This window comes from Paracoccus yeei ATCC BAA-599 (assembly GCF_000622145.1).
GTDB classification, from domain to species: domain Bacteria; phylum Pseudomonadota; class Alphaproteobacteria; order Rhodobacterales; family Rhodobacteraceae; genus Paracoccus; species Paracoccus yeei.
This window is the reverse complement of record NZ_JHWH01000018.1, coordinates 1-54,883: the sequence shown is the minus strand read 5'-3', so window position 1 is coordinate 54,883 and position 54,883 is coordinate 1. Positions and strand designations below refer to the sequence as shown.

Annotated in this window: 55 protein-coding genes; 33 read left to right on the top strand and 22 right to left on the bottom strand. The window is 68.9% G+C overall.

Annotation, left to right across the window (positions count from 1 at the left end; all coding sequences use genetic code 11):
- Positions 1-44 precede the first annotated feature (44 nt).
- The gene (locus tag BU28_RS0111325; protein WP_028719587.1) at positions 45-494 is read right to left on the bottom strand and encodes an RrF2 family transcriptional regulator; all 450 of its coding nucleotides are present in this window, start codon (positions 492-494) and stop codon (positions 45-47) included.
- Between the two features lie 150 nt (positions 495-644).
- On the opposite strand from BU28_RS0111325, the gene BU28_RS0111320 reads away from it, so the two are divergent.
- The 9 genes from BU28_RS0111320 to BU28_RS0111280 are packed head-to-tail and all read left to right on the top strand — an operon-like array spanning position 645 to position 7,096.
- A complete protein-coding gene (locus BU28_RS0111320; RefSeq protein WP_028719586.1) occupies positions 645-1,862 on the top strand; it encodes an NAD-dependent epimerase/dehydratase family protein in 1,218 nt (405 codons plus the stop codon).
- Positions 1,859-2,695, top strand: coding sequence for a glycosyltransferase (locus tag BU28_RS0111315; protein WP_028719585.1), 837 nt, complete (start codon positions 1,859-1,861; stop codon positions 2,693-2,695). Before BU28_RS0111320 ends, BU28_RS0111315 begins: the two co-directional genes overlap by 4 nt.
- Entirely contained in the window at positions 2,692-3,510 is an 819-nt protein-coding gene (locus tag BU28_RS0111310; protein ID WP_028719584.1) for an NAD-dependent epimerase/dehydratase family protein, read from the top strand. Before BU28_RS0111315 ends, BU28_RS0111310 begins: the two co-directional genes overlap by 4 nt.
- Positions 3,507-3,962: a GAF domain-containing protein gene (locus BU28_RS0111305; protein ID WP_028719583.1), complete on the top strand. Its 456-nt coding sequence runs from the start codon at positions 3,507-3,509 to the stop codon at positions 3,960-3,962. Before BU28_RS0111310 ends, BU28_RS0111305 begins: the two co-directional genes overlap by 4 nt.
- The gene (locus BU28_RS0111300) at positions 3,940-4,338 is read left to right on the top strand and encodes a GFA family protein (RefSeq protein ID WP_028719582.1); all 399 of its coding nucleotides are present in this window, start codon (positions 3,940-3,942) and stop codon (positions 4,336-4,338) included. Before BU28_RS0111305 ends, BU28_RS0111300 begins: the two co-directional genes overlap by 23 nt.
- Before the next feature lie 45 nt (positions 4,339-4,383).
- Positions 4,384-5,013, top strand: a complete 630-nt coding sequence (locus BU28_RS0111295) for a LysE family translocator (protein WP_036762707.1) — start codon at positions 4,384-4,386, stop codon at positions 5,011-5,013.
- Positions 5,010-5,657, top strand: coding sequence for a pseudouridine synthase (locus BU28_RS0111290; RefSeq protein ID WP_028719580.1), 648 nt, complete (start codon positions 5,010-5,012; stop codon positions 5,655-5,657). Before BU28_RS0111295 ends, BU28_RS0111290 begins: the two co-directional genes overlap by 4 nt.
- 60 nt (positions 5,658-5,717) lie before the next feature.
- Complete coding sequence (locus tag BU28_RS0111285) at positions 5,718-6,668, top strand: MBL fold metallo-hydrolase (protein ID WP_028719579.1); 951 nt, start codon at positions 5,718-5,720, stop codon at positions 6,666-6,668.
- Complete coding sequence (locus BU28_RS0111280; protein WP_028719578.1) at positions 6,665-7,096, top strand: GFA family protein; 432 nt, start codon at positions 6,665-6,667, stop codon at positions 7,094-7,096. Before BU28_RS0111285 ends, BU28_RS0111280 begins: the two co-directional genes overlap by 4 nt.
- Here the strand turns inward: BU28_RS0111280 and truB are convergent.
- The 3 genes from truB to rbfA are packed head-to-tail and all read right to left on the bottom strand — an operon-like array spanning position 7,083 to position 9,144.
- The gene (gene truB / locus BU28_RS0111275; protein WP_028719577.1) at positions 7,083-7,979 is read right to left on the bottom strand and encodes a tRNA pseudouridine(55) synthase TruB; all 897 of its coding nucleotides are present in this window, start codon (positions 7,977-7,979) and stop codon (positions 7,083-7,085) included. The two genes, BU28_RS0111280 and truB, sit on opposite strands and share 14 nt — an antisense overlap.
- Positions 7,980-8,735, bottom strand: coding sequence for a phosphodiester glycosidase family protein (locus tag BU28_RS0111270; RefSeq protein ID WP_028719576.1), 756 nt, complete (start codon positions 8,733-8,735; stop codon positions 7,980-7,982).
- Entirely contained in the window at positions 8,725-9,144 is a 420-nt protein-coding gene (gene rbfA / locus BU28_RS0111265) for a 30S ribosome-binding factor RbfA (protein ID WP_028719575.1), read from the bottom strand. The genes BU28_RS0111270 and rbfA overlap by 11 nt, the downstream gene beginning before the upstream one ends.
- A gap of 69 nt (positions 9,145-9,213) precedes the next feature.
- On the opposite strand from rbfA, the gene dapB reads away from it, so the two are divergent.
- From dapB to trxA, 6 genes are read left to right on the top strand one after another with little or no spacing between them, the layout of a single operon-like run.
- The gene (gene dapB, locus BU28_RS0111260; protein ID WP_028719574.1) at positions 9,214-10,020 is read left to right on the top strand and encodes a 4-hydroxy-tetrahydrodipicolinate reductase; all 807 of its coding nucleotides are present in this window, start codon (positions 9,214-9,216) and stop codon (positions 10,018-10,020) included.
- 24 nt (positions 10,021-10,044) lie between these two features.
- Positions 10,045-11,460: a tRNA (adenosine(37)-N6)-threonylcarbamoyltransferase complex ATPase subunit type 1 TsaE gene (gene tsaE, locus BU28_RS0111255; RefSeq protein ID WP_028719573.1), complete on the top strand. Its 1,416-nt coding sequence runs from the start codon at positions 10,045-10,047 to the stop codon at positions 11,458-11,460.
- Positions 11,457-12,125, top strand: a complete 669-nt coding sequence (locus tag BU28_RS0111250) for a nucleotidyltransferase family protein (protein WP_028719572.1) — start codon at positions 11,457-11,459, stop codon at positions 12,123-12,125. Before tsaE ends, BU28_RS0111250 begins: the two co-directional genes overlap by 4 nt.
- A complete protein-coding gene (addB, locus tag BU28_RS0111245) occupies positions 12,118-15,060 on the top strand; it encodes a double-strand break repair protein AddB (RefSeq protein WP_028719571.1) in 2,943 nt (980 codons plus the stop codon). Before BU28_RS0111250 ends, addB begins: the two co-directional genes overlap by 8 nt.
- Positions 15,050-18,430: a double-strand break repair helicase AddA gene (addA, locus tag BU28_RS0111240; RefSeq protein WP_028719570.1), complete on the top strand. Its 3,381-nt coding sequence runs from the start codon at positions 15,050-15,052 to the stop codon at positions 18,428-18,430. The genes addB and addA overlap by 11 nt, the downstream gene beginning before the upstream one ends.
- Before the next feature lie 50 nt (positions 18,431-18,480).
- Complete coding sequence (gene trxA, locus BU28_RS0111235; RefSeq protein ID WP_028719569.1) at positions 18,481-18,804, top strand: thioredoxin; 324 nt, start codon at positions 18,481-18,483, stop codon at positions 18,802-18,804.
- Positions 18,805-18,839: 35 nt separating this feature from the next.
- Here the strand turns inward: trxA and BU28_RS0111230 are convergent, their stop codons facing one another.
- Positions 18,840-19,730, bottom strand: a complete 891-nt coding sequence (locus tag BU28_RS0111230; RefSeq protein ID WP_028719568.1) for a hypothetical protein — start codon at positions 19,728-19,730, stop codon at positions 18,840-18,842.
- An 82-nt stretch (positions 19,731-19,812) separates the two neighbouring features.
- On the opposite strand from BU28_RS0111230, the gene hslV reads away from it, so the two are divergent.
- From hslV to BU28_RS0111215, 3 genes are all read left to right on the top strand, one after another.
- Positions 19,813-20,367, top strand: coding sequence for an ATP-dependent protease subunit HslV (gene hslV / locus BU28_RS0111225; protein WP_028719567.1), 555 nt, complete (start codon positions 19,813-19,815; stop codon positions 20,365-20,367).
- A gap of 87 nt (positions 20,368-20,454) precedes the next feature.
- Positions 20,455-21,759 carry an ATP-dependent protease ATPase subunit HslU gene (hslU, locus tag BU28_RS0111220; protein WP_028719566.1) on the top strand — a complete coding sequence of 435 codons (1,305 nt, stop codon included), beginning with the start codon at positions 20,455-20,457 and terminating at the stop codon, positions 21,757-21,759.
- 53 nt (positions 21,760-21,812) lie between these two features.
- Positions 21,813-21,998, top strand: a complete 186-nt coding sequence (locus BU28_RS0111215; RefSeq protein ID WP_028719565.1) for a PLDc N-terminal domain-containing protein — start codon at positions 21,813-21,815, stop codon at positions 21,996-21,998.
- 27 nt (positions 21,999-22,025) lie between these two features.
- On the opposite strand, the gene BU28_RS0111210 is transcribed toward BU28_RS0111215, so the two are convergent.
- Both BU28_RS0111210 and BU28_RS0111205 read right to left on the bottom strand, forming a co-directional pair.
- A complete protein-coding gene (locus tag BU28_RS0111210; RefSeq protein ID WP_028719564.1) occupies positions 22,026-22,619 on the bottom strand; it encodes a Smr/MutS family protein in 594 nt (197 codons plus the stop codon).
- 3 nt (positions 22,620-22,622) lie between these two features.
- Complete coding sequence (locus BU28_RS0111205) at positions 22,623-23,279, bottom strand: Tim44/TimA family putative adaptor protein (protein ID WP_028719563.1); 657 nt, start codon at positions 23,277-23,279, stop codon at positions 22,623-22,625.
- 107 nt (positions 23,280-23,386) lie between these two features.
- On the opposite strand from BU28_RS0111205, the gene BU28_RS0111200 reads away from it, so the two are divergent.
- The 3 genes from BU28_RS0111200 to BU28_RS0111190 all read left to right on the top strand — a co-directional run bounded on the left by BU28_RS0111200 (position 23,387) and on the right by BU28_RS0111190 (position 25,174).
- Complete coding sequence (locus BU28_RS0111200) at positions 23,387-23,944, top strand: FxsA family protein (protein ID WP_028719562.1); 558 nt, start codon at positions 23,387-23,389, stop codon at positions 23,942-23,944.
- 49 nt (positions 23,945-23,993) lie between these two features.
- Complete coding sequence (secB, locus tag BU28_RS0111195) at positions 23,994-24,506, top strand: protein-export chaperone SecB (RefSeq protein ID WP_051578134.1); 513 nt, start codon at positions 23,994-23,996, stop codon at positions 24,504-24,506.
- A 68-nt stretch (positions 24,507-24,574) separates the two neighbouring features.
- The gene (locus BU28_RS0111190; protein WP_081791353.1) at positions 24,575-25,174 is read left to right on the top strand and encodes a YfbR-like 5'-deoxynucleotidase; all 600 of its coding nucleotides are present in this window, start codon (positions 24,575-24,577) and stop codon (positions 25,172-25,174) included.
- Positions 25,175-25,201: 27 nt separating this feature from the next.
- Here BU28_RS0111190 and BU28_RS0111185 read toward each other — a convergent pair whose 3' ends face one another.
- Positions 25,202-25,513, bottom strand: coding sequence for an H-NS histone family protein (locus BU28_RS0111185; protein ID WP_028719559.1), 312 nt, complete (start codon positions 25,511-25,513; stop codon positions 25,202-25,204).
- 95 nt (positions 25,514-25,608) lie between these two features.
- Positions 25,609-26,157, bottom strand: a complete 549-nt coding sequence (locus BU28_RS0111180; RefSeq protein WP_028719558.1) for an ActR/PrrA/RegA family redox response regulator transcription factor — start codon at positions 26,155-26,157, stop codon at positions 25,609-25,611.
- 140 nt (positions 26,158-26,297) lie between these two features.
- On the opposite strand from BU28_RS0111180, the gene BU28_RS0111175 reads away from it, so the two are divergent.
- The 3 genes from BU28_RS0111175 to BU28_RS0111165 all read left to right on the top strand — a co-directional run bounded on the left by BU28_RS0111175 (position 26,298) and on the right by BU28_RS0111165 (position 30,061).
- A complete protein-coding gene (locus tag BU28_RS0111175; protein WP_051578133.1) occupies positions 26,298-27,638 on the top strand; it encodes an ActS/PrrB/RegB family redox-sensitive histidine kinase in 1,341 nt (446 codons plus the stop codon).
- A 79-nt stretch (positions 27,639-27,717) separates the two neighbouring features.
- Positions 27,718-29,316 (top strand): PAS-domain containing protein, encoded by a 1,599-nt coding sequence (locus tag BU28_RS0111170; RefSeq protein ID WP_028719556.1) that lies wholly within the window; start codon positions 27,718-27,720, stop codon positions 29,314-29,316.
- Positions 29,317-29,419: 103 nt separating this feature from the next.
- A complete protein-coding gene (locus tag BU28_RS0111165) occupies positions 29,420-30,061 on the top strand; it encodes a 5'-methylthioadenosine/S-adenosylhomocysteine nucleosidase (RefSeq protein WP_028719555.1) in 642 nt (213 codons plus the stop codon).
- A 464-nt stretch (positions 30,062-30,525) separates the two neighbouring features.
- Here the strand turns inward: BU28_RS0111165 and BU28_RS0111160 are convergent, their stop codons facing one another.
- From BU28_RS0111160 to BU28_RS0111135, 6 genes are all read right to left on the bottom strand, one after another.
- A complete protein-coding gene (locus tag BU28_RS0111160; protein ID WP_028719554.1) occupies positions 30,526-31,548 on the bottom strand; it encodes an aspartate-semialdehyde dehydrogenase in 1,023 nt (340 codons plus the stop codon).
- 102 nt (positions 31,549-31,650) lie between these two features.
- Positions 31,651-32,265, bottom strand: coding sequence for a glycosyltransferase family 29 protein (locus tag BU28_RS22740; protein ID WP_036762702.1), 615 nt, complete (start codon positions 32,263-32,265; stop codon positions 31,651-31,653).
- Complete coding sequence (locus BU28_RS0111150) at positions 32,262-33,293, bottom strand: glycosyltransferase (protein WP_028719553.1); 1,032 nt, start codon at positions 33,291-33,293, stop codon at positions 32,262-32,264. Before BU28_RS0111150 ends, BU28_RS22740 begins: the two co-directional genes overlap by 4 nt.
- Entirely contained in the window at positions 33,286-34,479 is a 1,194-nt protein-coding gene (locus BU28_RS0111145; RefSeq protein ID WP_051578132.1) for an MFS transporter, read from the bottom strand. Before BU28_RS0111145 ends, BU28_RS0111150 begins: the two co-directional genes overlap by 8 nt.
- Before the next feature lie 73 nt (positions 34,480-34,552).
- The gene (locus BU28_RS0111140; protein WP_028719551.1) at positions 34,553-35,371 is read right to left on the bottom strand and encodes a 5'-nucleotidase, lipoprotein e(P4) family; all 819 of its coding nucleotides are present in this window, start codon (positions 35,369-35,371) and stop codon (positions 34,553-34,555) included.
- Between the two features lie 85 nt (positions 35,372-35,456).
- A complete protein-coding gene (locus BU28_RS0111135) occupies positions 35,457-36,698 on the bottom strand; it encodes an MFS transporter (protein WP_028719550.1) in 1,242 nt (413 codons plus the stop codon).
- A 109-nt stretch (positions 36,699-36,807) separates the two neighbouring features.
- Between BU28_RS0111135 and BU28_RS0111130 the strand changes: the two genes are divergently transcribed.
- Entirely contained in the window at positions 36,808-37,395 is a 588-nt protein-coding gene (locus tag BU28_RS0111130) for a glutathione S-transferase family protein (protein WP_028719549.1), read from the top strand.
- Here BU28_RS0111130 and BU28_RS0111125 read toward each other — a convergent pair.
- From BU28_RS0111125 to BU28_RS0111105, 5 genes are all read right to left on the bottom strand, one after another.
- Positions 37,374-38,594 (bottom strand): BaiN/RdsA family NAD(P)/FAD-dependent oxidoreductase, encoded by a 1,221-nt coding sequence (locus BU28_RS0111125; RefSeq protein WP_269845839.1) that lies wholly within the window; start codon positions 38,592-38,594, stop codon positions 37,374-37,376. The two genes, BU28_RS0111130 and BU28_RS0111125, sit on opposite strands and share 22 nt — an antisense overlap.
- The gene (gene holA / locus BU28_RS0111120; protein ID WP_028719547.1) at positions 38,567-39,595 is read right to left on the bottom strand and encodes a DNA polymerase III subunit delta; all 1,029 of its coding nucleotides are present in this window, start codon (positions 39,593-39,595) and stop codon (positions 38,567-38,569) included. Before holA ends, BU28_RS0111125 begins: the two co-directional genes overlap by 28 nt.
- Complete coding sequence (gene lptE, locus BU28_RS0111115; protein WP_028719546.1) at positions 39,592-40,074, bottom strand: LPS assembly lipoprotein LptE; 483 nt, start codon at positions 40,072-40,074, stop codon at positions 39,592-39,594. Before lptE ends, holA begins: the two co-directional genes overlap by 4 nt.
- Positions 40,061-42,592, bottom strand: coding sequence for a leucine--tRNA ligase (gene leuS / locus BU28_RS0111110; protein WP_028719545.1), 2,532 nt, complete (start codon positions 42,590-42,592; stop codon positions 40,061-40,063). Before leuS ends, lptE begins: the two co-directional genes overlap by 14 nt.
- A gap of 66 nt (positions 42,593-42,658) precedes the next feature.
- Complete coding sequence (locus BU28_RS0111105; protein ID WP_028719544.1) at positions 42,659-43,108, bottom strand: DUF3576 domain-containing protein; 450 nt, start codon at positions 43,106-43,108, stop codon at positions 42,659-42,661.
- 408 nt (positions 43,109-43,516) lie between these two features.
- Between BU28_RS0111105 and BU28_RS0111100 the strand changes: the two genes are divergently transcribed.
- From BU28_RS0111100 to rpsO, 4 genes are all read left to right on the top strand, one after another.
- The gene (locus tag BU28_RS0111100) at positions 43,517-44,566 is read left to right on the top strand and encodes a porin (protein ID WP_028719543.1); all 1,050 of its coding nucleotides are present in this window, start codon (positions 43,517-43,519) and stop codon (positions 44,564-44,566) included.
- Between the two features lie 67 nt (positions 44,567-44,633).
- On the top strand, positions 44,634-45,296 hold the full coding sequence (locus BU28_RS0111095; RefSeq protein WP_028719542.1) for a YggS family pyridoxal phosphate-dependent enzyme: 663 nt from the start codon (positions 44,634-44,636) through the stop codon (positions 45,294-45,296).
- A 145-nt stretch (positions 45,297-45,441) separates the two neighbouring features.
- A complete protein-coding gene (locus tag BU28_RS0111090; RefSeq protein WP_233145029.1) occupies positions 45,442-46,341 on the top strand; it encodes a calcium-binding protein in 900 nt (299 codons plus the stop codon).
- A 142-nt stretch (positions 46,342-46,483) separates the two neighbouring features.
- Entirely contained in the window at positions 46,484-46,753 is a 270-nt protein-coding gene (gene rpsO, locus BU28_RS0111085; protein ID WP_028719540.1) for a 30S ribosomal protein S15, read from the top strand.
- A gap of 220 nt (positions 46,754-46,973) precedes the next feature.
- Here the strand turns inward: rpsO and BU28_RS0111080 are convergent, their stop codons facing one another.
- Both BU28_RS0111080 and pyrF read right to left on the bottom strand, forming a co-directional pair.
- A complete protein-coding gene (locus BU28_RS0111080) occupies positions 46,974-47,603 on the bottom strand; it encodes an FMN-binding negative transcriptional regulator (protein ID WP_028719539.1) in 630 nt (209 codons plus the stop codon).
- Positions 47,604-47,631: 28 nt separating this feature from the next.
- A complete protein-coding gene (gene pyrF / locus BU28_RS0111075) occupies positions 47,632-48,318 on the bottom strand; it encodes an orotidine-5'-phosphate decarboxylase (RefSeq protein WP_028719538.1) in 687 nt (228 codons plus the stop codon).
- A gap of 152 nt (positions 48,319-48,470) precedes the next feature.
- Between pyrF and clpB the strand changes: the two genes are divergently transcribed.
- The 4 genes from clpB to BU28_RS22735 all read left to right on the top strand — a co-directional run bounded on the left by clpB (position 48,471) and on the right by BU28_RS22735 (position 54,494).
- On the top strand, positions 48,471-51,098 hold the full coding sequence (clpB, locus tag BU28_RS0111070) for an ATP-dependent chaperone ClpB (RefSeq protein ID WP_028719537.1): 2,628 nt from the start codon (positions 48,471-48,473) through the stop codon (positions 51,096-51,098).
- A 130-nt stretch (positions 51,099-51,228) separates the two neighbouring features.
- Entirely contained in the window at positions 51,229-52,863 is a 1,635-nt protein-coding gene (locus tag BU28_RS0111065; protein WP_028719536.1) for an alpha-D-glucose phosphate-specific phosphoglucomutase, read from the top strand.
- A gap of 78 nt (positions 52,864-52,941) precedes the next feature.
- The gene (gene msrP / locus BU28_RS0111060; RefSeq protein ID WP_028719535.1) at positions 52,942-53,838 is read left to right on the top strand and encodes a protein-methionine-sulfoxide reductase catalytic subunit MsrP; all 897 of its coding nucleotides are present in this window, start codon (positions 52,942-52,944) and stop codon (positions 53,836-53,838) included.
- Positions 53,838-54,494, top strand: coding sequence for a protein-methionine-sulfoxide reductase heme-binding subunit MsrQ (locus BU28_RS22735; protein WP_051578131.1), 657 nt, complete (start codon positions 53,838-53,840; stop codon positions 54,492-54,494). Before msrP ends, BU28_RS22735 begins: the two co-directional genes overlap by 1 nt.
- Positions 54,495-54,883: the final 389 nt, after the last annotated feature.

The following is a 54,883-nucleotide window of genomic DNA, read 5'->3' as shown; positions in this document are numbered from 1 at the left end:
GCCCCGCCGTTCGGGTCAAGTCCGGCAGGACCAACCTCGGCCGCTCAGGCCAGCACGTCCATTTCCGACAGCCCGCCTTCGTTCACCAGGTCGGCCAGCGTCAGGCTTTCGATCAGCAGCAGATAGGACCAGAACACCTGTCCGAACATCTTGCGCAGCCGGCAGGATGCCTCGTCGGTGCAATCCTCGCAGCGCTGATAGGACCGGCGCGACAGGCAGGGCAGGGGGGCGATGGGCCCGTCCACCTGGCGCAGCAGTTCGCCGATGGAAATCTCCTTCGGCTCCTTGATCAGGATATAGCCGCCGGCCCTGCCGCGGCGCGAGCCGACGTAGCCCGCGTTGCGCAGTTCCAGCATGATATGTTCCAGGAACCGCTTGGGCGCGCCCGAACGTGTCGCGATCTCTTCGATCGTCAGCGCGCTTCCGCCTGCGGCGACTTCGTCGGCCAGTGCCATCAGCGCCTTGATGGCGTATTTGGTTTTCTGCGAGATCATGGAAAATCAATAATGATCGTGCGGTCCGGTTGCAATGATTTCGCCCCAAAACAAAGCGTCATGGCACAGGGAACACAGCACTATCGTCAAAGCGTTATGTTTCTGACACATTGCCGGCGCATTCCTGCCCCGCAGCAAAGGGAGATCACCATGCGAATTGCAGTCCTGGGCGGCGACGGCTTCGTCGGCTGGCCGACCGCCCTGCACCTGTCCGATCTGGGCCATGACGTTCATATCGTGGACAACCTGTCGCGGCGCTGGATCGACACGGAACTTGGCGTGCAATCGCTGACGCCGATGGATTCGATCCAGGAGCGCTGCCGGATCTGGCATCAGCAGACCGGGCGGCGCATCCATTTCCACCTGCTGAACCTCGCCACCGAATACGAACGACTGAAATCCTGGCTGGCCGAGACGCGGCCCGACGCCGTGATCCATTTCGCCGAACAGCGCGCCGCGCCCTATTCGATGAAGACCGACCGCCACAAGGTCTATACCGTCACGAACAACACCAACGCGACGCACAACCTGCTGGCGGCGCTGGTCGAAACCGGCATCGACGCACATCTGGTGCACCTGGGCACGATGGGGGTCTATGGCTATTCCTCGGTCGGCGCGCCGATCCCGGAAGGCTATCTCGACGTGCAGATCGACACGCCGACCGGCCCGCGCGAACAGCAGATCCTTTATCCGACGCGGCCCGGCTCGGTCTATCACATGACCAAAAGCCTCGATCAGATCCTGTTCCAGTTCTACGCCCAGAACGACGGGCTGCGCATCACCGACCTGCATCAGGGCATCGTCTGGGGCACGCACACCGACCAGACCCGGCGGCACGAACAGCTCATCAACCGCTTTGACTATGACGGCGATTACGGCACGGTGCTGAACCGCTTCCTGATCCAGGCCGCCATCGGCTATCCGCTGACCGTGCACGGCACCGGCGGCCAGACCCGCGCCTTCATCCACATCCAGGATTCGGTGCGCTGCATCGAACTGGCGCTGCAGGACGCGCCGGCGGCGGGCGAGCGCGTCCGCATCTTCAACCAGATGACCGAGACGCACCGCGTCCGCGACCTGGCCGAGATGGTCGCCCGCCTCGCCGAGGCCGAGGTCGCCTATCTGCCGAACCCCCGCAAGGAGGCCGAGGAGAACGACCTGATCGTCAAGAACGACCAGTTCCTGGCGCTGGGCCTGCAACCGATCACCCTGGCCGAGGGCCTGCTCTCCGAGGTGGTCGAGGTGGCCAGGAAATACGCCCACCGCATCGACCGCTCGCGCGTGCCCGCCGTCTCGGCCTGGACCAAGGACATCGCCAAGCGCGTCGAGCACGACCCCGAAGGCAAAAGGCTGCGTTCGGTATCGTGACTTCGGGTCTGCATCCCCAGGGCAAGGCGCGGTCCGACCGCGCCTTCGTCACGCTGGCGACCAATGCCGATTATGCGACCGGGGCGGCGGCGCTGTTCCGCTCGCTCAGGCGCACCGGCACCACGGCCGATCTGGTGCTGCTGTATACCGACCTGCCGCAGGATCTGATCGACGGGCTGTGTACGCTCGGTGTACGCCCGGTGCACGCTGATCTGCTGCCCACATCCAGCGATTTCAATGCGCTCCACGCCCGGGACCGGGTGCACGGCATCGCCCCCTTCACCAAGGGCGAGAAACCGCCGTTCCACACCCCCCTCGACAACTTCGTCAAGCTGCGGCTCTGGCAGCTGGACTATGCCCGCGTCGTCTTCATCGACGCCGACGCCATCGTGCTGCAAAACATCGACCGGCTGTTCGACTATCCGGAATTCTCAGCCGCGCCAAATGTTTACGAGAGTCTTTCGGATTTTCACCGGCTGAACTCCGGCGTATTCACGGCGCGCCCGAACCCGGACACCTTCGCGCGGATGCTGTCCGAACTCGACCAGCCCGGCCGTTTCTGGCGCCGCACCGACCAGACGTTCCTGGAGCATTTCTTCCCGGACTGGCACGGCCTGCCCGTGTTCGACAACATGCTGCAATATGTCTGGCTGAACTTGCCCGACCTCTGGCGCTGGCAGGACATCCGCGTCCTGCACTATCAGTATGAAAAACCTTGGCAAAATCACGCCAAGGCCGAGGCGCTGCGCCCCCTGATCGACCTCTGGCAGGCGCATGCCGGCGACGGTCCGGTGCCCGATCCGCGCGACCTGCCGGGGCCGAAAACCCCATGAAGCTCGCCCTGACCGGAGCGTCTGGCCTCGTCGGCCGCTGGATCGCCCGCGCGGCCGTCGAGGCGGGCCACGACCTTGACCCGCTGCCCGGCTGGCGGCTAGGCCAACCCGTTGACCTTTCAGGAAAAGACGCCCTGATCCATGCTGCGTTCCGGCACGTCCCCGGCCGCTACCGCGGCGGCGAAGGGGACGACCCCGACGGCTTCATCGCCGCCAACCTCTCGGGAACGCTGGATCTTTTCCAGGCCGCCCGCGAACAGGGCGTCTCTCGGGTGATCTTCCTGTCCTCGCGCGCCGTCCACGACGGCCACCCCGCCGGAACCGAACTGCCCGACGACCTGCCCCCCGCGCCGCTGGACCTTTACGGCCAGGTCAAGGCCCGGGCCGAGGCCGCGCTGGCCTCCATGGCCGGCGCCCATTTCCGCACCGCCAGCCTGCGCCCGACCGGCGTTTTCGGTCCCGGTCGGCCGCAGAAATGGGCCAGCCTTATCAGCGACTTCCTGAACGGAAACCCGGCCCCGCCCCGCGTCGCGACCGAGGTGCACGGCGCCGATCTGGGCGATGCCGTCCTGCGGGTGCTGGCCGATCCGGCCATGTCCGGGGCCTACAACGTCAGCGACATCATCCTGGATCACCACGACCTGCTGGCCGGTGTCGCGGCCCTGACCGGGGCGCCCGCGCAGCCGCCCGCCCGCTCGGACGCGAGCCTTCTGCGGGTGCCGCGCTGCGACCGGCTGGCGGCGCTCGGCTGGACCCCCAGGGGATGGGAGCGCCTGCACGCCGACCTGCCCGCCATCATCGAGGAATGCCCATGACCGTCGATTACGACCGGCTTGCCGCCACCATCCGCAGCCTGACCCATGGCGAAACCGACGAGGTGGCGCTGATGGCGACGCTCGCCTGCGAGATTCATCATGCCGACGAACGCTTTGACTGGACAGGATTTTATCGGGTGACCGCGCCCGAGACGCTGAAGATCGGGCCCTATCAGGGCGGCCACGGCTGCCTGGTGATCCCGTTTTCGCGCGGCGTCTGCGGGGCCGCGGCGCGCACGCGCCAGACCCAGCTGGTGCCCGATGTTGACGCCTTTCCCGGCCATATCGCCTGCGCCAGCAGCACGCGGTCGGAACTGGTGATCCCGGTCATCGGCCCGCAGGACCGGCTGATCGGCGTCCTTGACATCGACAGCAACCAGCCCGACGCTTTCACGGCCAAGGATGCCAAGCGGCTGGAGGAGATCCTGGATGAGTGTTTCGGACGAGGTTGAATTCACCGGCCATTGCCTGTGCGGCAAGATCGGCTTTCGCGGCACATACGACGACAGCAACGACCTGAAGGCCTGCCATTGCAGCCAGTGCCGGCGCTGGTCAGGGCATTACTGGGCGGCGATCCTGCCGAAATGGCTGGAAATCCGGGGCGAGCCGAAATGGTATCGCGCCTCGGACTTCGCCAGCCGCGGGTTCTGCCCTGACTGCGGCTCGTCCCTGTTCTGGCAGCGCGACGGGTCCAGCATCATCGACGTGGCGGCGGGGGCCATCGACAACCCGACCGGGTTGCGCCTGCAGGGCCATATCTTCACCGCCGACAAGGGCGATTATTACGACATCGCCGACGGCCTGCCGCAGGACCCGGGCGAGAGTTGACCGCGTCGCCGTTCTGACCGATACGCGCCGCAAACGGAGCATGCGATGGTCTTGGACATTGTGGCGCAATTTCCGGCCCAGCAATTGCTGGCCTTCATGGCGGGGGCGCTGGTCCTGAACCTGACGCCCGGCCAGGACGTGTTCTTTGCCAGCGCCTGCGGCATCCAGAACGGGCCGCGCGCGGGCGCGCTGGCGGGCCTGGGCGTGGGCTTCGGCAGCATGGTCCATGTGGTGCTGGCGGCGGTGGGCCTGGGGGCCCTGGTCGCGGCCCATCCGGGCGCGCTGGTGGCGATCAAGTACATGGGCGCGGCCTATCTGCTGGTGCTCGCCTGGAAAAGCTGGCACGCCGCCGCCGCCCCCGAGGACCGTGCCCAGGCCGCCCGCAACCCCTGGGCCATCATCCGGCGCGGGGCGCTTTCGAACCTTCTGAACCCCAAGCCGGTGCTGTTCCTGCTGGCCTTCCTGCCGCAGTTCACCCGGCCCGAATACGGGCCAGTCGGCCAGCAGATCCTGGCGCTGGGGCTGATGTTCGCCTGCTCGGGCACGCTGGTCACGATGGGCTATGGCATGGTCGCGGGCCTGGCGGGCAAGGCGATGGCGGCGCGGATGCGGGTCGTGAACCGCATCGCCTCGGTGATGTTTGCGGGGCTGGCGCTGCGGCTGGTCTGGAAATGAGCTTTGCCTATCGCCCCACCGACGAACAGCCCCGGGTGATCCACGCCGACCACGAGGTGCTGGTGGTCGACAAGCCCGCCGGGCTGCTGTCGGTGCCGGGCCGGGGCGAAGACCGGGCCGATTGCCTGATCGAGCGGCTGCGCGGCGCGTTCCCGACCGTGCTGCTGGTGCACCGGCTGGACCTCGACACCTCGGGCGTGATGGTCTTTGGCCTGACGCCCCATGCGCAGCGCCACCTGTCGAAGCAGTTCGAGGAGCGGCGCACGAAAAAGACCTATGTGGCGCGGCTGTGGGGGCGCCTGCAGCCGGCGACGGGCCGGGTGGACCTGCCGCTGATCGTCGACTGGCCGAACCGGCCGCGGCAAAAGGTCGATCACGCCGAGGGGCGGCCGGCGCAGACCGACTGGCGCGTGGTCAAGGCCTCGGACACGGAAACGCGGGTGCGGCTGATGCCGCTGACCGGGCGCAGCCACCAGTTGCGGGTGCACATGGCGGAACTGGGCCATCCGATCCTGGGCGATCCGCTGTATGCCAGCGGCGCGGCGGCCGCGTTTCCGCGCCTGATGCTGCACGCCGAAAGCCTGCGCTTCAAGCATCCCGAAACCGGGGTGATGCAGGGCTTTACCGCGCCGGCGCCGTTCTAGACACCGGAACCGGGGGCCGCCTTGGCGGTTGATCGGCCATTGATGCAAGGGGGAAAGTCCATGACCACCATCACCCGCCGCGGCGCCCTGCTGATCGGAGGAGCCCTGCCCATGTCAATGTCCATGTCCCTGGCCCTGCCCGCCACCGCCCAGACCGCGCCCCAGAGCGCGCCCGCGGCCCCGGAAAAACCCGCCTTCGCCGGCCGTGCGCACACCATCCGGCTGGGGGATGTCCAGGTCAGCACCCTTCTGGGCGGCACGGGCAGCAGTCCCGACCCGATCAAGACCTTCGGCCTGAACGCCGACCCTGCCGAGTTCGAGGCGCTGAGCGCGCAGAACTTCATCCCCGCCGACCGCACCGGCGGGTCGTATACGCCGACCCTGCTGCGCGCGGGCGATGCGGTGGTCTTGTTCGACGCCGGGATGCAGGCCGCGAACACGCTCGCCTCGCTGGCCGAGGCCGGGGTCCAGCCCGGCGACGTGACCCATGTCGTCCTGACCCACATGCACGGCGACCATGTCGGCGGGCTGATCGAGGGCGATGCGCCGGTGTTTCCCAATGCCGAACTGGTCGTCCCGCGCGAGGAGAACGACTATTGGGCCGCCAACCCAAGCGACGCCTATACCGCCAAGGTCAAGCCGCTGATCGGCAAGGCCCGCCAGATCGACGATGGCGACGAGGTGCTGCCGGGCGTCCGGGCCGAATCCGCGCATGGCCATACTCCGGGCCACACCACCTATCTGCTGGAAAGCGGCGGCCAGCGTCTGCTGCTGACCGGCGACAGCTTCAACCATTACGTCTATTCGGTGCAGCGCCCCTACTGGCATGTGCGTTTCGACGTGGACAAGGAGATGGGCGCCGCCACCCGCAGACAGGTGCTGGCGCGGCTGGCCGAGGAAAGGATCCCCTTCATCGGCTATCACATGCCGTTCCCCGCCCTGGGCTTCATCGCGCCGAACGGCGAGGGATCGTATCGCTTCGTCCCCGCCAGCTATCAGTTCGCCGAATGACCAACCCGGACAACGCATGGCGCGAGGGCGCCTGCCATTGCGGCGCGGTCCGCTTTCGCGTGCGGCTGGCCGAGGGGCTGAACGCGGCCCGGCGCTGCAACTGCTCGTTCTGCCGGATGCGGGGCGCGGTGGCGCTGACCGCGCTGCTCGATGATCTCGAGATCACGCAGGGCGCGGAGAACCTGACGCTTTACCAGTTCAACACCGGCACCGCGCAGCACCACTTCTGCAAGACCTGCGGCATCTATACCCACCACCGCCGCCGCTCGAACCCGCGGGAATACGGGGTGAACGCCGCCTGCCTGGCCGGCGTCAGCCCGTTCGACTTCGCCGAGGTGCCGGTGACGGACGGCATCCACCATAGCGCCGACGGCGGCAGCGACGGCGTGGTGGGCATCCTGCGCTACGAGCCGGTCAGCCCAGGTTGAAGACGCGGACGGGCTGCACCTCGCCGCCCAGATAGCGGCCGATGCACAGAGGCCGGCCCTGGCGGCTGACCCAGACCTCGGTGCCGTAATCGGCATGGCCCAGCACCTGGCCCGGGTTGCCGTTCAGGATGCGGGTCGCGCCCTGCTCGGTGGCCTGCATCTGCGGCAGGTCGGCCAGCGCCGCTTCCAGCGGCAGCAGCGCGGCCTCGATCTCGGCCTGGTTGGCGCGGTCGATCTGGTCAAGGGCGATGCCCTGGTCGGCCTCGAACGGGCCCGACCAGATGCGGCGCAACTGCGCGACATGGCCCAGGCAGCCAAGTGCGCGGCCAAGGTCGCGGGCGATGCTGCGGACATAGCCGCCCTTGCCGCAGACCATGCGCAGATCGGCCGTGTGGGGCGTCGTGCCAAGCAAGTCCAGCGATTCCACCCACAGCGGACGGGCAGCCAGTTCCACCACCTCGCCCTCGCGCGCCAGGTCATAGGCGCGGGCGCCGTCGACCTTGACGGCGGACACGGCGGGGGGGACCTGCATGATCTCGCCGGTAAAGCGGGGCAGGGCGGCGCGGATCGCGTCGGCGTCGGGGCGGGCGTCCGTGCTGCGCAGCACCGCACCCGAGGCGTCGTCGGTCGTCGTCTCGGCCCCCCAGGTCACCGTGAAGTCATAGGCCTTCAGCGCCTCGGTCAGCAGCGGCACGGTCTTGGTGGCCTCGCCCAAGGCCACGGCCAGCACCCCGGTCGCGTCGGGGTCGAGCGTGCCGGCGTGGCCGGCCTTCCTGGCGTCCAGCGCCCAGCGGACCTTGCCCACCACATCGGTCGAGCCGACGCCGGCAGGCTTGTCCACGATCAGCCAGCCGTGGATCTCGCGTCCTTTTTTGCGTGCCATCTAGTTCCGTTCCACATAGCCGATGATCGGCCCCAGCCGGCGCCCGAAATCGGCGCGGTTCAGCGCGGGCGCATACAGCCGGGAAATCGAGCCGTCGAAATACAGCGCATCTCGCGCGCCCAGCCCGTCCCGGAACAGCCGGCCGAATTCGTGGAACGTCACCGCCCGGTCGGATATCGCGAACCAGGCGGTCTGCCCGTCGGGCGAGACGCCGACCCCGTTGCGGACATAGCGGCTGTCCGAATCCACCAGGAAGCACGGGTGCAGCGCGCCGTCGATGACCAGCATCGGCCCGGACTGGGTGGCGATGCGGCATTGCGGCCGGGCCTTGGCAAAGGCGCGGCTTTCGATCACCTGAAAGGCGCGCGCGCCGCCGGCGCAAAAGACGCCGTTCGGCAGCATCCCGAAATTGCCAGCCCCGCCCGCGGTGACAAGGTCATGGCTCTGCTCGCCCTCGCTGACGTAAAGTCCCACCGGGGAATAATCCGCGTGATACATGCCCGCGTTCATCGCGAAGGCCAGCGTCTCGTCCGGGGCAAGCGTGCGGCGCACGGCGGTGAAATCGCCCAGCACCTGCCCGTCCGGCCCGTTCAGCCACAGCGCCAGACCCGGCTCCTGCGCGGCCTCCAGCGTGCAGACGACATAGCCCTGCCCGTCGAACTGGCGCTTTTCGCAGATCCCGGCCACGGCGGGCAGGGTCATCGCGATCAGCGCGCCGATGGCCAGACCCAGCCGGCGCTTCAGATCAATCCTCATCGGTGCCGTCGTCCGGGGCGTCCAGGTCGCGGCGCACGCGTTCGTCGGCGAACAGCCGGCGGGTGTCGTCCATGCGGTCGAAGGTCTCGTCCAGCACGAAGCGCAGCTGCGGCGCGTATTTCAGCGTCATCGCCTTGGCGACCAGGTGGCGCAATTCGGGCGCGTTGCGGCGCAGCGCGGCCAGCGCATCCTCGGCCCCCTGACCGCCCAGCGGCAGCACATAGGCCGTCGCGACCTTGAGATCGGGCGAGGTCTTCACCTCGCCCACCGTGATCGAGTGGCGGTTCAGGTCGGGGTCGTGCACGTCGCCGCGCAGCAGGACGTCCGAAAGCGTGCGGCGGATCAGTTCCCCCACGCGCAACTGGCGCTGCGAGGGTCCATTGCCGGAATGAAAGCGGTTCTGTGCCATGGCCGCAGATGTAGGGGGTCGCGGCCCGCGCCGCAACGGGATAGAACGGGGCCAAACGGGGGAATGAGCATGGACAAACCGGGAATCGTCATCACGGGGGCCTCGGGGCGCATGGGCCAGATGCTGGTGCGCACGGTGCTGGGCTCGGACCAGGCCCGCCTGGTCGGCGCCATCGAGCGGCCCGGCAACCCCTGGGTCGGCCGCGACCTCGGGCAGGCGATGGGCGGGCCTGCGCTGGGGATCACCGTGACCGACGACGCGGTCGAGGCGATTGCCCGGGCGCAGGCGGTGATCGACTTCACCTCTCCGGCGGCTTCGGTGGCTTTCGCGGAACTGACCGCGCAGGCCCGCGCCGTGCATGTCATCGGCACCACGGGGTTCGAGCCCGCCGACCTGGGCAAGCTCAAGGCCGCCGCCCGCCACGCCCCGATCATCCGCGCCGGCAACATGAGCCTGGGGGTCAACCTGCTGGTCGGTCTGACGCGCCGCGTCGCCGCCGCCCTGGGCGAGGATTGGGACATCGAGGTGGTCGAGGCGCATCACAACCGCAAGGTGGACGCCCCCTCGGGCACCGCGCTGATGCTGGGGGAGGCCGCCGCCGAAGGCCGTGGCCACAGCCTGGACGACCTGCGCACCCCGGCCCGCGAAGGCATCACCGGCGCGCGCCAGCCGGGCAGCATCGGGTTCTCGGCGATCCGGGGCGGCGATATCGTGGGCGAACACGACGTGATCTTTGCGACCGCGGGCGAACGCGTGGTGCTGCGCCACCTGGCGACCGACCGCGCGATCTTTGCCCGCGGCGCGCTCAGGGCCGCGCTTTGGGGGCAGGACAAGGGGCCGGGCGAATATGACATGGCGGATGTGCTTGGACTGTAGGGCCCGCGCGCTTAGATTGACGCCATGAGCCTGCTTGCGACGCTTGATCCTGCCGATGCCGACCTGACCGCCTGCCTGGCCCGCGTCATGTCGGCGGTCCTGAAACCCGGCGACGTGCTGGCGCTGGAAGGGCCGGTCGGCGCCGGCAAGACGCATTTCGCCCGCGCCTTCATCCAGGCACGTCAGGGCGAGATGGCCGAGGATGTGCCAAGCCCGACATTCACCCTGGTCCAGACCTATGCCGACCCGATGGGGACCGAGATCTGGCACGCCGATCTTTACCGCCTGACCCATCCCGACGAACTGGCCGAACTTGGCCTGGACGAGGCCATGCGCGAGGCGATCGTGCTGGTCGAATGGCCCGATCACGGCCGCGCCCTGCCCGAGCCGCTGACCATCGGACTGGAACCCCATGCCGAGTTCCCCGACCTGCGGTGCATCACGCTGGCCGGCTCGGAATCGCGCTGGGGGTTCGTCGCGCGCCTGCCGTGCATCGCCCGGCTGGTCCACCGCGCCGGCTGGGCCCATGCGCGGCTGCTGCCGCTGGCCGGCGACGCCTCGTCCCGGCGCTATTTCCGGCTGCTGGACGCAGACCGCAGCGCCGTGCTGATGGATGCGGCGCCGGGGACGACCGACGCCTATGTCGCGATGACGCAATGGCTGCGCAACCGCGGCTTTCACGCGCCCGAGATCCTGGCCGCCGACCAGCACGAAGGGCTGCTGCTGCTTGAGGATCTGGGCGACGACCTGGTGGCTCGCGTGCTGGCGGCGCAGCCCGAACTGGCGCCCGAGGTCTATGACCGGATGACCGACTTGCTGGTCGCGCTGCACGGCCATGCCCCGCCCGACCACGTTCCGCGCCTGGACGGGCCGGAACTGGCCCGGCAGGTGGGGCTGTTTGCCGAATACTACCCCGCCGCCGCCGGCGCGCCCGGCCTTGGCCAGGACATCGCGCCGCTGGTCGAGGCGCTGCACGCCGACCTGTGCCAGGATGTGCCCCCCGTTCTGGGCCTGCGCGATTTCCATGCCGAGAACCTGGTCTGGCTGGGCGCGGCGCCCCTGGGCGTGCTGGATTTCCAGGACGCTGTGGCGGTGCATCCGGCCTATGACCTGGTCTCGGCGCTTCAGGACGCGCGGCGCGACGTGGACCCGGCGCTGGAACAGGCGCAGATCGCCCGCTATATCGCCGCGTCCGGGCAGGACGAGGGCCGGTTCCGCGCCGCCTATGCGCTGCTCGGGGCGCAGCGCAACCTGCGCATCCTGGGCATCTTTACCCGTCTGGCGCAGCGCGACGGCAAGACCCGCTACCTGGCCTTCATGCCGCGCGTCTGGGACGCGCTGCAGCGCGACCTGGCCCATCCGGCGCTGGCGCCCCTGGCCCGGGCGATGCAGGGCATCCCGGCGCCCTCGGCCCGGGTGCTGGAAAGGATCGCGGGATGAGCCTGCCGCTGATGATCTTTGCCGCCGGCAAGGGCACGCGCATGGCGCCGCTGACCGACGTGACGCCGAAGCCGCTGATCCCCGTCGCCGGCCGCACCCTGCTGGACCGCGCGCTGGACCTTGGCGAGCAGGCGGGCACCGGCCGCGCCGTCGTCAACATCCACCATCTTGGCGGCCAGATCCGCGATCACATCGGTGCGCGGGCGATGATTTCCGACGAAACCGAGCGGCTGCTGGAAACCGGCGGCGGGCTGCGCAAGGCGCTGCCGCTGCTGGGACCGGGTCCTGTGATCACGATGAACCCGGACGTCGTCTGGACCGGGCCGAACCCCGTCGCGGCGCTGCTGGACGCCTGGCGCGACGACATGGACGCGCTGCTGATGCTGGTGCCCATCGCCCGCACCCATGGCCGTCAGGGCGGCGGCGACTTTGGCCTTGGCCCCGGCGACCGGCTGATCCGCGGCGGCGATCTGGTCTATGGCGGCGCGCAGATCGTCCGCCCCGACCGGCTGGCCGAGATCCCCGATGAGGTGTTCTCGCTGAACCGGCTGTGGGATCTGCTGATCGCGGAGGGCCGCGCGCACGGGCTGGTGCACCAGGGCGCCTGGTGCGACGTGGGCCGGCCCGACTGCATCCCGCTGGCCGAGGGGCTCTTGCGTGGCTGACTGGCAGAACGGCGTCTTTGCCCTGCCCTGCGGGGCCGATTTTCCCGGCGCCTTCGCAGACGGGCTGATCGCGCGGATGCGGGGGCGCCCGGCCCAGGACATGGCGCGGGTGACGGTCTATGCGAACTCGGGCCAGTCGCTGATGGCGCTGCGCGACGCGCTGATCTGGCGCGGCCCGATCATCCTGCCCCGGCTGCGGCTGATCGCCGACCTGGGCGGGGGCTCGGCGACTGCGCCGCTGGCCCGGCGGCTGGAACTGGGCCGGCTGATCGACGCCGCGCTGCGTGCCCAGCCGGACCTCGCGCAGGGCCAGTCGGTGCCGGAACTGGCGGCGTCCCTGGCCGGGCTGATGGCCGAGATGCAGCTGGAAGGGCTGGGGGCCGAGGCGCTGGACCGCATCGACGCCAGCGATCACGCCCAGCATTGGGGCCGGGCGCTGGCCTTTCTGCGCATCGCTGCGGGCTATTACCTGTCGGACCCGCCGCAGGACCGCGAAAGCCGCCAGCGCGTGGCGGCCGAGCACCTGGCCGCCGCCTGGGCGCGGGGCGAGGACCTGCCCGACGGTCCGGTGGTGGTCGCGGGCTCGACCGGCTCGCACGGGGCGACGCGGGATTTCATGCGCGCGGTGGCCCGCCTGCCCCTGGGCGCCGTGGTGCTGCCGGGCTTCGACCCGGACCTGCCGGCGTCGGTCTGGGAGGGGCTCGACGCCCGGTCCGAGGATCACCCGCAGGCCCGCTATGCCCCCTTCGTGGCCGAGTTCGGCCCGCCGCCGGACTGGGTGGCCGGGGCCGCGCCCGATCCGGCGCGCAACCGCCTGATCTCGCTGGCGCTGCGGCCCGCGCCCGTGACCGACCAGTGGATCGAGGAAGGCCCGCGCCTGGGCCTCCTGCCGCCCGCCACCCGACACCTGACCCTGATCGAGGCCGAGCAGCCGGGCCTTGAGGCCGCCGCCGTCGCCCTGGTCATCCGCCAGGCGGTCGAGGCCGGGCAGCCCGTCACCCTGATCGCCGCCGACCGGATGCTGACGCGGCGCGTGCAATCGGCGCTGGACCGCTGGGGCATCATCCCCGACGATTCCGCGGGCCAGCCCCTGCCGCTGACCGCGCCGGGCCTGTTCCTGCGCCATGTCGCGGATCTTTACGGGGCCGAGCTGATGGTCGACGCGCTTCTGGTGCTGCTGAAGCATCCGGTGACGGCGACCGGGCTGGGCCCGGACTTCCGGCGCGAACACAACCGCCACACCCGCGACCTGGAACTGCATCTGCGCAAGCATGGTCCCGCCTTTCCGGACGGCGCCGCGCTGCGCGCCTGGGCCGACAAGGGCGACGACAAAAGCAAGCCCTGGGCGTTGTGGCTGGCCGGGCTGCTGGACCGGATCGTGCCGCTGGCCGGCGACCGCGCGCCGCGTCCGCTGGCCAACCGCCTGCGCGACCTGCGCGCCCTGGCCGAGGATCTGGCGGCCGGGCCGGGCGGCAGCGCCGAGGCCTCGGAACTCTGGGCCAAGGCCTCGGGCGGGCTGGCGCGCGCGGTGCTGGACCAACTGATGGCCCACGCCCATCTGGGCCACGACCTGCGCCCCTCGGAATTTCGCGACCTGCTGCACGAACAGTTGCAGGGCCAGGCGGTGCGTCAGGATGTGGCCGCCCATCCCCTGGTCCGCTTTCGCGGCCCGCGCGAGGCCCGGACCGAGGCGGTGGGCGAGGTCGCGGGCCTGGTCATCCTGTCGGGCCTGAACGAAGGCGGCTGGCCGCAGGCCCTGCCGCCCGATCCCTGGCTGTCGCGCCCGATGCGGCTGGCCGCCGGCCTGACCCTGCCCGAACGCCGGGTGGGCCTGGCCGCGCATGACTTCCAGCAGGCCGTGGGGGCGGCGCAGGTCATCCTGACCCGCGCCCGCCGCGATGCCGAGGCCGAGACGATCCCCTCGCGCTGGCTGAACCGGCTGGTGAACCTGCTGGGCGGCTTGCCCGGGCAGGACGGGCCGCGGGCGCTGGCCGACATGCGGTCGCGCGGGCAGGCCTGGCTGGACCTGGCCGAGGCGCAGGCCCGGCCCCGTGACCGCGTGGCCCCGGCCGCGCGGCCCGCGCCCATCCCGCCCGCGCCCGCGCTGTCCGAGATGTCCGTGACCGAGGTCCGCACCCTGATCCGCGATCCCTATGCGGTCTATGCGCGCCGCGTCCTGGGCCTCAGGGCGCTGGACCCGCTGCGCCCCGAACCCAGCGCGGCCGAGCGCGGCAATGTGCTTCACGACATCATGGACCGGTTCCTGCGCGGCCTGCCCGACCTGCCCGAGACGCCCGAGGTGATGACGGCGCGGCTGCTGTCGATCACCGATGCGGTGCTGGAGCGCGATGTGCCCTGGCCCTCGGCCCGGCTGTTCTGGCGCGCCCGCATTGCCGGCGTCGCCGACCGGCTGATGGCGGACGAGGCGCTGCGCCTGACCCAGGGCCGCCCCGTGGTGATCGAGGACCCCGGCGCGCTGGCGGTGCCCGGCGCCGCATTCCGCCTGACCGCGCGTCCCGACCGGCTGGACCTGCTGACGGACGGGCGGGTGCATGTCTATGACTACAAGTCCGGCAAGCCGCCCAGCGACAAGCAGATCGCGCATTTCGACAAGCAGCTGCCGCTTGAGGCCGCGATGGTCGAGATGGGCGGTTTTGGCAAGCTTGGCCCCGTCCCGGTCGCGGGGATCAGCTATATCCAGCTGGGGGGCGAGGGCAAAACCGAACCGCGCGAATTCGGGCCCGGGTTCGCGCTGGAAACCTGGCAGGGCTTCGTCGCGCTGATCGGGCTTTACCTGCGCGGCGAGCGCGGCTTTGTCGCCCGCCTGGCGATGGAGCGCACCGACCACGCCAGCGATTACGACCACCTGTCGCGCCACGGCGAATGGGACGCGACCCAGGCGGCGGTCTCTGAAAGGTTCGGCCATGATGGATGAGGCGACGCTGGCCCAGGTGCGGGCGGCCGATCCGCTGCGCTCGACCTGGCTGACGGCCAATGCGGGCTCGGGCAAGACGCGGGTGCTGACCGACCGGGTGGCGCGTCTGCTGCTGGCCGGGACCGCGCCCGAACGCATCCTGTGCCTGACCTATACCAAGGCGGCGGCGACCGAGATGCAGAACCGCCTGCTGGCGCGGCTGGGGCAATGGGCCATGCTGCCCGAACCCGGCCTGCGCGCCGAACTCGCCCGGCTGGGCGAGGGGACCGCGCCCGACCTGCGGGCCGCGCGCCGCCTGTTCGCCCGCGCCATCGAGACGCCGGGCGGGCTGAAGGTCCAGACCATCCACAGCTTCTGCGCGGGCGTCCTGCGCCGCTTTCCGATCGAGGCGGGCGTGCCGCACGGCTTTACCGAGCTTGACGACCGCAGCGCCGCCCTGCTGCGCGCCGAGATCATCGAGGAAATGGCCCGCGACGGCCATCCCGCGCTTCAGGACCTGCTGGCGCTGCATTCGGGCGAAAACCTCGACGCCTTCCTGGCCGGGCTGCGGGGGTTCGATGCCCCCGCCGACCGGGACGCGCTGTGGCGGTCCTGCGGGTTGCAGCCCGGCGCCGACATGGCGGGCCTGCTGGCGGAATGCTTCGGGGATGGCGCGCTGGTCGTCGCCGCGCTGATCCCGCATCTGCAGAAAAGCGGCGCCAACGACCAGAAGGCGGCGGCCCGGCTGGCGCAGGGCGGCTGGACCCGCCCTGGCGCCGCGGAACTTTCGATCCTGGAATCGGTCCTGCTTTACGGCGCCACCGCCAAGGAGCCCTTCGCCCCGAAATACGATGGCTTTCCGACCAAGGGGCTGCGCACCGGCCCCTGCGCGCATCTGATGGACGACCTTGCCATCCTGATGGAGCGCGTGGCCCTGGCCCGGCCGCGCCGCATTGCCCTGGCCCATGCCCAGAAATGCCTGGCGCTGCACGGCTTCGGCCATGCCTTCATGGCGCAATACCGGGCGCAAAAGGCGGTGCAGGGCTGGCTGGATTTCGACGACCTGATCGAACGGACGGCGCGGCTTTTGTCGGACGACAGCATGGCGCAATGGGTGCTGTTCCGCCTGGACGGCGGCATCGACCACATCCTGGTCGACGAGGCGCAGGACACCAGCCCCGCGCAATGGCAGGTGATCGAGCGGCTGACGGACGAATTCACCTCGGGGCAGGGCGCGCGGGATGTGGCGCGCAGCCTGTTCGTGGTGGGCGATCCCAAGCAGTCGATCTATTCCTTCCAGGGGGCCGACATCGCCGTGTTCGAGGCCCGCCGCGCCGGTTTCGCCGCCGCCTTTGACGCGGTGCAGAACCCGATGCAGGTGCTGGAACTGCGCCATTCGTTCCGGTCCTCGACCGCGATCCTGTCGCTGGTGGACCAGGTCTTTGCCGGCGATGCCGCGCAGGGCCTGGGCGATCCGCCGCGCCACCTGGCCTTTCGCGGCGACATGCCGGGCCGGGTCGACCTGTGGCCGGCGGTCCCCCGGCCTGACCGGCCCGAGCCCGGCGACTGGACCAGCCCCGTGGACCAGCCGGCCGAGAATTCGGAAACCACGCAGCTGGCCCGCGCCGTCGCCGAGGCGATCCGCGCCATGCTGGGCCAGCCGATCTTTGACGCCAAGTCGGGCGCGGTGCGCCGGGTCCGGGCCGGCGACGTGCTGATCCTGGTGCAGCGCCGCTCGGACCTGTTTGCCGAAATCATCGCGGCGCTGAAGTCGGCGAACCTGCCCGTGGCCGGCGCCGACCGGCTGAAGCTGGCCGGAGAGATGGCCGTCAAGGACATCAGCGCCGTGCTGTCGGTCCTGGCCACGCCCGAGGACGACCTGTCGCTGGCCGCCGCCCTGCGCTCGCCCCTGTTCGGGCTGACCGAGGAGGCGCTGTACCGCTTGGCGGCGGGGCGCAAACGCGGCGAATACCTGTGGCGGCGGCTGCGGGAATCCGCGCATCGCCACGCGGTCGAGGTGCTGTCGGACCTGATGGGCCAGACCGGCTTCATGCGGCCCTATGACCTGATCCAGCGCCTGCTGATCCGCCACGGCGGGCGCGAGGCGCTGCTGGCGCGCCTGGGTCCCGAGGCGCAGGACGGCATCGACGAGCTGCTGTCCCAGGCGCTGCGCTACGAATCCAGCGAGACGCCCTCGCTGACCGGCTTCCTGGTCTGGCTTTCGGGCGACGATGTCGAGGTGCGCCGCCAGCCCGGCAGCGCCGGCGAGGGCGAGGGGCTGATCCGGGTGATGACGGTGCATGGCTCGAAGGGCCTGGAAAGCCCCATCGTCATCATGCCCGACACCGCCAGCCGCCGCCCCCCGCGCGAGGCGCCTGTGCTGTCCGCGCCGGACGGGCTGGCGCTGTGGCGCGGCCGCAAGGGCGAACGGCCCGAAGCGGTCGAGGCCTGGGCGGCCGAGCAGACCCGCCGCCAACTCGAGGAACGCAAGCGCCTGCTGTATGTCGGGCTGACCCGCGCGGAAAGCTGGCTGATCGTCGCCGCGGCAGGCGAGGCGGACGCGGAAAGCTGGCACGGCATGGTCGCCGCGGGCTTCGGCCGCTGCGGGCTCGAGGAGACGCGGATGCCGGCCCCCTGGGGCGGCGAGATCCGTCGCCTGAGCTTTGGCGACTGGCCGGCCGAGGCGCCCGATACCTGGCGGGCCGAAAGGCCGCCGGTGGCGATGCCCCTGTGGCTGGCCGCGCCGCCGCCGCCCATGCCGGCCAAGCGCCGCCCCATCGCGGCAACCGCGCTTGGCGGCGCCAAGGTGCTGGCCGGGGGCCCCGGCGATGCCGAGGCCGCGATGCTGCAGGGCACGCGGCTGCACCTGCTGCTGGAGCACCTGCCGGGCCGCGACCCCGCCGACTGGGCCGCCATCGCCCGCGACGTGCTGGCCGACGCCGAGGGGGGCTTGCCGGGCCCCCCCGAACTGGCCGCCCTGCTGGACGAGGCCCGCGCCGTGATCGCGGCGCCCGACCTGGCCCAGGTCTTTGCCCTGCCCGAGGGGGCCGAGGTGTTTCAGGAACTGGCGCTGGCCGCCCCGCTGCCCGGCATCGGGATGCTGCACGGCAAGATCGACCGGCTTGTGATCACAGAGAACCGGGTCCTGGCGGTGGATTACAAGTCGAACCGCGACGTGCCCGCCACGCCCGAGGCGGTGCCTTTGGGCATCCTGCGGCAGATGGCGGCCTATCGCGCGGCGCTGGCGCAGCTCTGGCCCGGGCTGCGGGTCGAGACCGCCGTGCTGTGGACGGCGACACGCAGCCTGATGGCGCTGCCCGATGCCGTGCTGGACCGTGCGATGGCGGGGGCGGTGGCGGCGGGCCTTGACCCGGTCCCCTTGGGTGCCTAGCTCTTCCTGACAGTCCTGCCGGCATCGCCGGCGCATCGCAGGAGATCCCGATGGCCAATACCCAAGCCGTTTCCGACGCCGATTTCGACACCGAAGTGCGTCAGTCCGCGACCCCGGTCGTGGTCGATTTCTGGGCCGAGTGGTGTGGCCCCTGCCGCCAGATCGGCCCGGCGCTTGAGGAACTGGCCGCCGAATACGAAGGCAAGGTCAAGATCGTCAAGGTGAACGTGGACGAGAACCCCGAAAGCCCGGCGGCGCTTGGCGTGCGCGGCATTCCTGCGCTGTTCCTGTTCAAGGACGGCGAGGTGGTCTCGAACAAGATCGGCGCCGCGCCCAAGGCCGCGCTGAAGGCCTGGATCGACAATTCCATCTGAACGGATGGCGTCTGAAGGGACGGCGCGGGCGGCGGTCAGATCGGCCAGCCGCCCCGGCGCATCGCGGCCAGGATCCGGGCGCCCGCATCGGGCAGGGTCGCATTGATCGCCCCCTGCTGCAGGAACCAGAACAGGTAGCGGTCGAAATCAGGGCGATGGGTTTCGGCCGCGTTCAGTGCCTCGCGCGCGCCCAGCTCGGCCACGTTCAGGCCGATGTGGTGAAAGTCGATCTGCGCGAACAGCACCGCAGGCTTGCCCAGCAGATAGCCGTCGAATGCCACCGCGCTGTTTTCCGTCGCGACAAAGGCGCAGTCGCGCAGGATCGCCGCCGTGGGCCCGCCGATCCGCAGGTTCGAGTGGCGGTCCGCGAGCCCGGCCAGGGCCGCGTGATCGGCCGGATCATAGGCTTCGTTCGGGTGCAGGGTGGCGACGCAGGGATGGCCGGTGGCGGCGACGGTTTCCACCATGTCGACGGGGCTTATGGTCTGAAAGCTGCGATGGCGCCGGATCCGGCCCTGAAGCGGGATCAGCACCGGACCATCCCGCCGCGGGGGCGGTCCGGGCAGGACGCGGTTGCGCAGCCGGTCCGCGAAGGCGCGGGCGGGATCGGGGGCGATGTCCTTGGGGTCGAAATCCGCGCACGCCACGGCGAAACGCCAGCGCTGCTGGACCGGCTCGATCTGCCAGAAGGGGTAGTGATAAGCCCGGCGGAAGGTCAGGGCGCGGTCATGGGTCGGTGCCTCGGCGTGAAACAGCGCGTAGCCGTCGCGGTCCGGGGCGCGCCGCCGGGCCTCGGGTCCGGTTTCGTGCCATTCGAGGGTCCAGCCCGCATCCTCGACCGCCGTTTTCAGCACGTTCAGAAAGTTGAACGTGCCGGCGCGGGCGGTCCGCAGCATCGGGGGTTCCAGATAGACGCGCAGGATCATGCGCACAGGCTAGCCCGGCAGGGCGGGTTGCGAAAGATCCCCCCCGGTCCTATCTGAGCCCGAGACGAAAGCGGAGAATCCCATGTCCGATGAAAGATTTCCCGGCTGGCACGGCACCACCATCCTGGCGGTGCGGCGGGCCGGCCGCGTCGTCGTCGCCGGCGACGGTCAGGTCAGCGTCGGCCAGACGGTGATGAAGGGCACCGCGCGCAAGGTGCGGCGGCTGAAGCCCGGCGGGCACGATGTGGTGGTGGGCTTTGCCGGCTCGACCGCCGACGCCTTCACCCTGCTGGAGCGGCTGGAGAAGAAGCTGGAATCGGCCCCCGGACAGCTGGCGCGGGCCTGCGTGGACCTGGCCAAGGACTGGCGCATGGACAAGTACCTGCGCAACCTGGAGGCCATGCTGATCGTCACCGACGGCAAGGACATCTTCGTCGTCACCGGCGCCGGCGACGTGCTGGAGCCCGAGCATGACGTCGCCGCCATCGGCTCGGGCGGGAACTATGCGCTTGCCGCGGCCCGCGGGCTGATGGAAAGCGATCTGGACGCCGAGGGCGTGGCCCGCAAGGCCATGGCGATCGCGGCCGACATCTGCGTCTATACCAACGGCAACCTGACGGTCGAGGTCCTGGGCTGAGGGGGCTTCGCCCCCGTCCTGCGGACTCCCCCAGGGTATTTGGGAAACAGTGAAAGACGGCGTTTCCCGGCATGAGAGAGGTTTGAGATGAGTGACCTGACCCCGCGCGAGATCGTGTCCGAACTGGACCGGTTCATCATCGGCCAGAAGGACGCCAAGCGCGCCGTGGCCGTGGCCCTGCGCAACCGCTGGCGGCGCCGCCAGCTGGGCGACGACCTGAGGGACGAGGTCTATCCCAAGAACATCCTGATGATCGGCCCGACCGGCGTGGGCAAGACCGAGATCAGCCGCCGCCTGGCCAAGCTGGCCCGCGCGCCCTTCCTGAAGGTCGAGGCGACGAAGTTCACCGAGGTGGGCTATGTCGGCCGCGATGTCGAACAGATCATCCGCGACCTGGCCGACGCTGCCATCATCGAGACCCGCGAGCGGATGCGCGAGGAGGTCAAGGCGCGCGCCCACAAGCAGGCCGAGGAGCGCGTCGTCGCTGCCCTGGCCGGCGAGGGCGCGCGCGAGCAGACCCGGCAGATGTTCCGCGACAAGCTGAAGCGCGGCGAGTTGGACGACACCGTGATCGAGCTTGAGTTGCAGGACAACTCGAACCCGCTGGGCATGATGGAGGTGCCGGGTCAGCCGGGCGCCATCGGCGGCATGATGGACCTGTCCGGGCTGATGAAGGCCTTTGGCGGCCGCCGGGTGCGGCGCAAGGTCACGGTGGCCGAGAGCTACGACCTGCTGATCGCCGAGGAGGCCGACAAGCTTCTGGACGACGAGGCGGTCAAGGCCGCCGCGCTGGAGAGCGTGCAGGAAAACGGCATCGTCTTCATCGACGAGATCGACAAGGTCGCGGCGCGGACCGATGCGCGCGGCGGCGACGTGTCGCGCGAGGGGGTGCAGCGCGACCTGCTGCCGCTGATCGAGGGCACGACGGTCAGCACCAAATACGGCCCGGTCAAGACCGACCACATCCTGTTCATCGCCAGCGGCGCCTTTCATATCGCCAAGCCCAGCGACCTGCTGCCGGAGCTGCAGGGCCGGCTGCCCATCCGGGTCGAGCTGCGCGCGCTGACCGAGGAGGATTTCATCCGCATCCTGACCGAGACGGACAATGCCCTGACGCGGCAATACACCGCGCTGATGGCGACCGAGGGCGTTACCGTCAGCTTTACCGAGACCGGCATCCGGGCGCTGGCGCGGATCGCGGCCGAAGTGAACGGCTCGGTCGAGAACATCGGCGCGCGGCGGCTTTACACCGTGATCGAGCGGGTCTTCGAGGAGCTTTCGTTCAGCGCGCCCGACCGCTCGGGCGAGGTGGTGACGGTGGACGATGCCTTCGTCGAACGCCATCTGGGCGATCTGTCGCGGTCGACCGACCTGTCGCGCTATGTGCTTTGACGGAACCTGGCTGCTTGGGCATCGTTGAGGCCCGGTAGCCGGAAAGGACCGTCATGGGATATATCTTCGGGATCATCATCTTTGCGCTGGATGTTTGGGCCATCGCCTCGATCATCAACACCAATGCAGCGACATCGACCAAGATCATCTGGATCCTGCTGGTCGCGATCCTGCCGGTGGTGGGGCTGATCATCTGGTGGCTGGCGGGACCCAAGGCGAACTACGGCTCGGGCGTCTGAGCGGGCGGCCCTGCGGGCTGCCGTTCCCTATCGCCGCAGATAGACGTAATAGGCGCCCTCGCCGCCGTGGCGGCGATGGGCCGGCTTGACCTGCAGCACAAGCTGGTCCAGGGGGGGCATATGCAGCCAATGGGGGACATTGTGGCGCAAGGCCCCCGGGCGGACGGGCAGAGGCGCGTCGGCCCCCCCTTGGCGCCCCTTGCCGGTGATGACCAGGACCAGGCGCAGCCCGCTGGTCCGGGCGTTCAGGATGAAGCGGGTCAGCGCGGGCTGCGCCACGTTCAGCGTCATGCCATGCAGGTCGATCCGCGCCTCCGGCGCAAGCTTGCCCTGGGCCATGCGGCGATGGGTCTTGTGATCCATCCGCAGGGGCTGGTCATGCAGGGCGCGGCCGGGATGGGGGGAAAGGTCGATGCGGGTCGCGGCGCCCTTCAGCGGCTTGGCCCCGATGCGGAAATCCGGCAGGGGGGCCGGTCGGGCGGGCTCGGGCGTGACGGGCAGGGAGGGCTTTGGCAAAGCGACCGGTTCGGGCGGCTTGGACGGATGCATGGGCACCGCCGTCGCGGCGATGCGGGACCAGAGGGCCCTTTCGTCGGCCGTCAGGCCCCGCCGCCGTGCCATGGCTCAGGCGGTGGCGACCAGTTGCCAGTTCGGGTCGCTTGACCCCATCTGGCGGGCAAAGGTCCAGACGTCGCGCTGCTTGCGGGCCGAGCGCGGGTCTCCATCCACGACATTGCCCTGCTCGTCGCGGGTGGCCACGATCATTTCGCCCACGAAGCGGACGGACAGTTCGGCCAGGCGCGTCTGCGGGTTGAATTCGGCCGCGGCCAGCGCCGTTTCGCGGGTGCCCAGGAACTGCGCCTCGGTCGTCAGGCCGCGTGCCTTGCGGTCGGCGATGACCCCGTCGAAGGCCTCGGCCACGGCCGGGGCCAGAAAGCCGCGCACCTCGGACAGATCGCCCCGTTCGAACGCCAGCAGGATCATCTCGTAGGCGGATTTCGCGCCGCTCAGGAAGGGGCCGACGGCAAAGCCCGGTTCGACCTCTTTCATCGCGGCCAGGGCGCGGGCCGTGGCGCTGCCCGGCTCGGCATGATCGGCGATGTCGGTGTCGGGCGTCTCGGCCATTCCCTCGATCACGTCGAAGCGGCGCGGCGCCACCGTCTCCTCGGGGGTCTGGGTCGGCTCGAACCCGTCGCGGGTCCCCAGCACACCGCGCAGCCGCAGGATCAGGAAGATGGCGATCGCGGCAAGGACAAGGATCTGGAGCATGGGGTTCGACATCGGACCGTGTTGAGCTTTCTTATGGGGTGTCGCATCCCTATGTAGGGTGCAGGGCGAGCCAAGTCCAGTTTTGCACCCGACCTGGAAAAGAAGTGAAGGAAAAGCCCATGTGGCCGTTGCTGCCGTTCGTCATCCTGCCGATTGTCGAGATCGCGCTGTTCATCCAGGTCGGGGGCGCCATCGGGCTGCTGCCCACGCTGGGGCTGGTGATCCTGTCGTCGGTCCTGGGCGTGGCCGTGCTGCGCCGGCGCGGCGCCACCGCCGCCCGCGACGTGCAGCGCGCGATGCAGGAGTTCCGCGACCCCACCGCGCCCATGGCGCATGGCGCGCTGGTCATGCTGGCGGGGCTTTTGATGATCGTGCCGGGCCTGTTCACCAGCGGGGTGGGCCTGCTGCTGCTGATCCCGGGGGTGCGGTCCCTGGTGCTGCGCCGGATGGGTCGGCGCGTCGGCGTCAGCGGCGTCGTCTATCGCCAGCGCACCGCCGAGACGGATTTCATGGGCGAGGTGCCTCCCGGCCATCCCGCGCGCGGCTGGCGCGACGACGGCGTGATCGACGCGGAATATTCGGTGCAGGACGACCCGCCCGCCCCGGTGCGCGAGGGGCTGACGGACGGCTCGAACCCGCCGTCGCGGTCCGGCGGCTCGGGCTGGACCCGGCATTGAGCGCGGCCCGGCGGGGTGCTAGTAATCGCGAAATCCCTGGGAGATCCTGATGAGCGAGCAAACCACCACCCCCGACCTGGCCCAGAACGGCAGCCAGCCCGGCGTCCGGCTGCAGATCCTGACGCAATATATCCGCGACCTGTCCTTTGAAAACGCGGTGGCGCAGCGCGGCATGCCCGCGGGCGAGGTTCAGCCCGAAATCAGCGTGCAGGTCAGCCTGGATGCCCGCAAGCGCCAGGTCGAGCACCAGTACGAAGTCATCAGCAAGTTCCGGGTCCAGTCCACCAATGCGCGGGACAAGGCGCCGATCTTTCTGTGCGAACTGGATTATGGCGGGATCTTTCACGTCGAGGGCGTACCCGAGGACCAGCTGCATCCCTTTCTGATGATCGAATGCCCGCGCATGATGTTTCCCTATGTGCGGCGCATCATTTCGGACATGACCCGCGATGGCGGTTTCCCGCCCTTCAACATGGACCCGGTGGATTTCGTGGCCCTGTATCGCCAGGAAATCGCGCGCCGCATGTCGGCCGAACGGCCTGCCGACCAGCCGCTGTCGTAAACGGGCATATTGCGTGAATGCCCGCAGCTGGTCCGGCCGCGGGCATTTTTCATTGCGGGGCTTTTTCGATGGCGAAACGGGCATGGCAGCGCATGCTTTCGGGCCGGCGGCTGGATCTTCTGGATCCGACGCCGGTCGATATCGAGATCACGGATATTGCCCACGGGCTGTCTTTTGTCGCGCGCTGGAATGGGCAAACCCGTGGGGAATGGGCCTATAGCGTGGCCGAGCATTCCCTGTTGGTCGAGGAAATCCACGCCCGCGCCAATCCCGATTGCGATCCGCGCTGGCGGCTGGCGGCATTGCTGCACGATGCTCCTGAATATGTGATCGGGGACATGATCTCTCCGGTCAAATCGGCGCTGGGGCGGGAATATGGACAAATGGACGCAAGACTTGCGGCCGCCATCCATTTGCGTTTCGGCTTGCCTGCCCAGTTGCCAAAGCCGGTCAAGGCGGCGATCAAGCGCGCGGATCGCATTTCTGCCCGGCTTGAGGCGCTGCAGATCGCGGGCTTCACCCAGGCCGAGGCCGACCGGCTGTTTCCGGTCACCGCGCCCGACTGGATGCAGGAACTGGAAATCCGGCTGCGGCCGCCGGTCGAAACGCGGCTGGCCTATATTTCCAGGTTCGACGCCCTGATCGCGCTGATCGACGGCACCCAGTGAAAAGCCCCGCCGGTGGCGGGGCCGTTTTCAGATTTGCAGGTCTTCCAGGGACTTGCCGGCATCCAGTGCCTCTTGTACCCAACGGGGCTTGCGGCCACGCCCGGTCCAGGTCGCGTTCGGATCCTCGGGGTTGGCGTATTTCGCCGCGACCCGGCCGCGTCCGGCGCCTTTCGCGCTGGCCAGTTCCGCCAGGCTGAAGCCGAATTCGCGGGCGGCATTTTCCACCGCGCTCAGGGCTTCGCGTTTGCGGCGGTCCTCGAAAGTGGCAATGGCCTTGTCCACCTTGCTGCGCAGATCGCGCAGATCGCGCAACGACATCTTGTCCAGGTCGAGTTCCATTTTATGCAGTTCCTGTCAGCTTTATTATGGTTCTTCGTGCCCTTTAATATTTCGCGGCAAAGCGCGATTGCAATAGAAACCTTGGTCCATTTCAATCAGCGCGGTCCGCGCTTGGCCAAAATCCGCTGCAAGGTGCGGCGATGCATATGCAGGCGGCGAGCGGTTTCGCTGACATTGCGGTCGCATTGTTCATAAACACGCTGAATATGCTCCCAGCGGACGCGATCGGCCGACATGGGCATTTCGGGCGGCGGGGGCAGGGTTTCGCCTTGCGACAGCAGGGCGCGCGTCACCTCGTCCGCATCGGCGGGTTTCGACAGGTAATCCGTGGCCCCCATTTTCACCGCGGCGACGGCGGTGGCGATCGCACCATATCCGGTCAGCACGACGACGCGCACATCGGGCCGCGCCTCGCGCAGCGCATCGACGACATCCAGCCCGTTGCCGTCCTCAAGCCGCAGGTCGACCACGGCATAGGCCGGCGGGCGCTCGGCGACCATGCGCCGGGCCTCGGCCACCGAAGGCGCCTGCTGGACGGAAAAACCCCGCTTTTCCATCGCGCGCGCCAAGCGGGTCAGAAAGATTTCGTCGTCATCCACCAGCAACAAGGTGGGATCGGCCCCGATATTCAGCGCTTGCGTCATCGTTTTATCCCCCGCGATAATGGCCCCTTCTGTATGCGGGCCGGGGCGCAGGGTCAAATCCCGCCCCCCGACGATCCGTCGCATTGATTGCCGGACGCGCCCTGCATAACAATCGCCCAAACCCCATTCCAGGAGAAGCGATGTTTCCCGGCCTCGTCTCGCGCCGTTTCGATTTTCTGCCCGGCCAGCCGGGTCCCGAGCCGATCCGGCTGCGCACGCTGATCCTGCTGCGTTGGGTCGCGATCATCGGCCAGTCCGCTGCGGTGGCCGTGGCGCTGATGATCGGCGCACACCTGCGCCTGGGACCCGTGCTTCTGGTGATCGGCCTGGCCATCGCGCTGAACATTGCACTGTCGCTGCGGCCCGCGCGCCGCATCTCGGCGCTCGAGGCGGCGTGGCAACTGGGCTTCGACCTGGCGCAGATCGCGGCGCTTCTGTCGCTGACGGGGGGCTTGACCAACCCCTTTGCCGTGCTGCTGCTGGCCCCGGTGACGGTGGCGGCGACCGCCCTGCCGGGGCGGCAGCTGGTGGCGCTGGGGGCGACGACATTCGTCATGGTGTCGATGGCGGCCTTTTTCGCCCGCCCGCTGACCTTTTCCGACGGGCCCGTCGCCACGTTGAACGAGCCGCTGCTGGTCGGGACCTGGTTTGCCATCATCATCGGGGCGCTGTTCTTTGCCTATTACGCCCGCACCGTCGCGGCCGAGATCTCGGCCGGATCGGATGCGCTGTTCGCGGCCCGCATGGCGCTGGAACGCGAACAGAAGCTGCAGCATCTCGGCGGCGTGGTCGCCGCCGCCGCGCACGAGATGGGCACCCCCCTGGCCACCATCAAGCTGGTCAGCTCCGAGCTGTCGGACGAGATCGCCGAAGCCCTGCCCGAGCGCACCGACCTGGCCGAGGATCTGGCCGTGCTGCGCCAGTCCGCCGAACGCTGCGGCGCGATCCTGAAATCCATGGGCAGCGCCGGCCGCGACGACCTGCTGATCCGCGCGGCGCCCCTGCGTCAGGTGCTGGACGAGGCCGCCGACCCGCACCGCGACCGCGGCATCCGCATCCGCATCGAGGTGGCGCCCGGCGCCCCCACGATCTTGCGCGATGCGGCGCTGATCCACGGCTTGCGCAACCTGATCCAGAATGCGGTCGATTTCGCCCGCGCCGAAGTGCTGATCGAGGCAGGCTGCGACCGGCGCGAGATCCGCATCCGCATCGCGGACGACGGTCCGGGCTTTCCGGCCACGCTGCTGCCCAAGATCGGCAATCCCTTCCTGACCACGCGCCCCCGGTCCGAGGACGGGCGCAGCTATGAAGGGCTGGGCCTGGGCCTGTTCATCGCAAAGACCCTGCTGGAGCGTTCGGGCGCCGCCGTCCGCTTCGGCAATCGCCAGCGTGGCGCGCAGGTCACCGTCACCTGGCCGCGCGAGTTGATCGAGGCGGACGGCCGCGCAGCCTTGGGAAGCAATCCCGAAATCTCGGTGTGATAGCCCTTGCGTTAACCCTTTCTTATGATTCATCCCATAGGTGAGGGTGAAACGGATTGGCACGCGCAGGTTTATCAGCATGGTTACCCAGTTCCTTATCGCCTTCGCCTCGGCCCTGGCCGCGCTTGTGCTGGCGCTTGGTGCGATCCGCGTGATGGAGAGGCGGCGGCCGGGCGGCGCGACGGAACGCGACCGGCTGGACCGCCGGATCGAACCCATCGTCTTCCTGTTTCGCGCCCAGCGGCTGATCGACGCGACCGGGCCTGCCCAGGCCCTGCTGGCCGCGCTGCCGGGCGAGGGGGACTGGCAGAAGCTGGTCGGCTGGCTGGGCATGCGGTTGCCGGAGTTCAGCGTCGGCCTGTTCGACATGGGCGAAGGGGCGCGCGTCGACGTGACCGGCGGGGACGGCGCCGGCAACGCCCGGCTGCGCCTTCTGGCCGAGGATCTGGGCGATGGGCTGCTGCGCGTGACCCTGGCCGACCCTTCGGCGGAAAACGCCGGGATCGTGGTCGATTCGCTGTCGCTTGCCGCGATGGAGCACGAGCTGGAGATCCTGCGCAGCACGATGGACCATTCGCCTATGCTGGCCTGGCGCCAGGACGGGCAGGGCCATGTCACCTGGGCCAACTCCGCCTATCTGCAGCTTGCCGAAGCGGTCAGCGGCGGCCAGACCGTCTGGCCGCTACCGCAGCTTGTCGACCTGTCGGCGCGTCCGGTGCAGGGCGGCGCGGCGCTTGGCGCCTCGCGCCGGGTGCAGATCCAGCACGATGGGCAAAGCCGCTGGTACGACTGCCACGTCCATGAGGTTGCCGAACAGACCGTGGCCATCGCCCTGCCCGCCGACGCGGCCGTGCGCGCCGAACGCAGCCTGCGCGAATTCGTGCAGACCCTGACCAAGACCTTCGCCGATCTGCCGATCGGGCTTGCGATCTTTGACCGCGACCGAAATCTGCAGCTGTTCAACCCGGCGCTGATCGACCTGACGGGGCTGGCCACCGGGTTCCTGACCGCACGCCCGACGCTTTACGCCTTTCTGGACCGCCTGCGCGAGGCGCGGATGGTCCCCGAGCCCAAGGACTATCGCAGCTGGCGCAACCAGATGAACACGCTCGAGGCCGCGGCCTCGTCCGGCCATCATGTCGAGATGTGGTCTTTGCCCGGCGGCCAGACCTATCGCGTGACGGGCCGCCCGCATCCCGACGGCGCCGTGGCCTTTCTGTTCGAGGACATCACCTCGGAAATCTCGTTGACGCGCAAGTTCCGGGCGGACCTTTCGCTGGGCGCCGAGGTGCTGGACGCGCTGGACGATGCCGTTGCGGTCTTTGCCGCCAATGGCGAGGCGCTGATCGTGAACCGCCGCTATGCCGACCTGTGGTCCTGCGGGCCGCGCGGCAGCCTTGACGACCATGTGCAGTGCTGGCTGGACCTGTGCGGCGCAAGCCCGGGCCTGGCCGCGCTGCGCGACGCTCTGAACCGGCCCTTGGCCGAGGCGACGCTGGGCGGCGCCATGGCCGGGCCCTCGGGCGGGCTGCTGACCTGGGGGCTGCGCGGACTGTCGGGCGGGCGGCTGCTGCTGAGCTTCCAGGCGCCGGTGCCGGGTACGGCCGCGACCCCGGTCAGGATCGCCCCGCCCCTGGCCACGGAGCCGGGCGGCCAGGAACGGGCGCTGACCGGCTGAGACCCGGCGCTGGCCCCGCACGGCGCGGCCACGGACCGGTGCCGGGCTTGCGATTCGGCGAATTTTGGCCTTTTCTTCGGGCGAAACGAAAGGGATGGCTGACATGGACCTGCCGTCGATGGACAGGCTTTCCGGCCGTGATGTGCTGTTCGTCATGGCGGTCGATGCCGAATATGGCCCGCACCTGCGCGGGCGCATCCGCCCGCTGATGACCGGCGTCGGCCCGGTCGAGGCCGCCGTTGCCCTGTCTGCGGCCCTGTCGCGCCTGCACGCCGCCGGGCGGCTGCCCGACCTGGTGGTTTCGCTGGGGTCGGCAGGATCGCGGATGCTGGAACAGGGCGCGGTCTATCAGGTTTCGGCGGTGGAATACCGCGACATGGATGCCTCGGCCCTGGGCTTTGCGGTGGGGCAGACGCCGATGCTGGACCTGCCGCCCCGCGTGGCCTTGCCCCTCTCCATTCCCGGCATCCCCCAGGCGGCGCTGGCGACGGGCGGCAGCATCGTCAGCGGCGCGGGCTACGACCGCATCGCGGCCGAGATGGTCGACATGGAGACATATGCCGTGCTGCGCGCCTGCCAGCATTTCGGCGTGCCGCTGATCGGCCTGCGCGGCATTTCGGACGGAGCCGAGGAACTGGCGACCCTGACCGACTGGACGCAATACCTGCATGTGGTGGACGCGCGCCTGGCCGAAGCCATCGACCGCCTCGCGCGCGCCATCGAGGCGGGAGAGGTGGCGGTCTAAGGCCGGCGCCGGGTGGGTCTGGTGTCGATTGCCATGCGGGCAAGGTCCTGGCGAAGGCCCAGAACTGCTCCATGCTGGCAACCGGAGACCGGCGCGGGGGTTCGCGGACCGCGTGACGGCTAGGACTGCCCTGCGACCGGATATCCCGAAAAATAGATCCTGCGCCACAAACAAAGCCCGTCTCGCCCGCTATCGCGAGGCGGTCGTTTCTCCCGGAAAACCGCTTGCGGAAAGGTCTGCCGCAGCCCGCATCGGAAGGATCTTGGCCACATCCGGCACTGCGACCGTGGGCAGCCCCCGCCGTGCTCGAACAGGAGACGGGCCGACCTTCTGCCCTGCGCAGGCGCGATGAACCAGCACGAAACGCAACACCCCCGACCCGGCGAATGCCGAACCGGGGGCCCTTGGTCAGAGCCAATCGCGAGGCCGGGGTCCGGCGCCGGGCATGGGTCCGGACGGCCGGGTCAGCCCTTCTTCAGGCAGCGGCTGCCCAGCAGTTCGGCGATCTGGACGGCGTTCAGCGCCGCGCCCTTGCGCAGGTTGTCGCTGACGCACCACAGGTTCAGGCCGTTCTCGATGGTCACGTCCTGGCGGATGCGCGACACGAAGGTCGCGAAATCGCCGACGCATTCGACCGGCGTGGCATAGCCGCCCGGCTCGCGCTTGTCGATCACCAGCACGCCGGGCGATTCGCGCAGGATGTCGCGGGCCTCGTCCTCGTCCAGGAAATCCTCGGTCTCGACGTTGATCGCCTCGGAGTGGCCGACAAAGACCGGAACGCGCACGCAGGTCGCCGTGACCCTGATCGAGGGGTCGAGGATCTTTTTCGTCTCGGCCACCATCTTCCATTCTTCCTTGGTGTCGCCGCTGTCCAGGAAGACGTCGATCTGCGGGATCACGTTGAAGGCGATCTGCTTCTGGAACTTCTTGGGCTCGACCTCCTGACCGGGCACATACATGCCCTTGGTCTGGTTCCACAGCTCGTCCATGCCCTCCTTGCCGGCGCCCGAGACCGACTGATAGGTCGAGACGACGACACGCTTGATCCGCGCCCGGTCATGCAGGGGCTTCAGCGCCACCACCATCTGCGCGGTCGAGCAGTTGGGGTTCGCGATGATCATCTTGTTGCGGTAATCCTCGACCGCGTCGGCGTTCACCTCGGGCACGATCAGCGGAATGTCCGGGTCGTAGCGGTAAAGCGACGAATTGTCGATCACCACGCAGCCCTGGCTGGCCGCGATAGGCGCATAGGTTTTCGTCGCGTCCGAGCCGATGGCAAACAGCGCGATGTCATAGCCGGTAAAGTCGAACCCCTCGATGTCCTTGCATTTCAGGGTCTTGTCGCCATAGCTGACCTCAGTGCCAAGGCTCCGGCGCGAAGCCAGAGCGACAACCTCATCGGCAGGAAACTCGCGCTCGGCGAGAATGTTCAGCATTTCACGGCCCACGTTCCCCGTGGCGCCGGCGACAACGACCTTGTAGCCCATCTGGGGGTCTCCTCATCTCAGGACGCCGCGATATAGGGCGAATCGCGGCAAAGGAAAAGCAAGATTTCGGCGATCTGCATGATAATCCGGCGAAAAACCGGCTTAATGACGGATGATCCGGCGATCTGACGCGGCCAGCGCCGCCACCCATTCGGATTCGCCTGAAAAATCATGCGGCACCTGCTCGGCCCGCCGATGCCCAGACAGCGACAATGAGGCGAAGAAGTCGAAGCCGTACAGGTCCAGCCGCGCCATGTCGGACCGGGCGATCAGATCGATCATCATCGCCCCCGTGGTCGGCGACGCGCCCAGCCGGTCGCGCAGCGCCGCATAGTCCTTCAGCGGGTGCAGATAGAAACCCGGGCTGGTCGCCGTCCGCCAGTCCAGCCGCTTGCGCTTGGGCGACATCCACAGGACGCGCCTTGCCCCGATGCGGGCGCGGTCCGCCGCGCCCAGCCGGACCGCCAGCGCCAGCCAATCGGTGCGGGTGCCGTGGCTGTCGGCACCGGGCATGGGCGCGCGGTTGATGCGGATCACCAGGTCGGCAGCGTCGATGGCGGGGCCCTGCGCGCCCTGCGCCAGGGCGCGGGCGTTGCCGACCAGCGCCACGGACTTGCCGCGCAAGGTTTCCAGCAATTCGGCCTGCGGGACCGACAGCCGTTGCAGCGCCGACTCATTGCGCAGCGTGCGGGCCAGCAGAAAGCCCCAGCGGGTCACGCCAGCAGCTTTCGATAGACCGCGACGATGGCGCGGGCCTCGCCTTCGATGGCATGGTTCTCGGCGACATGCGCGCGCGCCGCCGCGCCAGCCGCCGCCCGGGCCGCGTCGTCGTCCAGCCAGCGCGCCAGCGCGGCGGTCAGGGCGTCGGCATCGTCGCGCGGGACCAGGCTGCCGGTTTCGCCGTCGCGGATCAGCGTCTCATAGGCGCCGACGCGGGCGGCGACGGTGGGAACGCCGCAGGCCGCGGCCTCGAGCGGGGTCAGGCCGAAGCCCTCCCACCGGGCGGGGGCGGCGAAAAGATCGAGCGCCTGGTAGTTGCGCACCACATCCTCCCACGGCAGCTCGCCCAGGAAACGGATGCGGTCCGACAGGCCGGCCTGCGCGATCCGCGCCTTCAGATCGTCGGCGAAGGCCTGGTTGTCGGATGTGATGCGCCCGGACAGGATCAGCCTGGCCCGCGGCCGGTCGGGAAACAGCCGCAGCGCCGCCTCGACCAGCAGGTCGACGCCCTTTTGCGCCCGCACCCGGCCGAAGCAGCCGATCACGATGTCCTCGGGCGCAAAGCCCAAGGTCGCCCGCAATGCCGCGCGGTCGGGCGCCGGGTGGAACACGGACAGGTCGACCCCGTGCAGGATCACCGTCGCGGGACGCTCCAGATAGCTGGCCGCCTGGGGCGAGGTCGCGATCAGCGCGTCCTGCTGGCGGATCAGCCAGCGGGTGAAGCCCTTGTGCCGGCGCTGCGCGGCCGAGGTGAACAGCAGCCGATAGCGCCGCCGCAGCAGGTGGCGCAGGATCAGCCCCAACGCCATTTCCGTGTTGCGCCGCGCGTGCCAGACCCGCCAGCGGTCGCGCGGCAGGCTGGCCGCGCGCGCCAGCGGGATATAGGGCAACTCGGGCGGCAGCCCCGGCCCCGTCGCGACGATGCCGATCATGCGCGCCTGCACCGGGATCAGGCGCACGACGGTCGCCGTCACGCCCGACAGGCGGCGCTTGAGGTTCGGAGCGACGACCTCGATGTCAGCCATGGCGATCCTCGGGACTGAACAGGTAGATGAACCATCCGATGGTCAGAGGTAGCAGGAAGAACAGGAAGATGTAACCATAGGCCACCGGCGCCGCATGGTTGGCCGAGGCCGCCAGGTAGACCGGGCGCGACAGGAACTGCATCACGCCGACCCCGGCGATCGAGATCATGTTCATGAAGGTGATGCCGCGCCCGACCAGATGATGGGGCAGGAACGCCCGGCCGTGCGACATCATCAGCGAATAGGAACTGTCCGAGATGCAGACCATCACCAAGAGCACCGCCGAAACCCAGAGGTTCATCCCCGAGGTCAGCCACAGCGCCGCCAGCACCGCGCCCAGCAGCAGGTTGTTGGCGATCGAGGTGCGCTTGTCCGACCCGATCAGCCGCACCACCCGGCCGACCGAAAGGTTCGCCGTCACCATCGCCAGCCCCATGCCCAGCGTGACCCAGCCGATCACATAGTCGCTGGCGCCGAAGGTTTCGGCCAGATAGGGCCCGGCCCACAGCCCCCGGATGCAGGCCGAGGCGGCATAGGTCACGCCCAGAAGCGGCAGGATCGGCCAGAGCGCGCGCACCCGCAAAAGATCCCCCAGCGAGCCGCGGGCCTGGCTTCCCTCGGGGTGCGGGGGGTTTCGGACGAAGGCCAGGATGGTCGCCGCGACCGCCAGCGTGACCAGCGCCAGGATCACCAGCGCCTCGCGCCAGCCGATGGCGTTGACCACCCAGACCAGGGGCGCCGCGCCCAGCATGTTGCCCAGCGAGCCGAGGCCCACCACCGCGCCGCCCGCCGCGCTCATCGAGGCGGGGGGCAGGGTTCGGGCAAAGATGAAGAAGCTGCCCACCATCACCGGCGCGCAGCCCACGCCCAGCAGCGCCATGGCCACATGGATGTGCCAGGGCGCGCTGGCCAGGGCAAAGACCGCGGCGCCGCCCGCGCCGCCAAGCGCCAGCAAGGCTGCGACCGTCGCGCGCGGGCCATAGCGGTCGAGGCCCCAGCCGACCGGCAGCTGCATGGCCGCGAAGGCGATGTACCAAAGCCCTGAGGACAGCGCGAGATCGGCCGGCCCCGCCCCCAGATCGGCATGCAGGGTCGGTGACAGCACCGCCAGGAACGCCCGATAGAACTGACTGAGCGTGTAGCCCAGGACAAGGGACAGCAGTCCCGGCGACATGATCCAGCGCATGGTTCCCCCCTTCAGGCGGCGCGAAGCTGCGCCACCCCGGCGGAAAGTGCAAGCCGCCCCTGCCGGCCGGCCCTTACTGGGTCTTCAGCGGGGCGTCCCAGGCGGTCAGGGGCGCCGTGCTCCAGTCGCCATAGGTGGCGTTGGGGAAGACGATCCAGTCGGCGCCGAAATGCGCGGCGTTCCTGTCGACCTCGGCCCGCTTCACATCGGTCGCGGCCTTGCGGAACACGCCGTCGAAATCATGCAGCGTGTCGCCCAGCAGCAGCACGATCTGGTGGTCCTTGGCGGCCACCGCGCGGCGCTCGGCCTTGGAGGTTCCGTAAAGCAGCACGTTCTCGTCCGACACCTGCGGGAAGCCCAGTTCCTTCAGGGTGGCGATGGTGGCGGCCTTGTTCTCGGGCTCGCCGAAGCGGTCCGAGATGTAATAGATCGCGACCCCGGACTTGTCGGCGAAATCGAAGAAGTCCAGCGCGCCGGGAATCGGCGTGGGCTTGCCCGTCAGCTCCCAGTCGCCCCAGGTGTCCCAGGTGTCATAGACGTGGCAGTTCTGCATGTCGCGGACCAGCAGCGGGGTGTTGTCGATGGCCGTTTCGTCCAGATCGGTGACCACGGCCAGTTTCGAGGCGTCGCCGGCCTTGGCGATGGCGGCTTCCAGCCGGGCGCGGGCCAGCGCATAGCCCTGCAGCTGCAGCGCCCGCACCTCGGCCGATTGCTGCTGATAGCGCAGGCCCATGGCGAATTCCCGGACCGGGCATTGCGCCGCCGGAACCTCGGTCGCAGCCGCCGCAGGGGCTGTCGGGGTCTGGGCGGCCGTTTCGGCCAGGGCGGCGGGGGCCATCAGCGCTGCCAGGGCGAGGCCAAGCAGGGGGCGGGAAATGTGGTGCCGGGTCATGAGATCCTCCGTGTTGGGCGCGGGGACGGGCTGCCCCCGCAGGAAAGGCTGCGGTATCTTGATTGATCCGCCAGACAGAATCCCCTCAGGCGGCGGCCAGCCGCGCCGGCGCCTCGCGCACCGGCAGGTGGATCAGCGCGCTGAAGGCGCCGACGCCCACGCCGATCCACCAGACCAGGGTATAGTCGCCGTAGGCGTCATACAGCCTGCCGCCCAGCCAGACTCCCAGGAAGGACCCCAGCTGGTGGGACAGGAAGACGAAGCCGTAAAGCGTGCCCATGTAGCGCAGCCCATAGATATAGGCGACCAGCCCCGAGGTCAGCGGCACGGTGGCCAGCCACAGGGCGCCCATGGCCAACGAAAAGACGATGACGGTGGTGGGCGTGATGGGGGTCAGGATGAAGATCGCCGCGGCGATGGTGCGCAGCGTGTAGATGCCCGCCAGCAGGTATTTCTTGGAATAGCGCTTGCCCAGCCAGCCGGCCAGGATGGCGCCGCCGATATTGGCCAGCCCGATCAGCGAGATCGCCACCGCCCCCAGGGCCGAGGTGGTGGTGATCCCCAGGCTCGCCAAGGCGCCGCCGGACGCGATCGGGCCGCACATCTCGGTGATCATGGCCGGGAAATGCGCGGTGATGAAGGCCAGCTGATAGCCGCAGGAGAAGAACCCGGCAAAGATCATCAGATAGGACGGATCGGTAAAGGCGCGCTTCAGCACCACGCCCATGCTGTCCTCAAGCTCGTGGCGGCTGGCGGGCCGGGTGTCGCCCAGCAGGGGCAGGAACAGCAGGCAGGCCAAGACGATCACGCCGAAGATGATGAACACCGTCTGCCAGGGGTAAAAGGCCAGCAGCCCCTCGGCCAGGGGCGCGCCAAAGACCTGGCCGGCCGAGCCCGCCGCGGTGGCGATCCCCAGCGCGATGCTGCGGTTCTCGTCGCTGGCCGCGCGGCCGATCACCGCCAGGATCACGCCAAACCCGGTGCCGGCGATGCCGAAGCCCACCATCACCTCGAGCATCTGCATGGTGGCGGGGTCGGTCGCATGGGCGGTCAGGATCAGCCCGGCCGAATACAGGAATGCCCCCAGGATGATCGACAGCTTGTCGCCGAACCGTTCGCCCAGGGCGCCAAAGACCGGCTGGCCGATGCCCCAGGCCAGGTTCTGGATCGCGATGGCCAGGCTGAACTCGGTCCGCGGCCAGCCGAATTCGGCGGCGATGGGAATCTGGAACACCCCGAAGCTGGCGCGCAGCGCGAAGTTGATCAGCAGGATGATCGAGCCGCCGATCAGAACCGGCGTGAACAGGCGCGCGCGCGATGGGGTCATGGAACTCTCCTTCCGCGGCCATTCCTGCGCCCGGCCCGGCGTCGCGTCAATGGGCGGCGGATTGCCTTGGTGCCCAGGGGCGGCTAGCCTTGGCCAAAAGGGGTCCGCCATGTACCAGGTCATCGGAACGTCGAAAAGCCGCGCCTTCCGCGTGCTGTGGATGCTCGAGGAGCTGGGCCAGCCCTACGACCATGTGCCGCTTGCCCCCCATGCCGAGGGCGTCACCTCGTTCAACCCGGCCGGCAAGGTGCCGGTGCTGATTGCGGACGGCACGCCGATCACCGACTCGACGGCGATCCTGACCTATCTGGCCGACCGGCACGGCGCGCTGACCCATCCGGCCGGCACCATCGACCGGGCGCGCCAGGACAGCCTGACCCAGTTCATCCTGGACGAATTCGACGCCGCCCTGTGGCTGGCCGCGCGCCACAGCTTCGTCCTGCCCGAGGAAATGCGCCTCTCGGCGATCAAGAACACGCTGCGCTGGGAATTCGAACGCAGCCAGAAGACACTGGTGCATCGCATGGCCGAGGACGGCTTCCTGATGGGCGACCGCCTGACCGTGCCCGACATCATCCTGACCCATTGCCTGACCTGGGCGCTGGCGGCCCGCTTTCCGATCGTCCAGCACCGGCTGACCGACTATCTGGACCGGATGCGCGCCCGGCCCGCCTTTCAGCGCGCCGAGGCCAGATAGGCCGCGGCGCCCAGGCCCGCCTGCCGCCCCGTGGCCAGGCAGCCGGTCAGCAGATAGCCGCCGGTCGGCGCCTCCCAGTCCAGCATCTCGCCCGCGGCAAAGACGCCGGGCAGGGCGCGCAGCTCCAGCGTCTCGGCCAGACCCTCCCCGATGATGCCGCCGGCGCTTGAAATCGCCCGCTCCAGGGGCATCGGCCCGGCGTGGCGCAGCCGCAGGGCCTTGGCGCGGATCGCCAGCCGCTCGGGCTCGGCGGGCAGGGGCTGGCCCCATTCCAGCAGCAGCGCGGCGCGCAGCGGATCGCCCAGCACCCGCCGCAGCCGGTTGCCGACCGACAGTTTCGCCGGGGCCAGGGCCAGCCGCCGCGCCAGTTCCACCGCGCCCAGATCGGGGGCCAGATCGACGACCGCCTCGGCCCCATCGCGGATCGCGGCCGCCACCTCATAGACGCCGCCGCCCTCGATCCCTTGCGCGGTGACGACCCATTCGCCGCGGCTCGACAAGCTGCCCGCACTCAGCGCGACGCCCTTGACCGCCTGGCCGAAATGCCGCGCCATTGCGGGCGACCAGCCGACCCGGAACCCCATGTTCGCCGGCCGGAATGGCGCGATGCCGACCCCCCGCGCCGAAAGCCAGGGCACCCAGGCCGCGTCCGAGCCCAGCCGAGGCCAGCTTGCACCGCCAAGCGCGAGCACCACGGCGCCGGGCCGCAGCACCTGAGGCCCCGCCGGCGTCCGAAACAGCCAGCCGTCGCCCTGGAACCCCTCCCAGCGCCAGCGGGTGCGCAGGTCGACCCCTAACTCCGACAGCCGCGCCAGCCAGGCCCGCAGCAGCGGTGAGGCCTTCATGCCGACGGGAAACACCCGGCCCGTCGAGCCGGTGAACAGCGCGATCCCCAGCCCCTCGGCCCAGGCCATGACCTCGTCTGGCCCAAGTTCTTTCTTGTCCAAATATCCCGGGGGAGTCCGCAGGACGGGGGCAGAGCCCCCATAATGCGCAGTGAAATCCGCAAGGCCCTCGGCCTTGGTCAGGTTCAGCCCCGATTTCCCCGCCATCAGGAACTTCCGCGCGGGCGTCGGCATGGCCTCGGCGACGACCACGCGATGCCCCTGGGTGGCCAGCACCTCGGCGGCCATCAGCCCGGCAGGGCCGGCACCGATCACCAGCGCCTCGGTCACCGCCCGCCCCGGGGCATCATGCACAGCCGCAGCAGCATCCGTTCCATCACCGCCATGGCCGGCGCCTTCGAACTGGACCGCAACGTCAGGTCGGTGTCGATCAGCTGATGGATCGCGTCCTCCAGCGCGCGCATGCCCCAGTCCTGGGCCTGGCGGATCATGCGGTCGCGGCGCGGGCCAAAAACCGGTGGGCGCAGCCGGGAAAACCCGGCGCCCGGGCCCCCGGGGTCCGAGGCGCCGGCATGCAGCGCCCGGAAATGGCGCAGGGCGGCGATGCACAGCGTCGTGGGATTGGTGCCCTGCCCCTCGATCCGGCGCATCAGCGGCCCGAAGTCGCGGGCGCGTCCTTCGGCCACGCAGTCGATCAGCTCGTCCACCTCGGCCTCGATGGTGGCGGGGGCCAGGGCCGCGATCTCGGCCGGCGTCAGGGGTAAGGCGTCGCCGTGCTTGTAAAGCCCGATCTTTTCCACCGTCTGGCGGAAATCGCCGGGGTCCAGCGCGCGGGAGAGCGCCACCAGGTCGCGCATGGCGTCGCGCGGCACCTCGCGCAGGCCGGCGGCCTCCAGCCAGCGGGCGATCTCGTCCTCGCCGGGCGGGTCGTCATAGATCGGGGCCGTGACCGCCTGCGGATGCGGCTCGAAGAGCTTCCTCAGCGCCGAGCCCTTGCCCAGGGCCCCTGCCGCGACCACGATCACCGCGTCGCCCGCGCGCCACTCGGCCAGCGCACCCGCGATCGCGGGTGCCGCCGCGTCGCTCGCGTCATCGACCAGCACCACGCGCTGGCCGGGGAAAAAGCCCACCGCCTTGACCGCGTCCAGCAGCGCCGCCGGGTCCTTCTTCAGGTCGGCGCCGGGCAGGCGGGTCAGCCGCATCTCTTCGTCGGCATGGGGGCCGGTCAGGGCGGCGACCGCCTCGGCCCGCTTCAGGGCGACGCGCATGGCGTCCTGGCCGTGGATCAGCAGGCCCGGGCGCGTCGGATCGGGACGCGCCAGATAGCGGCCGATCTCGGCGCCCTTCAGGATCATGGCAGCGTGGCCGGGTCGAGCGCCAGCAGCCGCGTCACCACCTGATCGGCCAGCAGGCGCGCCAGCCGCTTGTGGGCATCCTGTTCCGCCGCCAGCGTGGCGATGGTCGTCCCGGTCGTGGAGTAGGAGGTAAAGCTGCTGACCTGCCCGCGCGCCACGGTCCGGCCGCTGGCGATCTCGGTCAGCACATAGCTGGCGGTGCCGTTCAGCGAATAGCGGGTCGTGATCTCGTCCGGGGTGATGGCCTGCGGCACCACCGCGATGCGCAGCCGCCAGTCCAGTTCATAGCGGGTCCCGTCCGGCCCCAGCCGCTCGGAGATGCGGCCGGCAAAGGCGAAATCGTCGGGGGTGCGGGGGTCGGCGGTGCGCACCTTGTCCTGCAGGCGCGTGCCGGTGCCGCCCGGCCCATAGACCGGGGCAAAGCCGCAGGCCGCCAGCGCGAGCGCCGCCAGCAGGACGCCGCGCCTAGACCACGACATTGACGATCCGCCCCGGCACCACGATCAGCTTCTTGACCGGCAGCCCCTCCATGAAGCGCTGCACCGTCTCGTCGGCCAGCACCAGCGCCTCGATCTGGTCCTTGGGCATGTCCTTGGGGACCTCGATCTCGGCCCGGCGCTTGCCGTTGATCTGGATCGGCAGCACCACCGAATCCGAGACCAGCAGCGCCGGGTCGGCCTTGGGCCAGGCGGCGTCCACGACCATGCCCTGGCCGCCAGCCTTCTGCCAGAACTCCTCGGCCAGGTGCGGCACCATCGGCGCCAGCAGCTGCGCCAGGATGCGCAGCGCGGCGCGGCGGCATTCGCCGCCCGCCGGCGATTTGCCGATGACATTGGCCAGTTCGTAAAGCTTGGCGACGGCCTTGTTGAAGGCAAAGCCCTCGATGGCCCGGGTCACGTCCTCGATGGCGCGGTGGGCGGCGCGGATCAGGTCCGGGTCGTCGCCGCCTTCGGGAACCTCGTCGGCCAGCCGCCAGACGCGGGCCAGGAACTTGTTCGCCGCCTCGGCCCCGGCCGCGGTCCATTCCACATCGCGCTCGGGCGGGCTGTCGGACAGCATGAACCAGCGCGCGGTGTCGGCGCCGAAGCTGGCGACGATGTTCACCGGATCGACCACGTTCTTCTTGGACTTGGACATCTTGGCCGAGGGGATCACCTCGACCGGCGTGCCGTCGGCCAGCCGGCCGTCCCGCACCGTCTCGGGCAGGTGATAGACCGGGCGGCCTCGCTCGTCCCGGGTCAGGTAGATCTCATGCGTGACCATGCCTTGCGTGAACAGCGCGTCGAAGGGTTCCTTCGACTTTTCCGGCAGATGCCCGGTCTTGACCATGGCGCGGGCAAAGAAGCGGGAATAGAGCAGGTGCAGGATCGCGTGTTCGATGCCGCCGATGTACTGGTCGACGTTCATCCAGTAATCCGCATCCTCGGCCACGGTCGGCGTCGGCGCATGGGGCGCGGTGAAGCGCGCGTAGTACCAGGACGAATCGACGAAGGTGTCCATCGTGTCCGTCTCGCGCCGGGCCGGGGCGCCGCAGGTCGGGCAGGTGGTCTGGCGCCAGGTCGGGTGCCGGTCCAGGGGGTTGCCCGGCACGTCGAAACTGACATCCTGCGGCAGCAGCACCGGCAGGTTTTCCTTGGCCTCGGGCACGGTGCCGCAGGCGTCGCAATGCACGACCGGGATCGGGCATCCCCAATAGCGCTGGCGCGAGATGCCCCAGTCGCGCAGGCGGAACTTGGTCACGCCCTCGCCATAGCCCTGCGCCTCGGCATGGGCGATGGCGGCGTCGACCGCGGCCTCGCCCGACTGGTCCTGCGCGCCGGCAAAGCCGCGCACATAGCTCACCACCTCGGATTTCAGGGGCACATAGGGCGCATCCGCGACCAGCGCGTCGGCCTCGGCCAGCGTCGAGCCTTTCGGCCCGAAGGTGGCGCGGATCGGCAGGCCGTATTTCAGGGCGAATTCGTGGTCGCGCTCGTCATGCGCCGGCGAGCCGAAGATCGCCCCGGTGCCGTAATCCATCAGCACGAAGTTCGCGATCCAGATCGGCAGATGCCAATCGGGGTCCAGCGGGTGGCGCACGGTCAGGCCGGTATCGAAGCCCAGCTTCTCGGCCTTTTCCAGCGCCTCCTCGCTGGTGCCGATCTTGCGCGCCTCGGCGGTGAAGGCGGCGACCTTGGGATCGGATTCCAGCGCCCTGGCCAGCGGGTGGTCGGGCGAGATCGCGACGAAGGACGCCCCCATCAGCGTGTCGGGGCGGGTGGTATAGACCTCGATCTGCGGAAAGCCGGCCACATCCACGGTGTCGAAGCGGAACTGCAGCCCGCGCGACTTGCCGATCCAGTTGGCCTGCATCAGTCGCACCTTTTCCGGCCAGCCGGACAGCCCGTCCAGCGCCGACAGCAACTCGTCCGAGTAATCCGAGATGCGGAAGAACCACTGCGTCAACTCGCGGCGTTCCACCAGCGCGCCCGAACGCCAGCCGCGCCCGTCCTCGACCTGCTCGTTCGCCAGCACCGTCATGTCGACCGGGTCCCAGTTGACCATCGCCGACTTGCGATAGATCAGCCCGGCTTCCAGCATGTCCAGAAACATCGACTGCTGCTGGTGCACATAGGCGTCGTCGCAGGTGGCGAATTCGCGGCTCCAGTCGATGGACAGGCCCAGGGGCTTCAGCTGCTCGCGCATGGTGGCGATATTGGCATAGGTCCAGTCGCGCGGATGGCCGCCCTGTTCCATCGCGGCGTTCTCGGCCGGCATGCCGAAGGCGTCCCAGCCCATCGGGTGCAGCACCGAGAAGCCCTGCGCGCGCTTGAACCGCGCCACCACGTCGCCCATCGTGTAGTTGCGCACATGCCCCATGTGGATGCGCCCGGACGGATAGGGAAACATCTCGAGCACATAGTACTTGGGCCGTTCGTCCCGCACCGCGCGGAAGGTGCCGGCACCGTCCCACGCCTGTTGCCAGCGCGGTTCGCTGTGTGCGGGATCATAGGGCATGGGAACCTCCGGGCATCAGATTGCCCGCAGGGTATTAGCCGCTGCGCGAAGGCAGGTCCAGCCGGGTCAGAGATTGCGGTCGGCGACCCGCAGCTGCCGCGCCCGGGTCAGGATCGCATCCTCGACCGCGCGCACGGTGTCGGGCGCCACCGCCGAACCGCCCGCGCCCTGCAGCGACAGCTTCAGCGAGCGCGCATCCAGCGCCGGGTCGGTGATCTGGATCGTCGCGCGATAGGACCGCCCGCCACCGGGGGGCGTGCCATAGCCGGTGACGATCACCCCGGTGAAGGGGTCGACGGACTGGATCGGCAGGAAGTTCAGCACCTCGAGGCTGGCGTTCCACAGATACTTGTTCACCGCGACCGTGTCGCTGGGATTGCGGCGATTCGCGAACAGGTCCCACAGGGTGGACTGACGCTGGGGCTCGGCGCTTCTGGGGGCGCCGCCGCCGGCGCAGGCGGCAAGCCCCGCGGTCAGAAGCAGGGCGGCGGTCAGCCGTGCGGCGCGTCTGGTCATCTGTCATCCCCCGGATCGTCCTTGGCCGAGCCATAGCGCAATTCCGGTCCAAGCGACAAGAGAGCCCGTCCGCCCCCGCGATTCCCCGCCGTCCGCGCGCCCCGCCGCCAGGCCGCCGACCCGGTCCGGGGCGGGCATGCGACTCACGACTGTCTTACGCGCGCGTGAACTCGCGCGAGACGTGCGCGAGGCCGGAAATTTCGAGCCCCGCAAGGAACTTGGCGCGGGCAAAGGGGGTGGCGTCCGGGTCTGCGCAGGCTGGTGTGGCCCTTGTGCATCACAGGATTTGTTAAACCCGAAGGCCAGATTTGATTTCGTTGCAATGCTTTCGGGAACGCGCGACACAACTCCCATACTCCAGCCCGGTCATGCGGGATGGGGCACACGAGAGAGACAAGAGGGAAAACCATGAAAAAGGTTCTTTTCGCCACCAGCGCCCTGGTGCTTTCGGCGGGCTTCGCCTCGGCCGAAGTCGCCGTCTCGGGCGACGGCCGGATGGGTGTGATCTATGACGGCAACGACGCGCAGTTTTCCAGCCGCGCCCGCGTGAAATTCACCCTGACGGGTGAGTCGGACTCGGGTCTGTCCTTCGGCGGTGCGTTCCGCGTCGACCAGGAAAACTACAACGCCAACGAATTCCGCTCGGCCGCCCGTGGTACCGCCGGCGCCGTCTGGATTTCGGGCACCTACGGCAAGCTGTCGATGGGTGACACTGTTTCGGCCGCTGAAGCTGCAATCGGCGACCTGGCCGAAGTCGGCTACACCGACGGCGAATTCGGCGGCGACGTCGAAGAGTTGTTCTTCCTGACCGGCGACGGTGTGAACACCGACCAGGGTCCGAACATCCTGTACGAATACACCATCAACAACATCTCGCTGTTCGCTTCGGCTTCGGACGGTTCGGATAACGACCGCTGCGGCATTTCGGGCAACGTGATCTCTGGTGCCGACGACGTTTGTGGCGAACCGGGCGATATCGACTACGACGGTGATGCAGACTCGGACGTCGCCTACTCGCTGGCCGCGAAATACGAAGGCTCGAACTTCTGGGCTTCGTTGTCCTACTCGAAGCATGGCGACGCATCGGAAATCGGCCTGGGTGCTGAAGGTTCGTTCAACAACTTCAGCGTCAAGGGTGTCTACCTGCACTACGAAGACAACGATGGGTTCGAAATCGAAACCGCGCCCGGCGGAGGCAGCACCGTTTTCGTCGCTGCTACCCTGGAAAAGACCTACGGTCTGAGCATGGCTTATCAGATGGACGCCATCCTGGTCGAAGGCTTCTACCGTCGTGACGAACTGGAGTCGCTGACCGGCACCGCCGATGCGGACTTCGACTCGTTCGGTATTGGCGTCGAATACGACCTGGGCGGCGGCGCTGTCCTGGCCGGTGGCATCATCGACACCGACTACCTGGACGACACCGTGGTCGACGCCGGTATCAAGTTCTCGTTCTGATCCTTCGGAACCGGAATGCGAAAGAGCGGGCCTTGTGCCCGCTCTTTTCTTTTGGAAATCTGCCCGCATGGGACTGTCCAAGATCATCACCCGCATCCGTGCCGCCGAGGCGGCCGCCGACCGCACGCCGGGCACGGTGACGCTGATCGCCGTCAGCAAGATCCAGCCCCCCGACCGGGTCGAGGCCGTGCTGGACGCCGGCCATCGCGTCTTTGGCGAAAACTATGTGCAGGAGGCCGGGGCCAAATGGCCCGCCTGGCGCGACCGCTATCCGGGGATCGAGCTGCACATGATCGGCCCCCTGCAGACCAACAAGCTGAAGCCCGCCCTGGCGCTGTTCGATGCGATTCACACGCTGGACCGCCCCTCTCTGGCGCAAAAGCTGGCCCGTCAGGTCCAGGCGCATGGCATCTGCCCGCGCCTGTTCGTGCAGGTCAACACCGGGCGCGAGCCGCAAAAGGCCGGCATCCTGCCCGACGAGGCGGACGGCTTTGTCGCTGCCTGCCGCGCCCTCGACCTGCGCCTGGACGGGCTGATGTGCATCCCCCCCGACGACCAGGACCCGCAGCCACATTTCCGCGCCCTGCGCGAGATGGCTGAGCGCAACGGGCTGAGCGGTCTTTCCATGGGGATGAGCGCCGATTTCGAAACCGCCATCGCCGAGGGCGCGACTCATGTGCGCGTCGGCAGCGCGATCTTTGGCGCCCGCACTGTTCGACCCAGTGCCTGACCGGCGGTTCGGCAAAAATTCCTGGAAAGATTAGTCTTTTCTTGAAGAAATCCCATTAACCTAATATCCTCAAAGACGATGCGCGGATGGCTCTCGCGTATTAATCTTTCATTCATGATTTTCCCGAATCCCGTGAGTTCTCGCCATGTTGATGCTGAGCAGTCTGATCAGCCTTTTGTTCATGGGGCTTGCCGTCGATGCGACGACCAGCACCCGCGCCGATGCCGCCGAGGATGAGGAGATTCCCGATTCCGGCGAGGGCGATGAGGGCGGCGAGGAGGAGAATCCCGGCATCGCGGTCGATGGCACCAGCGGCTCGGATTGGCTGGCGGGGGGCGATGGCGACGACCTGCTCGAAGGGGGCGACGGCAACGACGACCTGCACGGCGGTCTGGGTGATGACACCATGCGCGGCGGGGCTGGAACCGACTGGATCTATGGCGACGACGATTACGGGATCGAGGGCGACGACGAGATCGACGGCGGCGACGGCGACGACTCCCTGGCCGGGCAGGGCGGCGATGACACCGTGCTGGGCGGGGCCGGCAACGATACCATGTTCGGAGGCGAGGGCGACGACCTGCTGAACGGCGGCACGGGCAACGACTGGATCTCGGGTAATGCCGGCAACGACACGCTGGTTGCGGGCCCGGGCGAGGACGATCTGGACGGCGGGGCGGGCGATGACCTGCTGCAGGGCTCGGCCGGCGAGACGGCGGCCTGGCTGCACGGCGGCGAGGGCGACGACACGCTGCAGGCCGGCGCCGGGGATTTCGCCGAGGGCGGCGCGGGCGCGGACCTGTTCGTGCTGGACGAGCCGGGCACCACGGTCCCGACCATCGGCGATTTCGACGGCGCCTCGGACCGCTTGGAACTGCGCTATGAGGCGGCGCCCGACGAGCCCGAGCCGGTGGTGACGCTGGACCATGCCGAGGACGGCGCGACGGTCATCCGGCTGGACGGCGAGGCCGTGGGCCGCCTGCTGAACGCCCAGGGGCTGCGCGTCGAGGATATCGCGCTGAGCCGCCTCGACCCGGCGCGCTGAGGCAGAAAAGCCTTTTCCTTTTGCCGCATTTCCCCTATACGCGCGCATCCCCGGGCGCTGTTTTCGGGGAGATTCTCCATGGGCCGGCACTGGACGACATCCCGGGCTGCGCCATAACCCCTTGATCCGAAAGGAGACCCCGATGTCGATCACGGTTGAAGAAAAGAACCGCCTGATGACCGAATTCGCCACCAAGAAAGGCGACACCGGCTCGCCCGAGGTGCAGGTCGCGATCCTGTCCTCGCGCATTGCGACCCTGACCGAGCATTTCAAGACGCACAAGAAAGACAACCACTCGCGTCGTGGCCTGCTGATGATGGTGGCGCAGCGCCGCAAGCTGCTGGACTATCTGAAGCGCAAGGACGAAGCCCGCTATACCGACCTGATCGGCAAGCTGGGCCTGCGCCGCTAAGACCGGCGCTGCGCGCGACGGACGACAGGACGCCCGAGGCGAAAGCCGCGGGCGTTTTTTCATGCGCAACGGCAGCGTGCGTTGCGCGGGATGACGGGGTGGGGCCGGGGCGGGAGAAACCCGGGGATTGCTGGGGTTTTCGCTGTGAAACCCGTGCAGCGGGCGTACACCGCGCGTACACAGGGGGTGCACAGCAGGACCGTCGGGCGGGCGTGGCCTTTCAGTCCGCGCGCGGCGGGCGGCGGGTCATGCGGCGGGCCAGGGCCGCCTGGCCGGTGGCATCGAGGCCGGCGATGGCGCCAAGCCGATCCTCATCCTCGCGGTTCTGGCTGAGCTTGGATTTCGCCAGGGTCCGGCGGGGCGCGATCCGGAAGGCGACGATGGCGTCCAGCATCTGCTGCAGATAGTCGGCGGGCGCGTCGGCCATCCGCCAGGCGGCGGCGCCGTTCACCCGGCGTTCGTGCAGCCGGGTCAGCAGGCCCACGGCCGCGCGCTTGGCCGAGGCGTCGTGCTGAAAGCGGATGGGGCCGTGGACATGGACCACCTGATAGTTCCAGGTCGGCACATGCCGGTGATGGCGCGGCTTCGACGGGTAGAAGTTGGGCGAGACATAGCCGTCCTCGCCCCGAAAGATCGCCAGCACCTCGTGCCCGTCCGGGATCAGCCTGTGCATGTCGTTGGCCAGCGCCACATGGCCGATCAGCGTGCCATCGGGCGCGGCCAGCAGCGGGATGTGGTTGGCGACCAGCCCCTGGTCGGTCTGGGCAACGATGCAGGCGAGCGGCGCCTCGGCCAGGATCGAGGCGATCTCGGCCGGGTCGATTTCCTGGAAATGCGGCGGGACATACATGGCGGGGTCCGTTCGGGGCGCGCCCCCCTCAGGGCAGTTCCGCCAGGATCGCCTGGGCCGCCGCGCGCGGGTCCGGGGCCTGCCAGATCGGGCGGCCGACGACGATGTGGTCGGCACCTTGGGCCAGGGCGGTGGCGGGGGTCTCGATCCGCTTCTGGTCGCCTGCATCGGATCCCGCCGGGCGCACGCCGGGGGTGACGATCAGCCGGCCCCGCGATTCGGGCAGGGCGCGGATCGCCGCCGCCTCGCGCGGGGAGGCGATGACGCCGTCGGCCCCGGCCTCGAAGGCGCGGGCGGCGCGCCGGGTCACGAGGTCGGCCACGTCGCCCGCCACCATCAGCCCGGCGTCGAGGTCGGCCCGGTCGAGCGAGGTCAGGATGGTCACGGCCAGGATCTTGAGGTTCGACCCGGCCGCCCCCTGCCGGGCCGCGCGCACCACATGCGGGTCGCCGTGCACGGTCAGGAAGTCGAGGTCGTAGCGGGCGATGCCCCGGACCGCGGCTTCGACCGTGGCGCCGATGTCGAAGAACTTCATGTCCAGGAAGATGCGCTTGCCGTGTTCCTGTTTCAGTTCGTTGGCCAGCGCCAGCCCGCCGCCGGTCAGCATGCCAAGGCCGATCTTGTAGAAGCTGACGGCCTCGCCCAGGGTTTCGGCCAGCTTCAGCCCCGAAAGCGCATCCGGCACATCCAGCGCCACGATCAGTCGGTCATCCATGAGGGGCCCCCAGCCTGCGACAAACGGCGCGGTTATAGGGGGGAACGGCTTGACTTGAAACCCCGTTTGTCCCTGCCCATGTCACGGACAGGACCCAACCGGGCCGTGCCGATAAGGGCGGCCCACAGCGGGGGCTGAGAAAGGATTTTCATATGGATATGGAAAAATTCACGGAACGGTCTCGGGGCTTTCTGCAGGCCGCGCAGACCATCGCGATCCGCGAGGACAATCAGCGCGTGATGCCCGAGCATCTGCTGAAGGCGCTGATGGACGACGACCAGGGCTTTGCATCGAACCTGATCGCGCGCGCCGGGGGCGATGCCCAGGCGGTGCGGCAGGCGGTCGATCTGGCGGTCGGCAAGCAGCCCAAGGTCAGCGGCGGGCAGGGCCAGGTCTATGTCGACCCGAGCCTGGTGCGCGTGCTGGACGAGGCCGAGAAGCTGGCCAAGAAGGCCGGCGACAGCTTCGTGCCGGCCGAGCGCATCCTGACCGCGCTGGCTGTCGTCAACACCAATGCGCGCGACGCGCTGGCCGCCGGCAAGGTGACGGCGCAGGGGCTGAACGCGGCCATCAACGACATCCGCAAGGGCCGCACGGCCGACAGCGCCAGCGCCGAGGACAGTTATGAGGCGCTGTCGAAATACGCCCGCAACCTGACCGAGGCCGCGGCCGAGGGCAAGATCGACCCGATCATCGGCCGGGACGAGGAAATCCGCCGCGCCATGCAGGTGCTGAGCCGCCGCACCAAGAACAACCCGGTGCTGATCGGCGAGCCGGGCGTCGGCAAGACCGCCATCGCCGAGGGGCTGGCGCTGCGCATCGTGGACGGCGACGTGCCCGAGTCCTTGCGCAACAAGCAGCTTTGGGCGCTGGACATGGGCGCGCTGATCGCCGGGGCCAAGTATCGCGGCGAGTTCGAGGAGCGGCTGAAGGCGATCCTGAAGGAGATCGAGAACGCCGCCGGCGAGATCATCCTGTTCATCGACGAGCTGCACGTCTTGGTCGGCGCCGGCAAGACCGATGGCGCCATGGATGCCGCGAACCTGATCAAGCCCGCGCTGGCGCGGGGCGAGCTGCATTGCGTCGGCGCGACCACGCTGGACGAGTACCGCAAGTATATCGAGAAGGACGCGGCGCTGGCCCGGCGCTTCCAGCCCGTCATGGTGCTGGAGCCGACGGTCGAGGACACGATTTCCATTCTGCGCGGCATCAAGGAAAAGTATGAGCTGCACCACGGCGTGCGCATCTCGGATGCCGCGCTGGTGGCGGCGGCGCAGCTGTCGCATCGCTACATCACCGACCGCTTCCTGCCCGACAAGGCCATCGACCTGGTGGACGAGGCGGCGTCCCGCTTGCGGATGGAGGTCGATTCGAAGCCCGAGGAGCTGGACCAGCTGGACCGGCAGATCCTGCAGATGCAGATCGAGGCCGAGGCGCTGAAGAAGGAGGACGACGCGGCCAGCAAGGACCGGCTGGAGACTCTGGAAAAGCAGCTGTCGGAGCTGCAGGAGAAGTCGGCCACGATGACCGCGCGCTGGCAGGCCGAGCGCGACAAGCTGGAAGGGTCGCGGAACCTCAAGGAGCAGCTGGACCGCGCCCGGGCCGAACTGGACCAGGCCAAGCGCGAGGGCAACCTGGCCCGCGCGGGCGAGCTGTCCTATGGCATCATCCCGGGGCTTGAGAAGAAGCTGGCCGAGGCCGAGGGTCCCGACGAGGGCCCGATGGTCGAGGAGGCCGTGCGCCCCGAGCAGATCGCCGAGGTGGTCGAGCGCTGGACCGGCATCCCCACCAGCAAGATGCTGGAGGGCGAGCGCGAGAAGCTGCTGAAGATGGAGGACGTGCTGGGCCAGCGCGTCATCGGCCAGTCCGAGGCGGTGACCGCCGTCGCCAATGCCGTGCGCCGCGCCCGTGCTGGGCTGAACGATCCGAAGCGGCCTCTGGGCAGCTTCCTGTTCCTGGGTCCGACCGGCGTCGGCAAGACCGAGCTGACCAAGGCCATCGCCGAATACATGTTCGACGATGACAATGCGATGGTCAGGATCGACATGTCCGAGTTCATGGAGAAGCATTCGGTCGCCCGCCTGATTGGCGCGCCTCCGGGCTATGTCGGCTATGACGAGGGCGGCGTCCTGACCGAGGCGGTGCGGCGCAGGCCCTATCAGGTGATCCTGTTCGACGAGGTCGAAAAGGCGCACCCGGACGTCTTCAACGTGCTGCTGCAGGTGCTGGACGACGGTCAGCTGACCGACGGCCAGGGCCGGACGGTGGACTTCAAGCAGACGCTGATCATCCTGACCTCGAACCTGGGGGCGCAGGCGCTGTCGGCCCTGCCCGAGGGCGCGGACAGTTCCCAGGCGCGCACCCAGGTCATGGATGCGGTCCGGGCGCATTTCCGCCCCGAGTTCCTGAACCGGCTGGACGAGATCATCATCTTCCACCGCCTGACGCGCGAGAACATGGACGGAATCGTGAAGATCCAGCTGATGGGGCTGGAAAGCCGGCTGGCGCAGCGCAAGATCCATCTGGACCTGGACGAGGATGCGCTGAAATGGCTGGCCGACGAAGGCTATGACCCGGTCTTCGGCGCCCGCCCACTGAAGCGGGTGATCCAGCGCAGCCTGCAGAACCCGCTGGCCGAGATGCTGCTGTCGGGCGAGGTGCTGGACGGGCAGACGGTCCATGTCACCGCCGGCCCCGACGGGCTGATCGTCGGCAACCGGGTGACCACTGCGCATCTGGGCGACAAGGGCGACGGCGCGCCCCGCGCGCCGCTGCACTGACGGATCGGGCGGCCCCAGGGCCGCCCTTTTCCTGTCGGCGGGTGTTTACCGGGCCTTCATCAGCGCCATGGTAAGACGCGGCGAATCGTGCAAGATCGCCTTCAGCTTGCATGAACCATGAGGCCGACACATGACCCGCATCCAGACCGTCCCCACGCAGCCGATCGAGGGGCAGAAGCCCGGAACCTCGGGTCTGCGCAAAAAGACCAGGGTCTTCATGGGGCCGCACTACCTGGAGAACTTCACCCAGTCGGTCTTTGACGCGATCGGCGGCGTTCAGGGCAAGGTGCTGGTCCTGGGCGGCGACGGGCGCTATTTCAACGACCGCGCGGTGCAGGTGATCCTGCGCATGGCGGCGGCGAACGGGGCCGCGCGCGTCATCGTCGGTCAGGGGGGGCTGCTTTCCACCCCCGCCGCCTCGAACCTGATCCGCAAGCGGGGCGCGGATGGCGGGGTGATCCTCTCGGCCAGCCACAACCCCGGCGGCATCGACGAGGACTTCGGCATGAAGTTCAACGGCGCGAACGGCGGCCCCGCCCCCGAGCAGGTGACCGACCGCATCTTTGCCCGCACCACGGAACTGACCGAATACCGCATCCTCGAGGCCGAGGATGTCGACCTGTCGTCGCTGGGCGATACCCGCCTGGGCGGGATGGCGGTCGAGGTCGTCGACCCGGTCGAGGATTATGCCCGGGCGATGGCCGAACTGTTCGATTTCGACGCCATCCGCAACCTGTTTACCGGCGGCTTCCGCATGCGCTTCGACGCCATGCACGCGGTGACCGGCCCCTATGCGAAGCGCATCCTCGAGGAAACCCTGGGCGCGCCCGAGGGCACGGTGGTGAACGGCACCCCGTCGCCCGATTTCGGCGGCGGCCACCCGGACCCGAACCCGGTCTGGGCGAAGGACCTGATGGATGCCATGTTCGCCGAGGACGCGCCCGATTTCGGCGCCGCCTCGGACGGGGACGGGGACCGCAACATGATCGTGGGCCGGGGCATCTATGTGACGCCCTCGGACAGCCTGGCGGTGCTGGCGGCGAACGCGCATCTGGCGCCGGGCTATGCCAGGGGCCTGTCGGGCATCGCGCGGTCGATGCCGACCAGCCGCGCCGCCGACCGCGTGGCCGAAAAGCTGGGGATCGAGATCCACGAGACGCCCACCGGCTGGAAGTTCTTCGGCAACCTGCTGGACGCCGGCCGGGTGACGATCTGCGGCGAGGAAAGCGCCGGCACCGGATCGGACCATGTGCGCGAAAAGGACGGGCTGTGGGCGGTCCTGCTGTGGCTGAACATCCTGGCCCGGCGGATCGAGCCGATGGGCCAGATCATGGCCGCGCATTGGCAGGAATACGGCCGCAACTACTACTCGCGCCACGACTATGAGGCGGTTCCGGTGGAACGCGCCAATGCGTTGGTCCAGCGGTTGCGCGACATCGCCCCCGACCTGCCGGGCCAGACCTTCCAGGGCCTGGTGGTCGAAAGCGCCGACGATTTCGCCTATCACGACCCGGTCGACGGCTCGGTGTCGAAGGGGCAGGGCATCCGCATCGGCTTTCAGGGCGGCTCGCGCGTGGTGATGCGGCTGTCGGGCACCGGCACCGAGGGGGCGACGCTGCGCGTCTATCTGGAACGCTACGAACCCGATCCCGACCGCCACGACCTGCCGGTCGAGGAGGCGCTGGCCCCGGTCATCGCCGCCGCCGAGGAGATCGCGCTGATCCGCGAATTCACCGGCCGCGACGCGCCCGACGTCACCACCTGAGATCACGCAGAAGTTCATCGGCGGGCGGACCCCCCGCTGTCATGCTGGCGTTGAGCGCGCAAGCAGCGGAGGCCGCCGATGAAGCTGACATGGTCCCAGGTCACACCCCAGGCGCACTATCTGTCGCGCCGGGTCTTTCTGGCCGGCACCGCGGCCCTGGCCGCAGCCCCGGCCTTCGGCCTTGCGGGCAAGGCTTCGCCCTATTCCACGGACGAGGCGCCCAACAGCTTTGACGAAATCACCAACTACAACAATTTCTACGAATTCGGCACCGGCAAGACCGACCCGGCGCAATATGCGGGCAACCTGAAGACCGCGCCCTGGTCCGTTGCCATCGACGGGATGGTGGATCGCCCCGGCAGCTATGGCGTCGAGGACCTGGCCCCGGATAGCGCGCTCGAGGAACGCATCTATCGACTGCGCTGCGTCGAGGCCTGGTCGATGGTGATTCCCTGGCTGGGCGTCCCGCTGGCGGGGGTCCTGGCCAAGGCGGGCGTTCAGCCGGGCGCGAAATACGTGGCCTTCCGCACGCTCGAGGACCCCGAGCAGATGCCCGGCCAGCATGCGCGCATCATCGACTGGCCCTATCGCGAAGGGCTGCGCCTGGACGAGGCGATGCACCCGCTGACGATCCTGGCGACCGGGCTTTACGGCAAGGTGCTGCCCAACCAGAACGGCGCGCCGATCCGGTTGGTGGTGCCGTGGAAATACGGCTTCAAGTCGATCAAGTCGGTGGTGGCGATCACCCTGACCGACAAGCAGCCGCCGACCAGCTGGCAGGCGCTGCAACCCCGCGAATACGGCTTCTACGCCAACGTGAACCCGCAGGTGGACCATCCGCGCTGGAGCCAGGCGACCGAGCGGCGGGTCGGCGCCGGCCTGTTCGGCGGCCGGCAGGAGACGCTGATGTTCAACGGCTACGCCGACCAGGTCGCCGGGCTTTACGCCGGCATGGACCTGCGGAAGTTCTATTGATGGTCCAGCGCCTGAACGGCTGGCTGCGGCGCCTGCCCGTCTGGGCGGTCTGGCTGGCGGGGCTGCTGCCCTTGGCGCTGCTGGTCTGGGATACGGTTCAGGGTCATCTGGGCGTCGATCCGGTGCGCGACATCGAACACCGCCTGGGCCGCACGGCGCTGTATTTCCTGATCGCCACGCTGTGCGTCACCCCACTGCTGCGGCTGGCGCGGCTGAACGTGATGCGCTTTCGCCAGGCCCTGGGTCTGATCTGCTTTACCTATGTCGGCTGCCATGTCGCCGCCTGGGTGGTCTTCGACATGGGCTTTCTCTGGGGGCAGATGGTGCGGGACGTGGTCAAGCGGCCCTATCTGATCTTCGGCATGTTGGCGCTTGTCATGCTGGCGGCCCTGGCGCTGACCTCGAACCGGCTTTCGATCCGGCGGATGGGGGCAGGGTGGCGGCGCCTGCACCGGCTGATCTATCCGGCGGCCGTGCTGGCGGCGATGCACTGGCTCTGGGCGCTCAAGGTCTGGGAATCATGGCCGCTGCTGATGCTGGGCGCGATTCTGCTGCTGCTTTCCCTGCGTTTGCTGGGAAAACCGTCCCGCCGGCCGGCCCGGGACCTGGCCCCGCCGGCACGGCCGGCAGGTAGGTCGCTGGGCCGCGGCTCGTAGCCTCTCAGCGATTTCAATCGGTTGCAAGTTTTTGTCAGTTTTCTGAAAATTCGCTCTTGCGGGTTCCGTCCGTGCGGCCTAAATACCGCTTCACCGGACGGCGGGAACGCTGGAAGGGGCGGGGAAGCGGGAGCGGAACCGAGACAATCTGGGAATGACTGACCGGGCGGGGCGTCGAGAGAATGGCGCTTCATCTGGGATTTTGTTTCCTCTGCTTTTTGACATTGCGAGATATCTGAAGGGATATGCGGGCGGTCTGGTCGTTTTTCGACTGAGTAGCTTGCATATCGGCCTGGTAGGCGTGAGCCGATGATCCAGGTGTCAGCTTCACTGTTTGTCGGCTCACGCGAGTGAGGACGATGAACAGAAGTATCCCCGCTTACCTGGCG

What these genes read in the sequence shown, in the direction of transcription:
- BU28_RS0111325 (WP_028719587.1), bottom strand. Translation starts at nt 494, where the DNA reads ATGATCTCGCAGAAAACCAAATACGCCATCAAGGCGCTGATGGCACTG.
- BU28_RS0111320 (WP_028719586.1), top strand. Translation starts at nt 645, where the DNA reads ATGCGAATTGCAGTCCTGGGCGGCGACGGCTTCGTCGGCTGGCCGACC.
- BU28_RS0111310 (WP_028719584.1), top strand. Translation starts at nt 2,692, where the DNA reads ATGAAGCTCGCCCTGACCGGAGCGTCTGGCCTCGTCGGCCGCTGGATC.
- BU28_RS0111305 (WP_028719583.1), top strand. Translation starts at nt 3,507, where the DNA reads ATGACCGTCGATTACGACCGGCTTGCCGCCACCATCCGCAGCCTGACC.
- BU28_RS0111300 (WP_028719582.1), top strand. Translation starts at nt 3,940, where the DNA reads ATGAGTGTTTCGGACGAGGTTGAATTCACCGGCCATTGCCTGTGCGGC.
- BU28_RS0111295 (WP_036762707.1), top strand. Translation starts at nt 4,384, where the DNA reads ATGGTCTTGGACATTGTGGCGCAATTTCCGGCCCAGCAATTGCTGGCC.
- BU28_RS0111290 (WP_028719580.1), top strand. Translation starts at nt 5,010, where the DNA reads ATGAGCTTTGCCTATCGCCCCACCGACGAACAGCCCCGGGTGATCCAC.
- BU28_RS0111285 (WP_028719579.1), top strand. Translation starts at nt 5,718, where the DNA reads ATGACCACCATCACCCGCCGCGGCGCCCTGCTGATCGGAGGAGCCCTG.
- BU28_RS0111280 (WP_028719578.1), top strand. Translation starts at nt 6,665, where the DNA reads ATGACCAACCCGGACAACGCATGGCGCGAGGGCGCCTGCCATTGCGGC.
- truB (WP_028719577.1), bottom strand. Translation starts at nt 7,979, where the DNA reads ATGGCACGCAAAAAAGGACGCGAGATCCACGGCTGGCTGATCGTGGAC.
- BU28_RS0111270 (WP_028719576.1), bottom strand. Translation starts at nt 8,735, where the DNA reads ATGAGGATTGATCTGAAGCGCCGGCTGGGTCTGGCCATCGGCGCGCTG.
- rbfA (WP_028719575.1), bottom strand. Translation starts at nt 9,144, where the DNA reads ATGGCACAGAACCGCTTTCATTCCGGCAATGGACCCTCGCAGCGCCAG.
- dapB (WP_028719574.1), top strand. Translation starts at nt 9,214, where the DNA reads ATGGACAAACCGGGAATCGTCATCACGGGGGCCTCGGGGCGCATGGGC.
- tsaE (WP_028719573.1), top strand. Translation starts at nt 10,045, where the DNA reads ATGAGCCTGCTTGCGACGCTTGATCCTGCCGATGCCGACCTGACCGCC.
- BU28_RS0111250 (WP_028719572.1), top strand. Translation starts at nt 11,457, where the DNA reads ATGAGCCTGCCGCTGATGATCTTTGCCGCCGGCAAGGGCACGCGCATG.
- addA (WP_028719570.1), top strand. Translation starts at nt 15,050, where the DNA reads ATGATGGATGAGGCGACGCTGGCCCAGGTGCGGGCGGCCGATCCGCTG.
- trxA (WP_028719569.1), top strand. Translation starts at nt 18,481, where the DNA reads ATGGCCAATACCCAAGCCGTTTCCGACGCCGATTTCGACACCGAAGTG.
- BU28_RS0111230 (WP_028719568.1), bottom strand. Translation starts at nt 19,730, where the DNA reads ATGATCCTGCGCGTCTATCTGGAACCCCCGATGCTGCGGACCGCCCGC.
- hslV (WP_028719567.1), top strand. Translation starts at nt 19,813, where the DNA reads ATGTCCGATGAAAGATTTCCCGGCTGGCACGGCACCACCATCCTGGCG.
- hslU (WP_028719566.1), top strand. Translation starts at nt 20,455, where the DNA reads ATGAGTGACCTGACCCCGCGCGAGATCGTGTCCGAACTGGACCGGTTC.
- BU28_RS0111215 (WP_028719565.1), top strand. Translation starts at nt 21,813, where the DNA reads ATGGGATATATCTTCGGGATCATCATCTTTGCGCTGGATGTTTGGGCC.
- BU28_RS0111210 (WP_028719564.1), bottom strand. Translation starts at nt 22,619, where the DNA reads ATGGCACGGCGGCGGGGCCTGACGGCCGACGAAAGGGCCCTCTGGTCC.
- BU28_RS0111205 (WP_028719563.1), bottom strand. Translation starts at nt 23,279, where the DNA reads ATGTCGAACCCCATGCTCCAGATCCTTGTCCTTGCCGCGATCGCCATC.
- BU28_RS0111200 (WP_028719562.1), top strand. Translation starts at nt 23,387, where the DNA reads ATGTGGCCGTTGCTGCCGTTCGTCATCCTGCCGATTGTCGAGATCGCG.
- secB (WP_051578134.1), top strand. Translation starts at nt 23,994, where the DNA reads ATGAGCGAGCAAACCACCACCCCCGACCTGGCCCAGAACGGCAGCCAG.
- BU28_RS0111190 (WP_081791353.1), top strand. Translation starts at nt 24,575, where the DNA reads ATGGCGAAACGGGCATGGCAGCGCATGCTTTCGGGCCGGCGGCTGGAT.
- BU28_RS0111185 (WP_028719559.1), bottom strand. Translation starts at nt 25,513, where the DNA reads ATGGAACTCGACCTGGACAAGATGTCGTTGCGCGATCTGCGCGATCTG.
- BU28_RS0111180 (WP_028719558.1), bottom strand. Translation starts at nt 26,157, where the DNA reads ATGACGCAAGCGCTGAATATCGGGGCCGATCCCACCTTGTTGCTGGTG.
- BU28_RS0111175 (WP_051578133.1), top strand. Translation starts at nt 26,298, where the DNA reads ATGTTTCCCGGCCTCGTCTCGCGCCGTTTCGATTTTCTGCCCGGCCAG.
- BU28_RS0111170 (WP_028719556.1), top strand. Translation starts at nt 27,718, where the DNA reads ATGGTTACCCAGTTCCTTATCGCCTTCGCCTCGGCCCTGGCCGCGCTT.
- BU28_RS0111165 (WP_028719555.1), top strand. Translation starts at nt 29,420, where the DNA reads ATGGACCTGCCGTCGATGGACAGGCTTTCCGGCCGTGATGTGCTGTTC.
- BU28_RS0111160 (WP_028719554.1), bottom strand. Translation starts at nt 31,548, where the DNA reads ATGGGCTACAAGGTCGTTGTCGCCGGCGCCACGGGGAACGTGGGCCGT.
- BU28_RS0111150 (WP_028719553.1), bottom strand. Translation starts at nt 33,293, where the DNA reads ATGGCTGACATCGAGGTCGTCGCTCCGAACCTCAAGCGCCGCCTGTCG.
- BU28_RS0111145 (WP_051578132.1), bottom strand. Translation starts at nt 34,479, where the DNA reads ATGCGCTGGATCATGTCGCCGGGACTGCTGTCCCTTGTCCTGGGCTAC.
- BU28_RS0111140 (WP_028719551.1), bottom strand. Translation starts at nt 35,371, where the DNA reads ATGACCCGGCACCACATTTCCCGCCCCCTGCTTGGCCTCGCCCTGGCA.
- BU28_RS0111135 (WP_028719550.1), bottom strand. Translation starts at nt 36,698, where the DNA reads ATGACCCCATCGCGCGCGCGCCTGTTCACGCCGGTTCTGATCGGCGGC.
- BU28_RS0111130 (WP_028719549.1), top strand. Translation starts at nt 36,808, where the DNA reads ATGTACCAGGTCATCGGAACGTCGAAAAGCCGCGCCTTCCGCGTGCTG.
- holA (WP_028719547.1), bottom strand. Translation starts at nt 39,595, where the DNA reads ATGATCCTGAAGGGCGCCGAGATCGGCCGCTATCTGGCGCGTCCCGAT.
- lptE (WP_028719546.1), bottom strand. Translation starts at nt 40,074, where the DNA reads ATGTCGTGGTCTAGGCGCGGCGTCCTGCTGGCGGCGCTCGCGCTGGCG.
- leuS (WP_028719545.1), bottom strand. Translation starts at nt 42,592, where the DNA reads ATGCCCTATGATCCCGCACACAGCGAACCGCGCTGGCAACAGGCGTGG.
- BU28_RS0111105 (WP_028719544.1), bottom strand. Translation starts at nt 43,108, where the DNA reads ATGACCAGACGCGCCGCACGGCTGACCGCCGCCCTGCTTCTGACCGCG.
- BU28_RS0111100 (WP_028719543.1), top strand. Translation starts at nt 43,517, where the DNA reads ATGAAAAAGGTTCTTTTCGCCACCAGCGCCCTGGTGCTTTCGGCGGGC.
- BU28_RS0111095 (WP_028719542.1), top strand. Translation starts at nt 44,634, where the DNA reads ATGGGACTGTCCAAGATCATCACCCGCATCCGTGCCGCCGAGGCGGCC.
- BU28_RS0111090 (WP_233145029.1), top strand. Translation starts at nt 45,442, where the DNA reads ATGTTGATGCTGAGCAGTCTGATCAGCCTTTTGTTCATGGGGCTTGCC.
- rpsO (WP_028719540.1), top strand. Translation starts at nt 46,484, where the DNA reads ATGTCGATCACGGTTGAAGAAAAGAACCGCCTGATGACCGAATTCGCC.
- BU28_RS0111080 (WP_028719539.1), bottom strand. Translation starts at nt 47,603, where the DNA reads ATGTATGTCCCGCCGCATTTCCAGGAAATCGACCCGGCCGAGATCGCC.
- pyrF (WP_028719538.1), bottom strand. Translation starts at nt 48,318, where the DNA reads ATGGATGACCGACTGATCGTGGCGCTGGATGTGCCGGATGCGCTTTCG.
- clpB (WP_028719537.1), top strand. Translation starts at nt 48,471, where the DNA reads ATGGATATGGAAAAATTCACGGAACGGTCTCGGGGCTTTCTGCAGGCC.
- BU28_RS0111065 (WP_028719536.1), top strand. Translation starts at nt 51,229, where the DNA reads ATGACCCGCATCCAGACCGTCCCCACGCAGCCGATCGAGGGGCAGAAG.
- msrP (WP_028719535.1), top strand. Translation starts at nt 52,942, where the DNA reads ATGAAGCTGACATGGTCCCAGGTCACACCCCAGGCGCACTATCTGTCG.
- BU28_RS22735 (WP_051578131.1), top strand. Translation starts at nt 53,838, where the DNA reads ATGGTCCAGCGCCTGAACGGCTGGCTGCGGCGCCTGCCCGTCTGGGCG.